58 protein-coding genes, 1 tRNA gene and 1 pseudogene (1 of these 60 only partly in view) are annotated in these 57,671 nt (G+C 53.3%); 2 read left to right on the plus strand and 58 right to left on the minus strand.

All coding sequences use genetic code 11. From position 1 onward, the window contains the following. Positions 1-321 precede the first annotated feature (321 nt). The gene (locus BQ5383_RS07145; protein ID WP_071430711.1) at positions 322-639 is read left to right on the plus strand and encodes a helix-turn-helix domain-containing protein; all 318 of its coding nucleotides are present in this window, start codon (positions 322-324) and stop codon (positions 637-639) included. A 131-nt stretch (positions 640-770) separates the two neighbouring features. Beyond that, positions 771-998, plus strand: a complete 228-nt coding sequence (locus tag BQ5383_RS07150; RefSeq protein ID WP_071430713.1) for a sporulation initiation factor Spo0A C-terminal domain-containing protein — start codon at positions 771-773, stop codon at positions 996-998. Positions 999-1,062: 64 nt separating this feature from the next. Here BQ5383_RS07150 and BQ5383_RS07155 read toward each other — a convergent pair whose 3' ends face one another. The 58 genes and pseudogenes from BQ5383_RS07155 to tpiA all read right to left on the minus strand — a co-directional run. Next, positions 1,063-1,302, minus strand: a complete 240-nt coding sequence (locus BQ5383_RS07155) for a hypothetical protein (RefSeq protein ID WP_071430715.1) — start codon at positions 1,300-1,302, stop codon at positions 1,063-1,065. Positions 1,303-1,314: 12 nt separating this feature from the next. Further along, positions 1,315-2,283, minus strand: coding sequence for a hypothetical protein (locus BQ5383_RS07160; protein ID WP_071430717.1), 969 nt, complete (start codon positions 2,281-2,283; stop codon positions 1,315-1,317). Positions 2,284-2,303: 20 nt separating this feature from the next. Continuing rightward, a complete protein-coding gene (locus tag BQ5383_RS07165; protein ID WP_083389885.1) occupies positions 2,304-2,963 on the minus strand; it encodes an SIMPL domain-containing protein in 660 nt (219 codons plus the stop codon). 2 nt (positions 2,964-2,965) lie between these two features. Beyond that, complete coding sequence (locus tag BQ5383_RS21065; RefSeq protein ID WP_172724600.1) at positions 2,966-3,142, minus strand: hypothetical protein; 177 nt, start codon at positions 3,140-3,142, stop codon at positions 2,966-2,968. A gap of 70 nt (positions 3,143-3,212) precedes the next feature. Further along, on the minus strand, positions 3,213-4,337 hold the full coding sequence (locus BQ5383_RS07170) for a cysteine desulfurase family protein (protein WP_235821954.1): 1,125 nt from the start codon (positions 4,335-4,337) through the stop codon (positions 3,213-3,215). Positions 4,338-4,346: 9 nt separating this feature from the next. Beyond that, complete coding sequence (locus tag BQ5383_RS07175; RefSeq protein WP_071430723.1) at positions 4,347-4,544, minus strand: hypothetical protein; 198 nt, start codon at positions 4,542-4,544, stop codon at positions 4,347-4,349. Continuing rightward, positions 4,534-5,985, minus strand: a complete 1,452-nt coding sequence (brxL, locus tag BQ5383_RS07180; RefSeq protein ID WP_076944459.1) for a BREX system Lon protease-like protein BrxL — start codon at positions 5,983-5,985, stop codon at positions 4,534-4,536. The genes BQ5383_RS07175 and brxL overlap by 11 nt, the downstream gene beginning before the upstream one ends. 12 nt (positions 5,986-5,997) lie before the next feature. Continuing rightward, complete coding sequence (pglZ, locus tag BQ5383_RS07185) at positions 5,998-8,328, minus strand: BREX-4 system phosphatase PglZ (RefSeq protein ID WP_071430725.1); 2,331 nt, start codon at positions 8,326-8,328, stop codon at positions 5,998-6,000. A gap of 11 nt (positions 8,329-8,339) precedes the next feature. Beyond that, on the minus strand, positions 8,340-12,545 hold the full coding sequence (locus BQ5383_RS07190) for a hypothetical protein (protein ID WP_071430727.1): 4,206 nt from the start codon (positions 12,543-12,545) through the stop codon (positions 8,340-8,342). Positions 12,546-12,558: 13 nt separating this feature from the next. After that, positions 12,559-14,919 (minus strand): phosphoadenosine phosphosulfate reductase domain-containing protein, encoded by a 2,361-nt coding sequence (locus BQ5383_RS07195; RefSeq protein WP_071430729.1) that lies wholly within the window; start codon positions 14,917-14,919, stop codon positions 12,559-12,561. Between the two features lie 96 nt (positions 14,920-15,015). Next, positions 15,016-17,409 carry a hypothetical protein gene (locus BQ5383_RS07200; RefSeq protein ID WP_071430731.1) on the minus strand — a complete coding sequence of 798 codons (2,394 nt, stop codon included), beginning with the start codon at positions 17,407-17,409 and terminating at the stop codon, positions 15,016-15,018. 6 nt (positions 17,410-17,415) lie between these two features. Beyond that, complete coding sequence (locus tag BQ5383_RS07205; RefSeq protein WP_071430733.1) at positions 17,416-17,658, minus strand: helix-turn-helix domain-containing protein; 243 nt, start codon at positions 17,656-17,658, stop codon at positions 17,416-17,418. A gap of 384 nt (positions 17,659-18,042) precedes the next feature. Continuing rightward, positions 18,043-18,300 carry a helix-turn-helix domain-containing protein gene (locus BQ5383_RS07210; protein WP_071430735.1) on the minus strand — a complete coding sequence of 86 codons (258 nt, stop codon included), beginning with the start codon at positions 18,298-18,300 and terminating at the stop codon, positions 18,043-18,045. Continuing rightward, positions 18,297-20,147, minus strand: a complete 1,851-nt coding sequence (locus BQ5383_RS07215) for a type IV secretory system conjugative DNA transfer family protein (RefSeq protein ID WP_071430737.1) — start codon at positions 20,145-20,147, stop codon at positions 18,297-18,299. Before BQ5383_RS07215 ends, BQ5383_RS07210 begins: the two co-directional genes overlap by 4 nt. Next, positions 20,129-21,052, minus strand: coding sequence for a DUF3991 and toprim domain-containing protein (locus tag BQ5383_RS07220; RefSeq protein WP_071430738.1), 924 nt, complete (start codon positions 21,050-21,052; stop codon positions 20,129-20,131). The genes BQ5383_RS07215 and BQ5383_RS07220 overlap by 19 nt, the downstream gene beginning before the upstream one ends. A 12-nt stretch (positions 21,053-21,064) precedes the next feature. Then, complete coding sequence (gene mobP3, locus BQ5383_RS07225; protein WP_071430740.1) at positions 21,065-23,023, minus strand: MobP3 family relaxase; 1,959 nt, start codon at positions 23,021-23,023, stop codon at positions 21,065-21,067. Between the two features lie 3 nt (positions 23,024-23,026). After that, the gene (locus BQ5383_RS07230) at positions 23,027-23,431 is read right to left on the minus strand and encodes a hypothetical protein (protein ID WP_071430742.1); all 405 of its coding nucleotides are present in this window, start codon (positions 23,429-23,431) and stop codon (positions 23,027-23,029) included. 310 nt (positions 23,432-23,741) lie between these two features. Continuing rightward, positions 23,742-24,776, minus strand: coding sequence for a hypothetical protein (locus BQ5383_RS07235; RefSeq protein ID WP_071430744.1), 1,035 nt, complete (start codon positions 24,774-24,776; stop codon positions 23,742-23,744). Continuing rightward, positions 24,773-25,030: a DUF6103 family protein gene (locus tag BQ5383_RS07240; RefSeq protein WP_071430746.1), complete on the minus strand. Its 258-nt coding sequence runs from the start codon at positions 25,028-25,030 to the stop codon at positions 24,773-24,775. The genes BQ5383_RS07235 and BQ5383_RS07240 overlap by 4 nt, the downstream gene beginning before the upstream one ends. A gap of 14 nt (positions 25,031-25,044) precedes the next feature. Further along, positions 25,045-26,238, minus strand: a complete 1,194-nt coding sequence (locus BQ5383_RS07245) for a hypothetical protein (RefSeq protein WP_071430748.1) — start codon at positions 26,236-26,238, stop codon at positions 25,045-25,047. Beyond that, a complete protein-coding gene (locus BQ5383_RS07250) occupies positions 26,238-28,070 on the minus strand; it encodes a VirB4 family type IV secretion system protein (RefSeq protein ID WP_071430750.1) in 1,833 nt (610 codons plus the stop codon). Before BQ5383_RS07250 ends, BQ5383_RS07245 begins: the two co-directional genes overlap by 1 nt. Positions 28,071-28,083: 13 nt before the next feature. Next, on the minus strand, positions 28,084-28,665 hold the full coding sequence (locus BQ5383_RS07255; RefSeq protein WP_071430752.1) for a hypothetical protein: 582 nt from the start codon (positions 28,663-28,665) through the stop codon (positions 28,084-28,086). Beyond that, a complete protein-coding gene (locus BQ5383_RS07260; RefSeq protein ID WP_071430754.1) occupies positions 28,662-29,063 on the minus strand; it encodes a hypothetical protein in 402 nt (133 codons plus the stop codon). The genes BQ5383_RS07255 and BQ5383_RS07260 overlap by 4 nt, the downstream gene beginning before the upstream one ends. A 1-nt stretch (position 29,064) precedes the next feature. Continuing rightward, entirely contained in the window at positions 29,065-29,322 is a 258-nt protein-coding gene (locus BQ5383_RS07265) for a hypothetical protein (protein WP_071430756.1), read from the minus strand. 60 nt (positions 29,323-29,382) lie between these two features. Beyond that, positions 29,383-29,718, minus strand: a complete 336-nt coding sequence (locus tag BQ5383_RS07270) for a hypothetical protein (RefSeq protein ID WP_071430758.1) — start codon at positions 29,716-29,718, stop codon at positions 29,383-29,385. Positions 29,719-29,835: 117 nt separating this feature from the next. Beyond that, positions 29,836-31,786, minus strand: a pseudogene (locus BQ5383_RS20380) (DNA cytosine methyltransferase). 98 nt (positions 31,787-31,884) lie between these two features. Then, a complete protein-coding gene (locus tag BQ5383_RS07285) occupies positions 31,885-32,784 on the minus strand; it encodes a conjugal transfer protein TrbL family protein (protein WP_071430760.1) in 900 nt (299 codons plus the stop codon). Positions 32,785-32,879: 95 nt separating this feature from the next. Next, on the minus strand, positions 32,880-33,305 hold the full coding sequence (locus BQ5383_RS07290) for a hypothetical protein (protein WP_071430762.1): 426 nt from the start codon (positions 33,303-33,305) through the stop codon (positions 32,880-32,882). 9 nt (positions 33,306-33,314) lie between these two features. After that, positions 33,315-33,662 carry a DUF3852 domain-containing protein gene (locus BQ5383_RS07295; RefSeq protein WP_071430764.1) on the minus strand — a complete coding sequence of 116 codons (348 nt, stop codon included), beginning with the start codon at positions 33,660-33,662 and terminating at the stop codon, positions 33,315-33,317. A 24-nt stretch (positions 33,663-33,686) separates the two neighbouring features. Next, on the minus strand, positions 33,687-35,441 hold the full coding sequence (locus BQ5383_RS07300; RefSeq protein ID WP_071430766.1) for a DUF8193 domain-containing protein: 1,755 nt from the start codon (positions 35,439-35,441) through the stop codon (positions 33,687-33,689). Between the two features lie 77 nt (positions 35,442-35,518). Further along, positions 35,519-36,106, minus strand: coding sequence for a DUF6550 family protein (locus tag BQ5383_RS07305; RefSeq protein WP_071430768.1), 588 nt, complete (start codon positions 36,104-36,106; stop codon positions 35,519-35,521). Positions 36,107-36,192: 86 nt separating this feature from the next. Further along, on the minus strand, positions 36,193-36,726 hold the full coding sequence (locus BQ5383_RS07310; RefSeq protein WP_235396415.1) for a hypothetical protein: 534 nt from the start codon (positions 36,724-36,726) through the stop codon (positions 36,193-36,195). Beyond that, positions 36,723-37,118: a DUF4320 family protein gene (locus BQ5383_RS07315; RefSeq protein WP_071430772.1), complete on the minus strand. Its 396-nt coding sequence runs from the start codon at positions 37,116-37,118 to the stop codon at positions 36,723-36,725. The genes BQ5383_RS07310 and BQ5383_RS07315 overlap by 4 nt, the downstream gene beginning before the upstream one ends. Before the next feature lie 11 nt (positions 37,119-37,129). Continuing rightward, entirely contained in the window at positions 37,130-38,002 is an 873-nt protein-coding gene (locus BQ5383_RS07320; RefSeq protein ID WP_071430774.1) for a secretion protein F, read from the minus strand. Positions 38,003-38,006: 4 nt separating this feature from the next. Then, entirely contained in the window at positions 38,007-38,936 is a 930-nt protein-coding gene (locus BQ5383_RS07325; protein ID WP_071430776.1) for a type II secretion system F family protein, read from the minus strand. Then, positions 38,933-40,429, minus strand: a complete 1,497-nt coding sequence (locus BQ5383_RS07330; protein WP_071430778.1) for a type II/IV secretion system ATPase subunit — start codon at positions 40,427-40,429, stop codon at positions 38,933-38,935. Before BQ5383_RS07330 ends, BQ5383_RS07325 begins: the two co-directional genes overlap by 4 nt. Continuing rightward, positions 40,429-41,235, minus strand: coding sequence for a CpaE/TadZ family protein (locus BQ5383_RS07335; RefSeq protein WP_071430780.1), 807 nt, complete (start codon positions 41,233-41,235; stop codon positions 40,429-40,431). Before BQ5383_RS07335 ends, BQ5383_RS07330 begins: the two co-directional genes overlap by 1 nt. Continuing rightward, on the minus strand, positions 41,232-42,062 hold the full coding sequence (gene cpaB / locus BQ5383_RS07340) for a Flp pilus assembly protein CpaB (protein ID WP_071430782.1): 831 nt from the start codon (positions 42,060-42,062) through the stop codon (positions 41,232-41,234). Before cpaB ends, BQ5383_RS07335 begins: the two co-directional genes overlap by 4 nt. 10 nt (positions 42,063-42,072) lie before the next feature. Next, positions 42,073-42,477: an A24 family peptidase gene (locus BQ5383_RS07345; protein WP_071430784.1), complete on the minus strand. Its 405-nt coding sequence runs from the start codon at positions 42,475-42,477 to the stop codon at positions 42,073-42,075. Continuing rightward, positions 42,477-42,731 (minus strand): DUF6133 family protein, encoded by a 255-nt coding sequence (locus BQ5383_RS07350; RefSeq protein ID WP_071430786.1) that lies wholly within the window; start codon positions 42,729-42,731, stop codon positions 42,477-42,479. The genes BQ5383_RS07345 and BQ5383_RS07350 overlap by 1 nt, the downstream gene beginning before the upstream one ends. A 143-nt stretch (positions 42,732-42,874) precedes the next feature. Beyond that, positions 42,875-43,381, minus strand: a complete 507-nt coding sequence (locus tag BQ5383_RS07355; RefSeq protein ID WP_071430788.1) for a YodL domain-containing protein — start codon at positions 43,379-43,381, stop codon at positions 42,875-42,877. A gap of 80 nt (positions 43,382-43,461) precedes the next feature. Continuing rightward, positions 43,462-43,821, minus strand: coding sequence for a SpoVG family protein (locus BQ5383_RS07360; protein ID WP_076944460.1), 360 nt, complete (start codon positions 43,819-43,821; stop codon positions 43,462-43,464). A 22-nt stretch (positions 43,822-43,843) separates the two neighbouring features. Next, positions 43,844-44,569 carry a DUF3849 domain-containing protein gene (locus BQ5383_RS07365; RefSeq protein ID WP_071430790.1) on the minus strand — a complete coding sequence of 242 codons (726 nt, stop codon included), beginning with the start codon at positions 44,567-44,569 and terminating at the stop codon, positions 43,844-43,846. Further along, on the minus strand, positions 44,562-45,005 hold the full coding sequence (locus BQ5383_RS07370; protein ID WP_071430792.1) for a hypothetical protein: 444 nt from the start codon (positions 45,003-45,005) through the stop codon (positions 44,562-44,564). Before BQ5383_RS07370 ends, BQ5383_RS07365 begins: the two co-directional genes overlap by 8 nt. Positions 45,006-45,007: 2 nt before the next feature. Continuing rightward, positions 45,008-45,988, minus strand: coding sequence for a DNA adenine methylase (locus BQ5383_RS07375; protein WP_207738183.1), 981 nt, complete (start codon positions 45,986-45,988; stop codon positions 45,008-45,010). Next, positions 45,985-46,323 (minus strand): hypothetical protein, encoded by a 339-nt coding sequence (locus BQ5383_RS07380; protein WP_071430794.1) that lies wholly within the window; start codon positions 46,321-46,323, stop codon positions 45,985-45,987. The genes BQ5383_RS07375 and BQ5383_RS07380 overlap by 4 nt, the downstream gene beginning before the upstream one ends. A gap of 149 nt (positions 46,324-46,472) precedes the next feature. Then, entirely contained in the window at positions 46,473-47,510 is a 1,038-nt protein-coding gene (locus BQ5383_RS07385) for a hypothetical protein (RefSeq protein ID WP_071430796.1), read from the minus strand. Beyond that, on the minus strand, positions 47,510-48,688 hold the full coding sequence (locus tag BQ5383_RS07390) for an antirestriction protein ArdA (RefSeq protein ID WP_071430798.1): 1,179 nt from the start codon (positions 48,686-48,688) through the stop codon (positions 47,510-47,512). Before BQ5383_RS07390 ends, BQ5383_RS07385 begins: the two co-directional genes overlap by 1 nt. Continuing rightward, on the minus strand, positions 48,681-49,778 hold the full coding sequence (locus BQ5383_RS07395) for a DUF4314 domain-containing protein (RefSeq protein WP_139193380.1): 1,098 nt from the start codon (positions 49,776-49,778) through the stop codon (positions 48,681-48,683). The genes BQ5383_RS07390 and BQ5383_RS07395 overlap by 8 nt, the downstream gene beginning before the upstream one ends. After that, a complete protein-coding gene (locus BQ5383_RS07400; RefSeq protein ID WP_071430800.1) occupies positions 49,779-50,789 on the minus strand; it encodes an LPD28 domain-containing protein in 1,011 nt (336 codons plus the stop codon). A 263-nt stretch (positions 50,790-51,052) separates the two neighbouring features. After that, entirely contained in the window at positions 51,053-52,174 is a 1,122-nt protein-coding gene (locus BQ5383_RS07405; protein ID WP_071430801.1) for a DUF6329 domain-containing protein, read from the minus strand. Next, on the minus strand, positions 52,171-53,364 hold the full coding sequence (locus BQ5383_RS07410; protein ID WP_071434940.1) for an antirestriction protein ArdA: 1,194 nt from the start codon (positions 53,362-53,364) through the stop codon (positions 52,171-52,173). Before BQ5383_RS07410 ends, BQ5383_RS07405 begins: the two co-directional genes overlap by 4 nt. 2 nt (positions 53,365-53,366) lie before the next feature. Then, positions 53,367-54,062 (minus strand): hypothetical protein, encoded by a 696-nt coding sequence (locus BQ5383_RS20690; protein ID WP_087327425.1) that lies wholly within the window; start codon positions 54,060-54,062, stop codon positions 53,367-53,369. Positions 54,063-54,134: 72 nt separating this feature from the next. After that, positions 54,135-54,827 (minus strand): hypothetical protein, encoded by a 693-nt coding sequence (locus BQ5383_RS07420; protein ID WP_071430805.1) that lies wholly within the window; start codon positions 54,825-54,827, stop codon positions 54,135-54,137. A gap of 356 nt (positions 54,828-55,183) precedes the next feature. Then, positions 55,184-55,260 (minus strand) — tRNA-Met (locus BQ5383_RS07425). Positions 55,261-55,457: 197 nt separating this feature from the next. Further along, a complete protein-coding gene (locus tag BQ5383_RS07430) occupies positions 55,458-55,715 on the minus strand; it encodes a hypothetical protein (protein WP_071430807.1) in 258 nt (85 codons plus the stop codon). 200 nt (positions 55,716-55,915) lie between these two features. Further along, entirely contained in the window at positions 55,916-57,430 is a 1,515-nt protein-coding gene (gene gpmI / locus BQ5383_RS07435; RefSeq protein WP_071430809.1) for a 2,3-bisphosphoglycerate-independent phosphoglycerate mutase, read from the minus strand. A gap of 69 nt (positions 57,431-57,499) precedes the next feature. Beyond that, positions 57,500-57,671, minus strand: the final stretch of a protein-coding gene (tpiA, locus tag BQ5383_RS07440; RefSeq protein ID WP_071430811.1) for a triose-phosphate isomerase. The gene runs 596 nt beyond the window's last position; only the last 172 of its 768 coding nucleotides appear in the window; its start codon lies beyond the right edge, outside the window; the stop codon is at positions 57,500-57,502.

A 57,671-nucleotide genomic window follows, 5' to 3' on the forward strand; every position in this document is an offset into this window, starting at 1 on the left:
GCGGATCGTGTTGTAAACTATTACTGCGGCAGCGCCAGGACAGCTCGACCATGAGGTCTTGCGTGAAGCCATCTGCACTGTTCGAGTCAGTGCGCCGCTGGATGCAGATTGAAAAAAACGATTGATTGGTGCGTGCTATCAAAAGCGCAGTCAATCAATACTGCCTTACCTGATACTCGATTTTTCTATCTTTGCTGAAAGTTATCCGCGTAAACAGTTCTTTAGAATTATACCTCGTTCTTTGGATTCTGTATGAATCAGGCCATCACCACTATACTATTCTTTAGAACAAAAGCGAGTTCTAAAGGAGGCGGTGGCAGGATGGATGCAAGAGCAGTTGGACAAAGAATCAAGGCTGCAAGGGAGAAAAAGAACATGACACAAGAAGATCTTGCCGCCTGCATTGACATTAGCCCGACCCATGTGAGCGTGATTGAACGCGGAACCAAGATTCCGAGGATGGACACTTTCGTAGCGATTGCAAATGTGCTTGGCGTATCTGCGGATGACCTTCTGGTGGATGTGGTGGATCGAGCGACTGCCGGAGTTGCTTCGGAGCTTTCTGCCGCCATCGAGGCGCTCCCTCACGAAGAAAGGATGCGGGTCTTAAAAGTAGTGTCTGTATTGGTAGATAGATGAGTGTGGAAGAGCTTTCGGCTCTTCCACGCTTTTTCTTTTTCCTCTGTCAAAATGTGAGTGATTTCGATATTCTTATGATGTTATACTTGCGCCAAAGAACAAGAGAAAAGTCTAAAGACGGAGGAATATCCATGAAAAACTTTGAAGAGATTATTGCGAAAATTGCCAGGGAGAACGGAACCACGCCAGAAAATGTACTCCGTGAAATGCAGTTGGCTATTGATCATGCTTACGATCACCATGACAAGGAGGCGCAAAAGTTATGGGATATGATGTCATTCAAAAGCGACAGACCGACACCGGAAGAGTTCATCTTTCAGGTGGCAATGATGCTGGATAAAAACGGATCATTACATTAAATTGGATGCTCTGACCATGTTGTAGCGGGTTTCCCTCTGCTATCTTCTCGGTGGCTTTATAGCCTTAGTCATTGAACAAGGCATCGTATTCCTTAATTCGATCTATCCAATCCAGTTCCCTTTGCCGCTTTGCATTATCATCTATGACAATCGCCTCGGGATAAACCTTCAGGATTGCCTCCTTCATCTTGCGCTGTTCCGCCTTTGTGGTAGGAATCCGTTTCTTGCCGCCATACCAGGTTTTCTTCAGCTTTTGCGTCACATCGAAGGCCGGCGCAGGAGCCTTTTTCTTTTTTCCAAACATCAATGCACCTCATCAATCCATGCTGCCATCGCCTTTGTTACCTCCAAACTCGCAGCCGTATTGATGACCGTGGCCATAGTACCATCGTCCATAGCGATACCCATAGTGGGGAGGGCAGTTGGCGCAGTCCCCGTTACAATGTCCGTTATGCTGGTGTCGTTCGCTGTGCCGGGAAACTGCATTGATTCCGGCAATCGCAGCGAATAGCGTTCCCCAAAAGCCCAATCGAGGTGCTGCGGATTCCTGATAAGATATGTCCTCGTAGATGGGCTCATTGTGAAGTTCCAGATGATGCTTTTTCGCAATCTTCAAATATGTATCGTCTGGGAGTACATCATACAACTCCTCAGCTTGATTGGCATCAAATGTCCCTTGGGCGGTCAGCGACATTTTTTCAATGAGGGATTCCGAAATTCCAAAATCGAGCCACTCCATGATTTGCTGCGGAGCGAACCGCACCTTGCCCTGTAACGATTTCTCAATCAGAGTCTCGATAGTTGCCTGGTCAAGATAATCCCTCAAAATATCAAGCTGCTCAGCGTCAAAGCATCCCGTGACTTTCATTACCATCGTTTTGAAGGTCTCTTCATCTGCGCAGTCAACCAACTCCATAATCGTTGCCGGTGCATATTGGTCGCTCGTAGCCTTTTTCAGAAGTGTCTGGAATACTTCATCATCCATGCAGCCGGTGAGGGTATCCAACGCTTCATCGGAAAGTGTTCCTTGGACGGAGGAAACGACACGCTTCATCGTCGCTGTATCCACGCAGCAATTCAAATCCTCAATATTCTCGACTTGAAAGGTGACACCGGCATCCAAGGCTCTGTTTATCAGCCGACTTGCGGCCTTTTCATCACACAATTCCATAGCTACTTCGGTGACTTCAGCCGGGGAGCCATAGGAGGTGAGGGCGGAAAGCCGTCGAATCTGTGTACTCGTCGCCCAGTCATAGAACTTTTCGTAATATTCATCCCAAGTCATTTCCGCACCTCACATTCTGATTATCGAATCTCCCAGACGAAAGTGGCTGTGTCGCTTACATCAATGTCATCCGGTTCGATGTCCATATCGGCCATGGCTCCCATCGGCATCGCCAAGCACTTTTCATCAAGCATATATTCAGTGCGTGAGACAACATTGAGTTCGCCCCAATTATAGTCGATGGCGAGCAGATCTCCCAGCGCCACATTCGAGGCTTCGCAAAGAATTTCCGCTTTTTCCCGTGCGTTGATCGTTGCGGATTTCAAAAGCTTCTTGTTGACCGCAGACGGGTCTTTTACTGTGAAGGCGATGGACAGCTCTGGTTTGGCAAGACATTTTGAGATTGCGGAAAGGGACTGCGCCAGCCGCCTTGTGTCGAAATCAAATTCAACTTTGAGCCGGTGATTGCAGATATATCCGTTGAATACGCTTTTATAGTTGCCGTTTCTGTCTTTTACTCGTTCATAGTCTGTGCGAACATTGAAATTCACGGTTTTTACAGACTTCTTCTTAAATCCGACAGATTCCAGCGCCTTGTTTAGATAGTCAATCTGGAGTGCGGCCTGTTCCATCGCTTTTTCGTAGTTCGTATCCTGCGCTTCAAGGCTCATGGAGATGACGATGTAATCCGGCGGAGTGGAGACTCTGCCAACTCCTTTTACGGTTATCGTCCTTGACATCATCACACCTCTTTTCTGTTTTCCTTGTCACGCTCTGCTTTCCACCGTTCAAATTTCTCAACATTCTTGGGGTCGGAATAGAACTCCCTGCAAGATTGCAGCAGTGTACGGCAGAGGGCTTTCATTTCATATTCTGGGATTTGGCTAAAATCAATCAGGGGTTGTTCTTCGCTCATCATGACACCACCTTACAGGGACTTCATCACATCCAGCAAGTGCTGATGATTGTTATCGTATTCAATAGAAGCTCTACTTCAAAATTCGCAAAAGTGCATCAACGATTTCGTCGATATCGCCTTCTGTATTGTTCTTTCCTAACGACAATCGTATTGTTCCCTTTGCCAGTTCTGGCTCCAGTTTAATCGCCTGCAACACATGGGATATTTGTGTTTCTCTGCTATTGCAGGCTGAACCAGTAGAGACACAGATTCCCATCAAATCCAATCGGTGCAAGAGGGCTTCACCACTGTAGCCGGGGAAAGAGAGACTGATGTTCCCGGGGATATGTGCTGCGCTCCCATTTCTGGAAAATCGTACATTCGCATCTGACAAGCCCATGATTAGTTTGGTTTCCAGCCGAGTTAAATGCTCCGCTGTATCTTTCAGTCCATCTACACATTTTTTTAATGCAGCCGCCATACCTACAATAGATGCGATATTCTCTGTGCCCGCCCTCATGTGGTTTTCCTGACTGCCGCCACTTGCGTATGGAGCCAGCGGCGTCCCTTTTCGGACATACAGGAAGCCGATACCTTTGGGACCATGGAATTTGTGGGCGGAAGCAGAAAGCATATCTACACCAAGATCGTTCACATCTATTTTGATATGTCCAACCGCCTGAACAGCATCGGTATGAAACATTGCGCCAACGGAATGAGCAATGGCAGCTAACGCTGGAATGTCCTGAATGGAGCCTATCTCGTTGTTGGCGGCCATAATAGAAACCAGCCGAGTATCCGGTGCAATGTGTTCTGACAGCGTTGCGGTATTTACTTTGCCGGTAGAATCTACCGGCAGATAAAAAACGGGATAGCCCATTCTTTCAATATCAGCGCACGGACGCAAAATCGCATGGTGCTCAATGGCTGATGTTATAAATCCGTGTTTTTCCGGGTCGAGAAATGCAGTTCCCTTTATTGCCCAGTTGTTGCTTTCCGTACCACCTGAAGTGAAAAATATTTCGTCAGGTTGAGCGCCAATACACTGGGCAATGATTTCCCTCGATTCCCGCAGAGCTTTTTTGGGCGCTCTCGCAAATGAATAGGGCTGCGAAGCGTTTCCGTATTCTTCTAAAAGATATGGTTGCATCGCCTCAAACGCATCAATATCCAGTTGTGTTGTGGCTGCATTATCCGCATAGATAAAACGCTTCACAATCCCACCTCATTCAAATAATTTACAGCCTTCCTCTTTGAACTCCTCGATTTTATCAAGCAATTCCTCAACAGTACACCCAAGATATTCGGCAAGGCAATCCATACAGTAGAAATTCTCCATGTCTTCGCCCAATAGTTTTTTGTTAATACCGATGGTGTTCTTGTTAAGATTATTTTTACCGCAGATGATACAATCAATTTTCATAAGGAATCTCCTTCAGCGAGAAAGAAGGCACATCCTTACCCTTGAACTCCACATCGAGAATCCCAAGCTGCCGTTTGATGATTTTACGCATACGGACAGCAGGACGAAGGCAATATTGCTGGAATCCCTTTGGATTGATGTCCCGTGCGCTCCGCACATTCGGGAACAACAGCTTCAAATATGCTGTTGCAATGCGCTTTACGGCCTCCGTGTCACGGGTATCTGCCCTATCAGGAACATCAATAATTTGATCAACAATCGCTCTATAACTCACATCATTGCGAAGCTCGTGCAAAATGGTGCAGAAGTATTCTGAATTTAACGCCCAGCCGGACAGCTTCAAATCATCATTCATTCTTGGTATATCCCAACCCTTGATGAAACCATGGATTCGGTCTACCAATGCACTTTCTTGAAATAGTGAGGGCAGCTCGGAGAACATATTCTGCCACTCATCCATATTATCCTGTGCGATGTTACCCAGGAAGATGATGCCTGCATCAGATTTCCCCTCGTAGCCACCGATGTTAAACTGTCCATACTCCATATATCCCTGCATGATAGAGCGCATTTCGTTCACATCGCCAAACTGCACCAACTTTACCTCATCTATTGCGATAAAGTCGTGGCCGGTAACAAAGCCGGGAGTCTTCCGAGCGGTATCATAAAACATTTTTGCCCGAGTTACCTTTCCGCCATCTGTTAGAAGACCATATTTACTCACATGGCCAAATACATAGGACTTGCCAGTTCCTTTGGGTGCAAGCTCTATCAGATTGAGGCGTTTCTCCACAAAGGGAAGAATGCGTGTCAGCATGGAAAGCTTTTGTTCCTCACTTTCATACCCGCCCGCATTGTAATCTATGGCCCCTAACAGCACATCAATCCACTCGGAAGTTGTAAATTCATTCCGAACATCCTTGTAATAATCAAGGTCAATAGTATAAGGGCAGAAATTTGTAAATCCAGTAAGGCGAATTTTCCCTGGAATTTTAGGCTTCGCAGTGTCATCCGGGGGTCGATAGCCGAGCTCGACCACACCCCAGACCTCCTGCCCACTGATAAGCTCTCCACGATACTGATCCCATGTAGACACATCAATCATGGTTTCTTTATTTGTCAAACCGAAGTCGGGCAATGAAAAGGTGATTTCTCCGGTTTTTATGCTTATATCGACAGAAATCTTGGTCAGGAGTTTGACACGCTCGTTATCGTTAATGATTCTATCTTTGATTCTGACCCATTCTTCTTTATTCGGAAGATAGGTGCGGATAAAATCCGTAAGTTCGTCTATGTCCAGATTACCTTCATCATCAGCAAACTTTTTGAGCAGCCAGTCTCTCAAAAACGATGGCAGACCTAACGCAGAAAAGAAGTTGCTTTTCTTCAAATCCTTGTAGACGACCATTTCATCGAAACAATCCCGAAGTTTTTCGGTCACGAGTATCCCTCCTTACAGAATGTTCTTTTCGCTGCCGCTTTCTTTTTTCACTCGAAGTGGCAGGCCAGTGGCAACAGGCATTCCACCGGCAAATACATCTACGCTGTATGTCTTGGCACGACGAATTTCAGTCATTTCCTCAACAACATAGAAATTATCAGCAGTCGGTTTTGCTTCGTAGGTATGACCGTCTATTACGACGCTGACATCCACCAACTTTTCCGTAGAAAATACTTTAATGGCAGCTTTCTTGCGGAAACTAACGAAAATTTCGGGGATACCCGTAAATGTTGCAGTTGAATCAATCGGCATTATTTTAACTTCAACGGCATCGTTAAGATACGAAATCTCGATAATCGGTACGGTAACTTCCTCCAATGTTGCGCCGCCATGAACCTCAACATTCGCTTTCCGGCTTCCCTTAAAACGGTCATAATTGGCAAGCGCCCAGAAATCTTCCGCATCCGTGGCACTGTCCGGCCTCTCATCGACCTCACTTTTCGGACAACATCTCCCAGAGTGCTTCCCGCTTGATTGCATTTCCCATAGATTTTCGGTTCCGTGAATTACAGCAAGCCGACTGGCACCATGGTCTGCAATTAAGATGGCCTTTTGATAGTCGCCGTTTGTGAGGTTTGTTTTGATTTTCTTCAGGAGTTCATCAATCAGCTCCAGTTCACGAATCAAATGAATCGGGAGCTTACGATCCTCTCGACTATAATCATAGCCTTCCTCACCGTGATGCTTGATTTTATCTATCTTATCAACAGAGATGATGGGGAATCGATCTGTGGATAGGACATCCCAAAATTCCTTGTTCCGACTGGTGATGGATGGAAGCTCACATCTGCACACAGTAACTTTCGCCATGAGTTTAAGTGCATGACATCTGGACATGATATAGCCAAGATACTCCACGCCCATTGCATCTGTAAAATAAGTCTGGGTATCCGTTACATCAATTCCTTCTATCACAGAACTGCGTGGCGGGAGAATTCTGTTATAATCCCGATCGACTGCTTGCTTTTCGACAAGTGTCATGAAGTCCGGGAAAATCTTATTGACAACCTTCTGATATTTGTACTCCTGGAAATAGTTATCAAGCAGTTCACTTTTGAAATGGTACGCTGTCAGATACGCCCGAAGATCAGGATAAATTCGCTCCAATATATCAAGAAGTTCTGCTCTCCCGAAGTCCTCACTGTATCTATCCAACAGCTTGAAAATAAGCTCCTTTTCCTGAAGGGTATTGTCTGTCAGGTAGCAGAGCGCATATTTCCCCTTGCTTTGGACTATCTTGCAAAATCCACTGACCTCATCAAGTGGGTTTTCAATGGAATTCAAAAGGTCTTTTCTTTGTCTATATTGGGAAATAAAGTCTTTGTCGGTCGGATCTTCCTCTAAGATAGTACGATACAAGCTGTGAATCAGCCCGGATGGGGAAGTAGCCGTTTCTATTGCCTTGTTGAAGTAGGAGTTGTTTCCCGCATGGAACAGTTTGAGCCCGATAAAGTACAACCAAAGCCATTTCTTGTTAGAAGCTTTTTGTTTGTAAGTAGAGATAACAATATCCAAATTGTTGACGCTCCCTATTTGGGCGGAAATCAACTGTTGCCAAGAAGAATATTTCCGAAACTCTGTCAAAGCATACTGCCAGTTCTCTTCATCTCCGTAACTTTCTGGCAGTACAGATGTCATTGCGTCCAAATGACACAATACTTCATAAGGATTCTTCAAATCTGAGATCGTATAGAGCGAAAACGGATACTGATCCTTGCTTTTTGCAGTCTCGATGTATAGAATCTCTGCTGCGGCTGATTCCACCGCCTTGGCCATGCCTCGAAGCCCTTTTACCAGCGCACTTGCGTCCGTAGGTTGAATGCCCTCTGCGGTAAAAATCAGCTTAGGACGAGCGGATGGTATCCCCTCTAAAACGCAAATTCTGCTATCAAGGCGCCTGTCATTTTTAATAAGGGTATGCAAGTATTCCACACATTGAAAGGTGAGGATAACTGCATGGCCCTCAGTGCTCATAGATAGAAGTTCTTTTAATTCTTGCACCAAGGCCTTTTCGCCTTTTAACTTGAGGAAGCTCGTGATCTCACTGACAAAAAAGTTGGTATTCTCATGAGCAAGGCGTTCAAGAATGTTGGGGATGACAGGGAATTCATCAGGTTTGCAAAACGCCGCATCAGAGGCACAAAGAAAGACATTTTGGGGCAATTGATAGTGGAGCATGATGGCTTCCAAATCTGCCTTGTTTTGAACATCTACGATAAGAGGCTCGACATTATCTTTCTTCAGATAGCGGTCAATTTTTTTAATGACTTCTTGGATGGTCATTTTGCACCTCCTCAGTTCCCTTTGATAATCTCCATGCCAACAACCATGTTATCCCGAATGAGGTCCTTTAGATACTTCTTCACATCAGCAATATCCATCTCATCGATCTTGGCGAGGGCACGTTCACAACCACCCTGGTTATATTTCGCCTCTGCCATTTGACGAAGCTTCTTTTCAATTTCGGGAAGGCCGAACCACTCAAACGGCTCTGCTGTGATGTGAGAGTCAAGGTAATCTTTCACTTCCTGAATATTTAGAAGCATAACCGCATAGTTTCCGATGATACTGTCTCTAAACGCTTTGTCCAAAGCGGCACTATCATCCAGAAGGTCAAAGAATTTTGCAGACGCAAAATATTCCATGGCACGGTCGATTGCCTGTTCATCCGCTTTGGCACGGTTGACAGCTCCAAATGCAGCTTTTGCTTTTGCAACCTCGTTGTCAGGGATAAGACACAGAATAGGCATCTTGTGTTTTTTCGACCAGTCACGAGGAGAGTCAGTCCCAGTTTTCTCTCTCCACAGTTTCTTTAACTGTGTGTTTTTCTGGCCTTCCTTATAGGCCCCAACCTTCGCTTCAACCTGATTCAGATAGTCTGCTTTTTCGTAGGTGAATGAGCCAGCAGGCATCGTGTCAAACACATCCTTGATTTCGTCTTCTGAAAGCCCATCAAGATAGTATCCGCACACACGGTTGAACAGATCAACCTGGTTGTTGTAGAAGTTGCGGAATGCGCTTCCGTTTGCCTGAACAAGTTCCAGGAAAGACTGCTTCTGGGAATCCAGCAGCGTTCCTGCTTTTTTCAGGTTATAGAGCATTCCGAGGAATGGCCCAAGTTCATCAAGATAATTTTTTGCAGCTGCATAGGAGATGCGAATATATCCGCACTTGTCACACCACTCCCGTATGGTCGCATCATAGGAGATGCTTTTGGAGATAATCTTATTGCTTTCTACAATGATTTGATACTCCAGAATAACCTCACGGATTTTCTGCTGTGCGGTTTCGACATTCCAAACCCAATTCGCCGCATCCGCATCAAACTTCCTGCGGAGAACATTGAGGTATTGACCGCCATCGCCAACTGTTTTAGCAAGAGAGACAAGCGTACCATTTTCAAAGGTTTCAAGGTAGGCAGCCATACCCTGGGTACACTTTTCCTTGGTCAAAATCGTTTGCAAATCTTTTGCGGCATCTGGATTGGAAAGGGCAAGATTTCCGATTGCCATGGCAATATCGCTATCGCTCTTCGCTGTACCCATGTTATTGCTGTTGGCAATTCCACAAAAAGAATCAATGATTTCGGACAACACGGAGGTTTCCGTCTGAAGCGATTCTTTGTCCAGAATATACTTCAAAGTCCAAATCGGGAAGGAGAATTCCTTCATCTTGTTGCGGATGCGTTCTCTGGTGTTTGGAACCGAAGTACACATATTAAGCGGAATCCCAAATGCCACAGAAGTAATTTCGTTAAAAGCCTTCTCTGCGGGGGTCATCGCAACGATATATTTATCCTTATAGCGAGGATTCGGCGTGATTTCAAGGCGAATAACTTCGTCAATCATTTCCTTGAGTTTGCCAACATTCAAAATGTCGTTGGTAAGCCCATCGCTCCAGCTATATGTCCCAGAGGCGTATTCCTTCAGCACAAAGCCCATAATAAATGCAGACAGATTACAGGGCATAAAACCATAAGGTGCCGCCTTCAAAACGTCATAGATTTGCTTGATAGATACACGGCCACCACCGTTCTGGAAGCCATCGTTTACAATTTCATCAACACACAGCTTGATTTTGGAAATCAAGAGATGAGGCTTGGAAAGCCAGTATTCGGGAACCTTCCATGCGCCGTCAAGAGCGATTTCCAACTTTGTGGCGGGACTGCCGGACAGGAAGGTACCAGCTGTTTTCTCATTGAATGCGCACTCAACACCTTGCTTCAAGCTGCTCGGTGTATACATATTGGCAATGACATTGTAAGAGCCCTCAAGGCAGGACACGAACTTTTTCTTGTTGATTTCTGCAAGAAGGCCGTACAGAGCGTCCAGCGTAGTAGCACGTTCCCCATCCGGCTTATCTGCGGTGTGAACCATAAACTCACCGCCTGCAATGCGGGTTTTCCATTTCTTCAGAGAATCTTTTGCATTGTTGGCATATTGAGTAACTAATGCAGGGTCTTTTCCTTGCTGGGACATAGATAACGCCATATCGTGACGATACACGCCATAGCCATCCGCACCAAACGGAGTACGGCTGGCATCAATGAAAATCATGTTGTAGGTGCCAGCAGCAAGGGCGTCATGTATTTTCTTGCCCAGAACCACACTTTCTGCATCATCTTTCGCAAAGCATACAACAGCAACGATCTTATTTGCATACTTTTCTTCCGTGTTGCGAAGCTGCTTGATTGTAGAATCAAAGTCGGAAGACGAAACATAGCGCAGTTCATAGCGAAGCTTCAAAGCTCCACCAAGGCTGATTGCATCCACGATACGAGTTCTGTCAGCAAGTTCCTCTGTGATAAAAGCCGAGGTGCTCTTGCGGTCGATCTGTTCCTCAAAAGGTGTTACATCAATTTCGTTTTCATGGTTGTAAGCAGCATACTGGAATTTTCCACCGCCAAGGGACTTGGAGAACAACACCTTTTCTCGAACAAGCTGATCCGCACATCTCGCTGCGGAGCCTTCCATATCAGTCCCTTCAAAAGCGTTGTCAAGGTTCTTTTCGTTGGGAATAAACAGCTCAACAGAGTCGCCGGCATATTGAGAAATTGCCTGCAACAGAAGAACCGTTTTGAGTACACGTTTTTGGTCAGAATCAAGGCGCTGATTCCCAGCACGATTGTAATAGTCCAGAATAGAGCGAATATCATGCGATAGATATTCTTTTCCCTTATCATAGAAGAATTCCCAAAGCATATCGACGGAAAGCAGCGGGTTGTCGTCCTCTGGCCCGAAATTGTCAATAAACCACTGGAACCCCTTGATTTCATCGCCACGGTCATTTTTAATAAAGTCAAACATACTGCGCTGGTTGGAATCAAACGCAGAGGAAATATGCTTGAGAAGCAGGGCGGCATAGGGATGTATCGGGAGAATATCGATCATCTCTTTGTCGGTGATCCGAGCCACCGACTTCACCAGCTTACGGGATGCCTGTGTTCTATCAGTCAGGTCGCCAAGGGCTACCTCCCAATCTGCCAAAACAACTTCGTCCTTATTCTTCTCCATGGCTGCACCCATGAGTTGGAATGCAATATTTTCAGGCAGGCTGATTAAACTGTGCGGACTGACAAAGCGTCCGTTCAGCTTGATGAAGTCCTGGTCGCGCTCATGGAACAGGCCCTGGGTCACATGGGTCACCAGCACAAAATAGAAGGGATCGGTTTCGCTGATTTCACAAAGCTCCTGAAATCCGGTGAGATTGCGGGCGTTGTTGTAGAAATATTCGGTAAACTCGTCCCACATAAAGACAATCGCCTTCAAACTGTTTGCCCGGATGACCTCACGAATCCAGTTGCCCAAATCGGTCACGCTCAGCGACAGAGCTTTTACCTGACGCTCATCGGCTACCTTGAAGATATTGTCCATAATCCTTGCCAGCGCCTCGCCGGAGAAGGTGCGCAACTTCTCAATCACCGTATCGGCGTCATCTCCGCCAAAGAGGTCAGAGTAAGTGCCAGTGATCAGTCCGTTGAAGTAGTTTTTGTTATCCTTGTCAGAGAGCCATGCAATGGTAGCATCCTTCAGCGCATTCCCGCCCTTGTTTTCAATTCCGGCATCAACAAGCGCCTTTTCAATGCTTTCCTGGATGGCAAAGACAAGATTATGGTCGCTGCGGATAGAAGCGGAACCATAGCGGTGAACGGTCAAGATACGACCGCTGGACTTCACGGCCTGGAAGCGGTTGTACAGGTCGTTGTCCATTTTATGTCTCTGGAAGTATTCACGGGTTTCTTCTTCGCTGGAATCCAGCAGCTTTTTGAGCGTGTGAACGGCATGGGATTTACCGGTTCCGTAGGCACCTTCCACCCATAGACAGAGCTTCTGCTTGCGCTCCAGGACGCTGACCGTGTTCTTCAGAAGTTTCACGAAGGTCTCGTGGGGGAAGAATTTTTTCCACACTTCCGGGTTCTTCGTGATGACCGCCTCGTTCACGGCGGGGAAATAATCCGGATCAATATTGAAATAATGACGGTATTTTTCCAACATCGGCATAGCATCTTCCTCCTTAGAACAGATTCAGCACATCCTGAGATGTCTTTTCGCTGTTGAGAGTGATATTATCCAGGTCCAGTGTAAAGCTGGCGTTGAGGAAATCTGGATAGTTGATAGTCAAACCATTCAAAATCTTTTCCATCTGATTGCGGTCAAGACCAAAAATCTCAGTAGGACTAACACCGTCACTTTCGAGGTCATGGTTTAAGAGGCGGGACAATGTAAACTGGTGGTAATCCCCGCAAGCCTCTGCAAATTTATATAAGCTGTAAAGAATGACAAGCGGATTCGGATTTTCCCAGGGGATGCGAACCACGCTATTCCAAAAACGCTTTCCGTTTTTTAGCGTGTAGTCACAGACACCCAGGCCGATTTCATTGCTTAATTGAGGAATAGAAATCAGGATGTTTTTATATGCGGAGACAATGTGTGAACGAGAATTTTTACTCATTGAGTCATCCAGCATTGCATAAATGGTATCAGGGGTGTGCGTTGTGGAAAAATCAATGTTTTTGACCCACCAATTAAACTCCGATGTGTATGTCAAATTGCAAAGAATCAATGCCCAAGCGTCGGAATTCTCTATTCCAATATTATCAATAACTTTACCAAAGGGTGCAAATTTAGATTTAGCAGTAACTTCGGCATCGTTCAAGAAGCTCTTGAGATTTTTAACCATGTTGGTTCCAAGGCTGTGAGGAGAAGTCCAAAATTCATCCTTTAATTTGAAATACGATCTAACCCAATCGAGTTCAATGCCCATATTTCCATACCTGTCAATGCTCCCCATTTTCTTTTCTCCTTTCGGCAATCGCAACGAGTTGGCTACTAAGCAACCATGGAATACATCGTGACATTTTTTGCATTTTACGCATCGGTCATCGATTGTTACATGGCCATCCTTCATAGAAATAAACCCATGCGGACAATTCGCCTCGCATACTCTACAGCCAATGCAATATGCGGTTTTTCTGAACACAGTCTTCAATTCTGACATAAAATAAATGTCTTTCTGGGTATTTTTCCCTATCACAACTGTAGCAGTTAGTCCGTTGGTATTTTCGGCAATCTCAATGTGATACAACTTATCTCTGCAAAGCACTTCGACATTACCATTCTCCAGAAAGGTTACATTGCCAATTGTTTTAATCCACTGCTTCCAATCAGTTTCTATACGGGATACTTGAATTGTAAGTACACCTTGTTCAAATGATTCATTTGTATAACTTTTGGCGAATGATAATTCTTTTCCACTTCTTCGTGCTTTCCATCCACCAATGTCCATAAACTCCTTGACGGCGCTCGGATTAGACAACTCTTTGGAGGTTGTTTCCAGAATAATGTTATTGAATGTTGTGGTTGTCCGATATCCCTCATCACTAAAGCTGTATGCTTGTTCCTTAAAATACATATTTTTCGATGTGGCTAACGGGCACACAAGACATCCTGCACGGCTATTTCCTTTTTTATAGGCATCATTTATCAAGAGTTGTCTCTCATAGATATAGGAAAACAATTCGGCGGAGTTCCATTCAAGGATTGGGTGGCAGCTATATTGTCCACGAACTTTCTCTCCGTGACTAATACCTTCGTATTCACTTCGAGAAGCACTTTCATCTCCTCGGATTCCTGTGAAGGCCATTCCCCTAAAATGAGGATTATTGGTATACTCTCTCAGTAAGATGATTTGAGGCGCAGTTTTATGCACACTACAACACCATCGCATCGTCTGCGCTGGCGGTCCAAATTCCCTCCATGTGACTTTCGGGTCGAAGTCAGACTTTGCTCTTAAAAATTCAATCTTTGCGTCTTTACAGTGCTGTTCAATCTCTTCGACTATTTTATATGTATCCGGGAATTCCATTCCCGTATCGCCAAATAGCACTTTGAATTTATTGTGCGGCAAAGCACGCTGCACCAGATCGAGGGCTACTACACTATCCTTGCCGCCACTGAACGCCACATAGAAGACATCGACCCGATCCATGTATTCAACATAAATGTTGTATATTTTCTTTATTGTTTCTGCGGCCAGTTTCTCCAACAAATCCCGGTTCTTTTCGACCATAGCGGGAATATCAACAAAGCGGAGAGGTTGTCCATCGGGCTCTGGCTCGTCCATAATCACAATTTCAGGTGGGGTATAAAGACTGCCGCCTTTGGTCTTGGCAACCTGCCGTCCCCGGTAGAAATAATTGTTGGCTTCCGCCCACATATAGGGGTAGGAGTCATTCTTTGCATAATTCCAATACCGGTCAAATCCAAGAATATCCAGTTCTTTGTAATACACCGGACGAGGTTCCTTACTGAAGGAAAGCGGTGAGCTGTTCAGCAGCAGTCCGCCCGTCTCGGCATCCCAGGTATATGAGTACATATTAGTCGGTGTCCTTCCTTTGCCTCTGTGCTTTTGCTCTGATAATGAGCGATTCTATTTCTGAGTATCTACGGCGGGCAAGATATCCATTGTCACTCAGATATTGAAGCACGGGGGCTTTTTCATCTCTATTTGATTGTTGTTGGCCAGCAGGTCAATGATCAAGTCATCAAAGCTGCCGATGCCTGCGGAACGCTTCACAATTGCACCGGCGCATTCAGTTCCATTAAAGCTGCTATGTAGGAGCAGATATTTCTGACTGTAACTTGCCACATAATGTTCCAACAAGAAGCTGTTCCAGGGAAATCCCACATAGGGGAGTGCGCCAAAGTTCGTTACTTCCGGCAAGGGAATATACTTTTCCGTACAGATTCGGTCCAGCACCTCATCTATGTCAGCAACGGGGAACTGGGCCGCTGCTTTCGATACAAATTGATCCCGGCTGATTCTCAGGCTGTTTTCGTAAACGGTATCAAAGTATATGGTCGTAGCGAGGCTATCCGCCAATCCCTGAAGCTCAGACAGCGTGAAACTATCATGACTTCTTGCATATTTTGCAAACACATCCACCATCGAGATTTCCTGACCCGAGCGGCTGATGATATTTCCTTTGAACGAAAATTTATCACCTAATTTTGCCTTTAGTGCATCCCGGAACCCATACACGGAGAGGGTGTGATTTTCCTCTATGATATAGGGATATTTTGCCCGGATTGCATCATAAAGCTCATTACCACCAATGAAATCCCTTTCGTCAATGGTCCTCTGGATGATTTCAGCAATTCCATCCAATTCTTCATCAGACAAATGGACAATACTTTCGTGGAAGTATTCGCTGCGGCCATTGTTGACGAATTCAACATTGCTGGCAAGGATCAACTTTATTTTACTCTGTGGAAGATGCGGCAGTGCAGCAAAAAGCTCATCATAAGTCGCCGGTCTTCCAAAGTTTTGCAAGCAAGAGCGAACTTCCGATAGCGGGTCCATGCTGACATCGGGCGTTTTCGATATAAAACTTCTGTTGATGAAAAATCTTCCGTTTCCGATAGAGGTCAAGTACGCTTTCAGCATATCGGCATCGTGAATATGGTAGTCCAAGAACACATCAGAAAATTCGGCAAAAATCGCTTGATAATAAATAGCTGCTTTCCCGTCTGCAAAGGCGCTCTCGATGTAATCCAGCAGTTCTTCCTTTCGATCTTCGCTCAACATGACATCTGGGAGAAAGGCTTTCCCCTCGTAAAGAATGCATAGTTGCTTGATTTTGTTGCTGATGTCATCATCAGAGTCAGTCAGCTCTGTGGCATGGGTTGCTGTGTAATACCTCTTAAATTTGCGTATCTCAAGAGGCGAATCCATACGGAATCCCTTCATGAAATATTCTCTGAGCACTTGCTCATAACCTTTATTCCTGTAAGGACTCGCAGAATCTATGTCCGCTTTTGTAGGAACAGTCTGTTGCGGCTCAGCCCCAATGAACATAAGAAACTTCTGCAAAGCCGCTCGGAAGCGATTATGCTGCCTCGCATTGTAACTCAAAAAATCCGCATCGTTTAAGAGTAAGCGAATCGTTTCCTGCGCAGCTTGCCGATCAGAAGTGTAAAGTTGCCAAGAAGGCAGTTGGTGTTCTCTTGCAAACACCTCACAATTATTTATTGCCGAAGAATAACTCCGACTGGTAGCATCGGCCATTTTCAGTGTTTCCGACAGGTATCGAGAAAAACTTCTGCTGTTTATCTCATCCGACTGTTCACTCGCAACAGATTTTGACATTGTATCGTTTGCGATATTATGTGTGTGTTGTGGCTGAAATGTCTGAGTGGCGGTGTTGGATTCCTCAACTGCTGTTTCCTCAATGCCAATACGAGAATAGAGCCCTTCTTTTATGTAGTTGTAGTAATATCGCCCTGCAGCAACAATTTTATTGATCTGCTTTCTGCGGGTTATTCTGAAGAATTTATTTTGTTCAATTGTGCGCTGAACTTTCTTTATGGTTTCGATGTCTGTTGTCTGGAACAACGGTTTTTGCAGGACTTTTATTTTCAAGCAAAAGGTTTCGATTTCAGAATAACAAATATAAAAGTCAGAAAGCTGGGCAGGAGACACTTGTTCGGCAAGATACCGCATGAAATCATCTTTAACGGTTTTTCCATCGATTATCATTGCTCTTGCCTCCTTCAGTAATTTTTGAAACTCGTCATGGGAGTCATGATACAAACTTGCAACCCCTGTAAAAAGTCTGGTAGCCGGTTTGAAAACTGTGCGTCCCAAATATGCTGACTCCATGCTTTTCATTTGAAATGAGATTCCGTTTGTATTACGATACACCGCATCAATTTCTATGCCCCGATGAACTGCCATTGCTCTTAAATCGTGAGATACTGCCTTAACTGCGTCTGAGCGTGTGAGCTCGCCTTTCATAGAGGCAAGGATCCCTTCTAACAGGATAGCGGCTTCATATTTATCCCAGGACGGTTGCCTCTCTGCCATATACAACTACTCCTTTGAAGATGTTTGCGTGTTTGAACTATTTTTTGATTCTTTTACATATTCCATAATATCGCCGAAATCACAGTCGAGGGTCTCACATATACGGCCCAAAATAGCGAGATTTACCGTTTCATCTCGCCGTAGCTTTGTCATTGTATTCGGCGCAATATCTGCGGCTTTTCTCAAATCCGCTTTGCTCATTTTCTTATCTACAAGTAACTTCCACATACGGTTATAAGAAAGCGCCATGTACTCTCTCCTTCTTCCAGATAATACAGATATTTTGTAAGGTGATTCTCAAAGAACGGGCCTTAATGCACACTTGACTTATATTTTACCGCTAATCTCTATTATCTTCAAGAGCGTATCGCAATTTTATGCGAACGCACAATCTCTCCGGCAGAAGAAAAGCAGGGACTTGCCGGGAGCGCATTGCCGACAAGTCCCCGCCGTTCTTCCGTTAGTTTCTTTCTCTGCATTAAATCTCAGTTAGAGTGAGTCCTTCTGGGCGGTTCACAATGAACCGCCCCTGGGTCCAGCACATGAGCGCAGCCTCCCCTTGGTGGAAGGTTTTAAAAATTCGATTCCTTCAAAAGTGGTTTGTACAACTTTTTGGTACAAACCACTTTCTCTTTATTTTACAGTATAGAGATTGGAGGTACTGCTGCCGTTGGGACGGTATCGGGGGGCTTTGACCAGATATCCGGCTTTTTCCAAATCGGATACAGCCCGCTTGACCGTGGAGCGGGACAGCTTCATGTCCGAGGCGATGGTCTTGATGCCGGGCCAGCACTTGCCCTCAGCGTCTGACCGATCCCGCAGGTACATATAAACTGCCCTTGCTCTGGAGGGCAGTTCGGTGTCGGCGTAGATGGTTCCAAAGTAGCTCATGTGTTTTCTTCCTCCATGGATTTGATACTTTTACCCCGCTTTCGGGTTCTCTCCTGTACTGGTTCATGCGCCATACCGCCGTGTCCGGACACCGCATAGCCCCGGTGTTCCGCTGCTTCCTCTGCCTTGGCAGACTTCGGAAGATTCCGTTCCAGATCCACACGATTGGCATAGGCCACCGCTCGGTTTGCCCGCTCCGGCACAGTGTACGGCTCCCCGAAGGTGATGCCCCAGTTCAGGAAGAGCTGGAGCCGGGTCCGCATGGGATGGGTACCGGTTTTCATGACAATGAAGCTGCCCTTGGGGATGGATTTCAGCTCGTCAGGGGTGAGTAGTGCCCGTTCCATCATCTGCAGGCTCTGGCTGGGATCGTTCTTCCCTCGGCTCACCGAGCCGGAGAGGACGGTGCGGCTGCCCAGGGCTTTGGACAGGACTTCCGCAGTCTGGCTGTTGGGGGCGAAACCGCCGAAGATGGTGTCCTGGCAGTTGTCCTGAATGATTTCGCAGCCTTCCTTGCCGTAGTTTTTCTCCAGCTGCGCCAACGACTGGATGATGGGTACCAGCGTCAGCCGGCGAGATCGACCGGCGGAGAACAGGGGCAGAATATCAAAGGGCGGCATGGTTCCAAACTCGTCGCAGAACAGCACCACCCGGTTTTTCAGCTTGCCGCCGTTCTCATCGGCCACGGCAAACAGCTCCCGGCTGAGATTCTGAATCATCAGACCGGCCATAAAGTTCTTGGTGGTGTCCTCCTCCGGCAGGATCAGGAAGATGGCGGACCTCTCCGACGCAAACTTCTCGGCGTCGATGGCGCTGTCAAAGCACAGGATCTGCTCCAGTTCGCTGTCCAAGAAGGCATTCAGCCGGGACAGGACCGTGGACATGACGGAGGCCATGGCCTGCTCGGCGCTGTTGAGGGCGGCTCCGGCGAACCACCGCGCCTTGTGGTCCGGAGGCAGCTTGCCCATCAGAAGCTGGAAGTGGCTCTTGCCCTTGACGCCACTGGGTTCCAGAAGATCCTGCACCAGCTTGAACACGGAGACGATGTGTCGGCGCTCCTGGGGATGGTCTTCGTCGGGCGGCAGGAACTCAGCCAGCATCAGGATGACAGAGGTGAGCAGACCTTCGGCGGCATCGTAGAAGAAGGCGTTTTGCCCACGGTTGCTGTCATCGCCGTCCGGGTTGACAATGGTCTTGGACAGGATCTTGGCGTATTTTTCTGCTTTTGCGCGGGCCGCCAGATTCCCCGGCTCCTTTCGGGCGATATCCATGTACCGGTTGACCAGCGTCAGCAGATTGTTGCCATCCGAGCGGGTGGGATTACGCAGGTCGATAACAGAGATATTGTACCCATAGCACTCCTTGGCGATGGTTCCGTAATTCCGGGCAAGGTCGCCCTTGCTGTCCAGCGCCAGCCAGCTCATGCCGCTGGCACAGGCATATTCCAGATTGGGATAGAGGAAATAGGCTGTCTTGCCGATGCCGGAAGCGCCGATCATGAGGCAGTGGATATCGTCGCTGTCCACCAGAGCGGTAAGCTCGCCCTTCTTGCCCTTGCACCCCAGCACCAGCCCCTGCTCCGCGGGGCGGTTGTGGCCGCTGCGCCAGTCCCTGACCCGGAACGGGACATGGGCATAGATCTTTTTGATCTCCTTTGCGGTGGCCCACCTCGCGGTACCGTGCTGTCCGTCGCCCACCGTCCTGGACTTGATGCCGCTCAGGGTGTAGCAGTGGGACAGCGCAGCAAGTCCTCCGATGACAAGAAACATTCCGGCGCCGGCCAGAATCAGGAGAGCCACCTTTGACTCCTTGAGCTGCTCCAACAGAGTTATCCAAAACTCTGGCATAATGTGTTCACCTCGCATTTCTGTTCTCTGACTGTAGTCAAGTCATCGTTCCAGTCCTTGTTCTCCGGAACGAGCCGTTCCACGGTGTAGTCCGCTTCCAGCTGGGCCATCATGCGCTGGTTGGCCAGGTGGCCAGCCTCGTCGTTGTCCAGACAAAGCAGCACGGTGTGAATCTGGGGCATCCGCTCCAGCATCTTCGCCACCGGCTGGATGGAGGTGCCGCAGCAGGCCACATAGCTGTGGCGCTGCCAGTCCTCCGGATGGAGCGTGATGTAGGAGAGCATATCGATGGGCGCCTCGAACACATAGAGGCTTTCGTCTGTTCCCATATGGTGAAAACTGTAGCGGGGATTGCAGCCCTCCACATTGAGCCGGAAGGCTTTTCCGTAGCTGTTGGTACTCCGTTTGTGGGCGTGACGCGGGACGCCTTCCTCATCTGTGCCCACAAATACTGCATTGTGGTATTTCGCATCTTCGTACAGGAGCCTTTCCCTGGCGAAGTGGGCTACCACACTTCGGTCAATGTTCCGATGCTTCACCAGATAGGCATAGACCCTGCGCATATCGGAGTGGACCGGCGGCAGGACAAAGGGCTTTGGCGGCTCCACCACCCGCTCTGCGGCAGAGGGGTAGATGGTACCCACTTCTCCGCCCAGCAGCATGGTCACCGCTTCGGGATAGCTGAGGTTGTAGAAGCGCTGCACAAAGCTGACGGCGTGACCGCCCCTCTCCTCGGCATGGTCGTACCACTCGTTTCCGCGGACGGTGACGCTGTGGTCCTTGGCCAGCCGTTTCTCTCTGCCGGACGGAATCAGCTTCTCGCCACGGAACCGGAGGAACTCCTCCAAGTCCACAGCGGCGGCACGCTGCCTTTGCTCTTCTGTAAAGTGAATATAGGTTGACATGGTTCCCTCCTGTTACATGGTCTGCTGATACGACACCTGCTCCTCGTGATCGTCTGCCTTGTGGCCTATGGCCATACGTTTCTCCATCAGGCGTGTGCGCCGTTTGGAGTCAATGCGGATTCCGGCCGGGTTATGAGGCGGTACAGAATTATCCCGGAAGATCCGGCTCATGTGATGGAGCAGCTTGGTTGCCGCCAGCATCACGGACGGATCACGGAACTGGTCGAAGCGGTCGAGGAAGAATTGAGCGTACTGGTTGCCCTGGGCGGCTGAGCGTGTGAACCACTCCCTGGCCTGCTCCCGATCCTGCTCCACATCCCGGCCCAGGAGATACAGCTTGCCCAGGGTATATTGGGCAAAGGAATTTCCCTGTTCGGCGGCAGCGGTCAGGTACTCCAGAGCTTTTCTCACATCCTTCTTTACAGACTCGCCGGCGAGGTAGAGCTTTCCCAAACGATATTGGGCAAACTGGTTTCCATGCCCGGCAGCCTTATCCAGCCAGCGCAATGCCTCCGCTGTGCGTTTCTGAGAAAGGAGCAGTTTCCCAAGGGCGTATTCCGAGAAGTCATTTCCGGCCTCTGCGGACAATCGAAACCACCGCTCGGCTTTTTCATGATCCCGCATGGTGGAGAGGTCGTCCCGGTAGAACTTACCCAGCTGGTGGGCTGCCACCGTATATCCCTCTGCCCAGAGCTGCTCCAGCTCCCGAACCGCTTCCGCGTGTTCCTCATCCAGCGCATAGACATCCTGCAGCACGGATTTGGCGGCACGGTAGCGCTGTGCCTGATCGTATACGCTGGTGGATCGATGTTCCTCCTGTGCTTCCTCCGGCTCAGGCTCGTCCTGCAGTGCTTCATCTTCAAAAGTTGGGAGGCCGAGACGGATGTTCTCGGCCTCCCGGATGATGTCGTTCTTGATTCTGCGAAACTCCCTCTGCTGGGAGAGCGGGAGATGCTCCCGTGGTGTGCGGCTGCCGTAGCACTCGTTCAGCTCGTCCCGGATCTGATTCCAGATTTCGTAGCACTGCGCTACTTCCGGCTGTCGGGACAGCTCATCCACGATGGTGTCCACCAACGCTTTCAGTGGCTTTTTCAAATAGCCATACTGCTTTTTCCCGGTGGTGGTTTCCAGAGCCTGCACCAGCTGGCGCATCTGCTCCTCGATGACGGGGTTGTCGCAGAGCTGGTGATTCATCCTGTGGATCAGCTCCCGCATGGTGTCCTGGGCTGTCTCGACCAGATCTTTGTAGGCTACATCCTTCCGCTCGTAGATCTGATTCATCTCATCCCGGAAGATAGTGTTGGTCAGCTTGGAGCGCATGGCCGCAATGCCTTCTCTGGTCAGGAAGCCCTCCTTGGGATTGTCCGACCAGACCATCATGTGGATATGGGGGTGATGTCCCTCATTGTGGAAGGCTGCGTACCAGCGGAAGTGATCCACCGGTATCCGCATAGCCCTGGCCAGATCCTGTGTGTGCATCATGAGCAGAGTGCGCCACGCATCCGCGTTGTCGTATTCCAGGCGGGCGGCATCTTCCCGGCGCAGGGAGTAGATGATGGTCCACACATTTCCTTCATGGGCCTCCAGCTCGGACATGGCTGCATTCAGGTCAACTGCCGGAGCGGAGCTGAACAGGCCGTGTGCGCCGTGACGCTCCACACGAGGACGGGTGGCAATGTAGGACATGTATCCGCTCTCTGAGTTCATCTCATGAAGGTTTGCATCCAGCGCCATGGTGATGAATGCGGAGGCAGTTCCAAGCGTTGGGGTCTTGCAGTAGTCCTCGTACTCGAACAGCTCCGCAGCATCGGGAAAGTCATGGAGCAGCTTTTGGATCAGCTCCCGCTGGCCTTTGGTAACCGGACCGTTTCCGGACAGCTTCTCCACGCCTTCACGGGTGGCGATGTACTTCATGTACCCGCCGGCCTTGTCCGATTGGATATAGCCGCTTTTCTGTACGAGCTTTGCCATGGGTTACACCGACTTCTGGAAGTCCAGTGCGTCCTTGAAGGAGATGCGCCCGTTGGTGCGCTTCATATCCCGGATGGCTTTTCCGCGCAGGCGCTGGTATTCGCCTTCGTCGATGTCGGTGTCGTAAGCGATGATCTGTCCCAGCACATGGAGATCCACGCCCTGCTTGAACAGGAGCGAGCCCATGCGCCCGGTATAGTAATCCAGTGTGCCGGTCATCATGGCAGAGAGTGCTTCGGGCAGAAAGGCGCCGGCGTTCTTGGTATGCAGATAGCCAAGATAGAATTCCACTGCTTTTTCGATGAACTCACTTTGGGTTCTACAGTTATCTGACCGATAGGTGTCCTCAATCTGCTCCTTCACAGATGGGGTCATCCATACAGTTACCTTCTGTTTTCCTTTTACCATAGTACCTCCTTGTTTGTTGGAACCGCTGTAAAACCCTTGGTACAGCGGCGTTCTCGTAAAATGGAGCGTTCCTGCTGCTGTTTAGGCTCAAAAGGAACGGCCTATCCAAAAGCCTGAAACTGCCCGCACTGCGGGCAGTTGTGAATGGCTCGGCGCACAAGGAGCGTCGGGCCTTTCTCCTGCTTGCCTTTCGTCGGCCTCCACCTCCCTCGAAAAGCGGCACAAACCCCGCCTGTTTCCCCAGGGCGGGGTACTCGGTCGGTCAGCCGCTGAAAGCCGCACACAGCGGCCCACAGGGGGCAACACGGCGCTACATCTGCATCTCCGGGGATGCCGGACTCTGCTCCGACAGATAGTTCGCACTGCACTCCTCCAGACTTTGGCCCCAGTACTCCTGACAGTAGGTGTTCATCCTGGGGAGGAGCAGGGCCTGTTCCTCGGCGCTGAGGCGATACTTGAACGCCTCCTCATCGCCGTTGCCCCGCTGCAGATACACCTCCAGCGTGTCACAGACACGGCGGGCATCCAGATCGTAGTTGGCATAGATGTTCAGCCAGTCATCGTTCTCGGTGGTACAGACGTTGGTTCCGAACACCTCGTCCGCATGGAACGATACTTCCATGTAGAACTCCAGCAGGTTGTCGTTCTGAATAATATCCTCCGCAAAGGAGATGTCCTCTGCGTGGAGCGTCCGGATACCGGTGAGATACTGGGGCTCCGTTTCGTATGTGATCTCTTTTCCCTGCAGACGATCCAGGAAGGTGCGCCACTGTTCGTCCGGTGACGCGGCGCTTTTCTTCGTGGCGAAGTAGACGGCGGTGCTGACATCCTGAATGCGGAATCGCTTCCAGCCGTCCATGATGTTGAGGGCATCGAGGTAGCCGCTGTCCAGGTCAATGTCGAATGCACCGACCACTCTGCCGGTGTTATCCAGCCGCTCCGACACATATGTTTCGAACTGCTCACGGGACAGTTTCTCTCCACGGGGAAACATTTCAGTGAAGTGTGCGGGGGCGTCGCCGTCTGCCTTGCGGATATAGCTGCGAAGGCGTCGGGCAGTTTGCAGGAACTCCATATGTTCTTCCGTCAGGAAGTAGTCGGCACTGCCGCCCTCCGTGACATGGAAAACGGCGAAGCGCCGTGTGGCCTCCCGAGCCTCCTTCTCCGCCTGCTGCTCTGCCCAGAGCTCGTGGCTGATGCGCTCGTACTCCCGCTGAGGAAGCTGGTTGCACATTTCATCAAGGACATTCTCCAGATGCTCCTCCAGCGTTTCATCTTTCAGATGCTTGCTGAGGGCGTCGTACCAACGCTCGTCAATCCAGAGGGTGATGTCTTTGCTGTTCACTGCGACGCCTCCACTTCTTCTGCGGGTTTGGGCGTGACAGGCTTCGGGCTGCGGCGGGACTTGTTCGGAGCAGCGGCGTTTACATCGCTCTCGTCGATGTATTCACGCACCGGAGCGGGCACATATTTTTCATAGAGTTTCACCAGCGCATCCGTCATCTCACGGTCCAGGTCAAGCTCCTTCTTGCCCATGTAGCGTTTGAGCGCCGAGAGCTTCTCCTCATCGAAGGTGATGGTCAGGTTCACTTGTTTCATTGGCACTTCCTTTCTCAGTTGTAGTTGATGTATTCGATCTCCAGCCAGTGGGTCCAGCCGCGGCCTTCCAGCTTGGTCTTGACCACACCGTACTTGGTGCCCATGGCCTCGATGACCTCGCCGTTTCCGATGTAGACGCCGATGTGTCCGTCGTGCCAGACGGCAAGGCCGGGAGTATCCGGCATGGTATCAATGGGACCGGACACCGATGCGGAGTAGTACATCTGGTTTGCTCCCAGGTCGGGCATGCCGTTGGTGGCATAGTCAATGGTGAGGGTTTCGGGATTCAGCCAGCCATAGCCTTTGATGAGACCGACGCAGTCCGTTGTCCGTCCTCCCAGCCAGTTGGCCCGGATGAAGTCTGCGTAGGTACCAACGCCATCCGGATACTGCTCCAACTTATAGGCGAAGAGCGAATCGGTGAGGACACTGCCGTAGGTTCCCCAGACATAACCCCAGCCGGACTCCCAGGCATGGATGGCGTAGGTCACAAGGTCAGCGGCATTCTTGGTGGTGGGATCGGTGAAGGTGGAGATGTCCAGCACAATGCTGCTCCCATCCCCTCGGAGATACTCGCCGCTGTAGCTGCCGCCACCCACGGCACCGGCTATCATGGTATAGATGTGGTCGATGTTGCTTTTGTCATCCTCCGTGATTGCTCTGCCCAGATGGGCTTCCAGATTGGCGTATGCCTGGTACAGCGAGATCGGCACCGCGACGGTATATTCTTCTTCCTCTGTACTGGTAGTCCCGTCCTCCAGAGTCACTTCCACGGTTCGGGTTCGGGTTTCGGTGGTGTAGAAGCACCCCACGAAGCTGTTCGCCGCCCGTGTGGACGGGGCGTCCTCCCCAAAGCAGAGGGCATAAAAAACAGCCTTGACACGGATGGGGTCAAGGCTGTTGCCGCTGTCCATCTGCCCATTGGCAGAGGACACCGCCGAGTCCAGAAGAGAAAAGGCCGAGCGCATCTCCTCAATGTGATACCGGAACTCCGCAGGGACTTCGGCGGAGAACTCGCCTCCATAGAAGCACGCCTCCACCGAATAGTTGTTGTGTTCTGAACCGCCGGAACCAATGGCGCAGAGCAGGGCGATCAAAAGAATGACCGGTGAAAAGACTGCCACCAGAATCCAGCCCACACCTTTTCGGGTCTTTTCATTGGTGAGGAGCATGGCGGCGGCTTTTGCGATTGCCGCAGGCACAGCCATCAGCGACCACCTGCCGATCCGAAGAGTTTCTCCTTGTAGGACGGAGCATGAACCTCCAGCAGGTATCGCTCATTGCCGCACTTATACAGGCAGACGCCCCTCTGAGGAAACTTGATGAGGTTGTATTCCGACTCCTCCAGCTGAAGCATATCCATGTAGGATCGCTTGTCGATGGAGCCGGCGTTGAACAGGAACTGGTGGGGCGGGATGCTGAACAGGGGCTTTGTCATCTCACGGACGCCTTCCTGGTCAAAGTCCTCCAGATTCTGACTGGCCAGAAGCATGGCGGATTCTTTCTTTCGCACACGCTTCAGGCAGTTGCGGATGTACTCGATAGCAGTGGGGTTGGACAGCCAGATATACAGCTCGTCCAGAGCCGCCACGGTATTGCCCACGGTCAGAAGCTTGTCGGACATGAAGGACAGCACATTGAAGAGCATGGCGTTGCGGACATTCTTGGCGGCACTGAGCATCCTTTTCACGCCGAACACCAGAAAGCGGCTGGAGGTGATGTTGGTGTGTCCGTTGAAGAACTGGGCGTCGGCCCCCTTGCACATGGAGTGCAGGCCAAGCAGCACCTCCTGCAGGAGCTTTTCAGTATAGAGCTGGTGCTGACCGGCATCGTAGTTTTTGAATTCCTGCTCGATGAGGTCGTACAGATCGGAGAGAATGGGATAGTCCTCCGGACGCATCCGGCTGAAGTTGGTGCGCTCGGTGATGCCAAACTTCTGATACAGCTTGGACAGCATGATCTCAATGGTATCGATATGCGCGTCGCTGAAATCCTTATAGGCCCGGAAGAAGTCCTTCAGGAAGGAGATGTGCTGGGCCAGCAGGGTGCTTTTGCGAAAGGCCTCCGGCGCGTCGGTGGCATTGGGATCGCCGCCGTCATCCCAGCACTTGGGTTCCAGCACATTGATGATGTACTGTCCGGCCATGAGGTCGGCGAAGCAGCCGCCCACCGCCTCGCACATCTCCTGCTGTTCGTGTTCGGCGTCCAGGGAAATGATGGACTTGCCGGACTCCAACAGGTTCAGGATAAGCAGCTTCATGAGGTAGGATTTGCCCTGACCGGAGTTGCCCAGGATCAGGATGTTGGCGGAGGTCTTATCCTCGTCCCGCTGGTCGAAGTCCACCAGAATGTTGCTGCCGTATTTGTCTTTGCCAATGTAGAAGCCCTTGGGGTCCAGTTTGCCGGAGTAGTTGAAGGGATAGAGATTTGCCACGCTGGAGGCGGGCAGCACCCGTTCAAACTGGACGCCGAAGGCATTGTGACCGCTGGGATTGACACAGCGGAAGCCCTGCTGCTGGCGGAGCAGGAGCTTGTCGACATTCAGCTTGCTCCGTACCAGCTCCGTCAGCACATCGGTCTGGAGCAGCTTGAGGGTGTTGTAGTCCGAGGCGGTCAGCTCGATATAGACCGCACAGTGGAGCAGCGGCTCACGGTTGCGGTGCATGGCGGCCACCAGGGTCGCCACATCCTGCAGGTTGCTCTCGGCGGTGACCGTCTGCTGCAGGTCATTGGTGTTGGAACTGTTCATGCGGTTTTTGTTGGCTGCGTTCTGGATGATTCGCTTTTCCTCTGCGGGCGTGACCTGCCGGGTGTAGATCCGCAGGGTGATGCCGTCCTTTTCTCCCAGGTGGCGGAGGATGGCCTGCTCGTCCGTGCTGGTGGGGTATTCCCGAAGGGCCCAGACGCAGCGGTAGGTGTTGCCGCAGATGAAGTGGTCCGGCATGAAGCTGACCACTGAGGGAGCGATCATGTCCAGGAAGGACTTGATGTTCGCCTCCTCACGGCCCTGAGGTGCGGGGTTTACTCGTTTCTTTGCCATGGAATTCCTCCCTTTATTCGCCCACAATGACCCAGCGGTCACCGTCGTAGTCCTCGTACTGCTCGGTGGTCACATTCTGCTCGAAGTAGACGCCCAGCATCCGTTTGAGATCCTGCTCGGCGGCCCGGCGGGTGGTGAATCCGTTGTCATTGATGCTCTGCTCGATGCGGCTGAGGTACGGAAACACATCCGTATCCTTTTCCTTCCGCAGCCGGATGATGATATAAAACTCCCGGCTGGAGGCCATCAGCACCTGAATGCGGTCCAGGTGTGTGCTGTCCTGCTCCAGAAGCCTGCGTATGGCAGGGAGCTCCTCGCAGGTCTGCCGTTCCTGATAGAAGGTCTTGTTCCGTTCAAAGGACTCCTTGGAGTTGAGCGCCAGCATCTCGATCTCGGCCTGTCCCTTGACCACATTCAGCAGAGCGTAGATTCTGGCGCTGATGCTGGAGTCCGGCAGGACGCTGATGTTGGTGGGCTTGATGATGAAGAATACCAGGTCGCCCATGCGGGTGGCGATGCAGTAGTCTTTGACGCTGTCGATCCCCATGAGCTGCCGGGTAGACTGGGCCGACTTATCTTTTTTCTTTCTGCTCATACTGTGATCCCTCCTTTGGAAAAGAGCGCCGGAAACAGGCCGGTGCAGCGGATGGTGACGCGGCAGGTCACCGTCTTGGGGTGCTGGCGGAACCAGTATTTTGCCCGGACATTTCTCGCACCATCGCAGCGGGAGCTTTCACACAGGCGTCCGCCCACATAGCTTTTCAGAAGGGCCCGCAGACTGCGGAAGCCGTGATAATATCTGCCGTCCTCACTGCGGCAGCACCACTTGTTTTGGGACTCGTGCCAGAAATACGCATTGTCACACTCCCAGCGTCTGCGTTTCCGGCTCCACCGAAGGGTCAGCGAAGCAGACAGATCTTTTTCTTCGTATCCTTCGGTTTCCTCAAAAGAGAAAGGAGGCGCCGTACCGAACATGGTTTCGTCATAGCTCATATCACATTCTCCATTCATAAAATTGCTGTCTGGTGATCAGGAAGGCCACCGCATACCGGATAAAGTCCAGAATGCTGGTGCCGTCAAACCGGATGCTGAGGAAGGCGTAGACCGCCGTCAGCACCAGCGGAATAAAAATTCCGGTCTGGGTCAGCGCCAGGACGGAGAGCAAAAGCCCTACGCCGATGACGCCCACATCCTTGAGTTCCCAAAGCCACAGCATTGCTTTGGCGGTCAGGTTATCGGGATAGATGTACAGGATAGTTCACCTCCAAGAAAAAAGCCGCCGGGGTTCATTCCCCGGCGTCCATGCGGTATCTCATTCGTTGGTCGTTTCCTCGGTCTGGTTCTGCGCCTCATATTCGGCCAGCGCCTGTTCGATGAGTCCGATGACGAACTCCTTCTGGCTGATCTTCCGGCCGCGCTTCTTTTCGGCGGCGATGAAGTTCTTCAGCCGCTGATCCAGTTCCTCAGAGATTTGGAATGCCAAGGTTTTGGTTGCTGCCATGATCGTTTTTCCTCCTTCGAAGTGTTCTTTGAGTACCAGTTCCACATATTCTCCCAAGGTGCTCAGCGCCAGCTGCTCTTTCTCCGCAATGACCTTGGCGTGGAGGTCTGCGGGAATCATTGCACAGAGATTCTTTTTCGCATTCATGGAGCGTTCTCCTTTCTGTATTTTGCAGGCAAAGCATACTGCACCCAAGGACAAATAGCTATTCACACAACCCAACAAAGAAGCAAGCGTAAACGAAGCAGAAGCAACAAGGCACATTCAGCTTGCCAGAAGCACCAGCGAAATGCCATGGAGAACATAGTCCACGCACGGAATGGCAACGGAATTGCCCAGTGCTTTGTAGCGGGCTGAGTCCGAGGCGCCGGGGATGGCTGTCCAATTGTCCGGGAAGCCCTGAAGGCGCTCACACTCCAGTGGGGTCAGCCTGCGAATCAGCTTTGGCCGGCCTGTCCCTTGCAGCACAAGATCTGTGGCATCCTTATGCTGACGGGCACTCTGGGTGCTGACCACCTCGCCGTCCTTGAACACATCCACCCGCTGCCTGCTGAATACCGCATGGTGGTCGGTTGCGGTCAAGGTATAGGCGATGTCCTGCTGATAGCCGATGCCGTTCCCACCGTTTTTGGGTTGCCTGTCGATGGCGTTGCCGGTGATGCAGAATACCGGTTCCTGCTCTACCAACGGCACATTGTTGCCGCCGGTACCGTACCGTGCGGACATGGTGGGAGCGACCCGATGCGGACCGGTGTAGCGGGAGTCGATGCCGTGGTTCTCATAGACCAGCGGCTGGTGTCCGTGTTCCTGGGCTCGGAGAGTCCCTGTCACATTTTCACTGCATTCCATGACGCTGCCGCCCTGGTCGTTGAGGCACAAAACCGATGGCATGCAGTTCCCGCCAGCGCTGCCCTTCAGCGTGGGGGCGAGTTCTTCGCCATAGCCGATGCCTCCGGCGGATGCTCCTGCACCGGCAGAGAAACCGGCAGTCAGGACGCAAGGGTAGCCCTGTCCGGCCTGACCGCCCCCTGCACTCAGGGATGTATGGCGCTCCGGCGTCAGGAAACAATCGCCGTTGCCCTTGGCCACTACACCTTCCGCAATGAAGGTTTGCTGCTTCATTCCCGGTTGGGCGCCCAAGGCTCCGGCCACATCGTGCAGATCCCGGACTTCATCTCTCTGATTTGCCGCAAAGGCAATCGGCTGGAGCAGACCGTTTCGGCCTGTGGACATCCCGCAGTTTACGCCAAGCGTTGCCGCAACATCGCCGGTCAAATCGCCATTGTACCCATCAAAGCCTTCCACATCATCCTTGTCTGGCTGTGTGACAAAGGTCTGCATTTGCATATTGTTAGTGGCCATTAGGGCGCCGGACACTCCGTGCAGGTTGATACCTTCATCCCTCTGGTTGATATGGTACGCTTCCAACTTGGTGGCGTCGCCGTCCGGTGGAGCGACTCCAGATTGGATTTCCAGCGCCCGTTTGAGCTTCTTGGGGAGCTCTTTTCCTCGCTCAAGGGCCCGGCGCAGGATACCCAGGCAGGCTTTCGGGGTCAAATAGTATTTGTCCGGCGGATCGTCCTGCAAAATCTGCGACAAGGAAGATTCTTTTTCTTCTCTGGGGGACACCCCAGTATTGAGCGTCAAGGCATCGCCACGCCAGGGAGAAATCAGTTCCCAATACGATTCGCCCAGCAGATTCCCAGCGCCCGGTGTCAGGTCGAGGGACTGAAACACCACCGACTTTAATTCGGACGATCTCCTCGAGGACGATCCGGAAGTCCTCTCCTTTGGGAGTTCCGCTGGAGAAGGCTCCGGGAACATTCTCCCACACCATAAATCGAGGTCGTATATAGAGAGCTGTTCTGTTTCGTAATCGTTCTGCATTTCTCATCTCCTTTACAAGTCTGACCTGTTCCATGAACAAGCCGGAGCGCGCGCCGGAGAGACCGGCGCGGTTTCCGGCCACAGACAAGTCCTGACAGGGAGAGCCGCCGCAGATGATGTCCACCGGCGGCAGCTCCGCACCGTCAAGCTTTGTGATATCGCCTACATGGACCATATCGGGAAATCGAAGCCGGGTCACCTCTATCGGGAATGCTTCGATCTCGCTGGCCCACACAGGAACGATGCCGTTGTGAATGGCGGCCAGCGGGAATCCCCCGATCCCGTCAAACAGGCTGCCCATCGTCGGCGCAAGTTTCGCATCGTTCATTTCCGTGCGGACACGAAAATTCACTCGCTCCGCTGCGCCTCCTCTCCCCACACAAGCCGCGGTATCGGGCTTGTGCGGGGGCCCCATGCTGTTTGTTCTCATTTGGCTACCGCCTGAACGATGGTTCTTGTGGTGGAGACTGCGGCCTGGGCGGTGTAGACCGCAGACATGATGTTGGCTCTTGTGGTGGTATCCAGGCCAAAGGCTCCGGCGATACGGGGGATCTCACCGGCGGACAGCATCAGGCCAAGGCCCAGAAGCGCATTATCTTTAAACACCATCAATCCGGCTATCAATATGGTGGATTGCAGGAAAGCGGTCAGGCACAGGCCGATGATCTGCTTGCACCACTGGATGAAGCCGTCGGTATAGCCGCGGGGCACGCTGAACATATAGAGACTGCCTACCGCAATTTGAATCAGAAGGATACCGCCGCGCTTCAGGTTTGCAAAGAATACCTTGATCACCGCATAGGCCATCAGGATAATACAGAACAGCAGCATGATCGGGCTGGTGATGGATGCAAACCCAAAGTATGAGCCGGATGTCATGCCTGTCAGGGAATCCACTCCGCTGAGCGTATCGACAATCTCGGTCGCCACCTCGCCAATGGAGGTCCCATATCCGGTAATTCCGGCGGTGAGGCTGGCCTGCAGCGTGACAGAGAGTTCATAGAGCCGAACCGGCACCACGGTAAACAGGCTTACCGCCATAAAGCCCTTGATGGCGTTGAGGGCGATCTCCTTGACATTTCCTCTGCCGGAGGAGTATTCAATGCCGCATTCAAAGCAGGCCACCACCAGGCCGGTGCCGTAGAGCGCCCAGGCCAGATAGGAGAAAAACAGTACCACGCTCTGCACCCAGCTCATCTCGAACAGCTCAACGCCCATGTTCCCCATCTCGGCAAAGAAGTTCCCGAGGAAGCCCATGACCTGGCCATAGATCCAGTCAACGATCTGTCCGAGGATGGTGTCGGCAACAAAATCCCAAATAAACAATGGTTCGCTCACCTCTTTTCGGGGCGAGGCCGCACCAACTGCCTGGGATAAAGGGCCGGGGGCCGCACAGCTGGTACGGCCCCTGGGTCACTTACTTACATGGTCTGCTGCCACTGAGGGTCAGCCGTCTGGGTCTGCTCCTGAAATACCTCCAGGTAGTCGGAAACCGCCTCCGTGAGCTGCCGGTAGTCCCGGCTGTTGGGATGGTAGACATACCAGTCCGCTTTCCCGTAGTCATCCCAGATGTAGGGGGTGATCCCGTTTTTGAAGTTCGGGTTGTTGGTCTGCTTTTTCCCGAGGATGTCGGAAAGGTTCAGGAGCAGCGCATCCACCTGGCCTTCGTTCCGGTTCAGAATGGAGATGCGAAGGGCATGGTATTGATTTGCCACAATTCCAGTGACGAACTGGATCTTTGCCCGGTTCAGCTCATTCAGACGCACATAGCAGGCCCGGCCTACATAAGTGGCATCAGGGTACTTCGGGGCAACGATCCTGTGAAGCTCTTGCTCAAAAAAGTTCATATGCCCTCCTCAGATGCCCACGATGTCCCAGAGATACATGGGAGCCGTCAGAGTAAACACCAGGCAGGCAAAGAGGATGGCCGGAGCCGCCCACTCAAACTGACCGGACTTCCGATACTCGAAATAAGCGGTACCCAGCTTGGCAAAGAAGAACACCGCCAGGATCAGGTCAATGGCGGGAAACACCACGTTGTTGACCACAGTCTTGATCTGAGCGGATGCGGTGGTCCAGGTACTCTCCACGGCGCCGGCCACATCCCCGGTCCCTGCGGCAAAGGCCGTGGTTGCCGTCAGGCAGACCATAGCCAGCACCACGATCATCATAACAATCAGGCGTTTGCAGTTATATTTACGCATAGATGAACCTCCATTGTGAGTTTGTTAATTTGCGGGGGCGATATGCCAGTCTTCCCATAGGTCGCCCGAAATCCGAATGGAATCCGTTAGGTTCATGGACAGCATGCCTGCCGGCGTCCAGCAGTCCAGGAGCCAGGTGTACGGCGTATAGCTTCCATCGGGATACCAGATGGGGGTGAAATGGGTCGGCCTGTTATATGTGCTGTAGGGATTATTCTTGAAGGCGAAGGCGGAGCGTTTGCCGCTGACGCTTCGATCCAGAAGCCGCCAGAATCCTTCGTAGTTGAACTCCGGGAAATAGGTCACGGCATTTTGCGCCGCAGTCACGGCAGAGCTCTGGGTCGTGCTGACATTGGCAGTCACAGTCTGCTGGATGCCGTAACCGCTTTTGGCGGTCGTGGCGCTTGCTGTGGGGGACATGCTATCCGGCGTAATGGCCATGGAAGCCGACAGGCTGGCGGAGTAGCCGCTATAATCAAACTCCCACCAGCCTTGATCCTCCCACCAGCCGTTGTCCACCCAGTGGTACCAGCGGTCCGTGTGGGATTTGCCCTCGCTGTCCGTCCACCGGTCCGTGTGCCAGCACTTCTCCCAGTTTTCAACCCACACCCAATTCTCCTGCCACCAGGGAGACCAGATGCCCCAGGAGGCAGAGGTCACTTCCTCTTTCTCCGGGATGCTCACCAGGGTAAAGTCATCGTTTCGGTCATCGGCCACGGGATTGGGGGGATCGTTCCCGTCCAGATCAACGATATTGGCAGTGATGGTGCTTTGGGCCGTGCCGCCGCCCTGGACTCGGACCCGGATGGTGCAGACACAGGGTTCCTCCGGCGTATGCCATTTCACCCAGACCAGCTGGCTGTCTCCCTCCGGGTAATAGACATTGCTGACCGTATAGGTGCTGCCTTCGATCACAAACTGCACGGTGACCGGGTTGTCCGGGTCAGACTGACCGCCGGACACCTCCACGGAGGTGATCACATCTGTGTCCACCCGGTATTCGTAGTCAAACTCGTCGATCTCCGGCGGCTCCAGCTCGTCGTTGAACCGGACAATGCCAATGCCCAGAGAGGAGATGATCTGGTCGTTGCTCACCTTGCTGGTGGTGCTGCCCGACCAGGCGGGATACCCCAGGTCTGCTTCCTCCAGAAAGATGGCCAGCGGCAGGTTCTGATGGGTCAGCGAGCCCATCCAGTATCGAAGATCACCGTCAACTGTCTTATCATAAAGGGCAGCTTCGGTTGCGGTCATAGCGTAGTTGGCGCCGCCGTAAACCAGGTATGCAATCGGCTCAATGACGATTTTATAATCACCGCAAATCAGGGTGTCAAAATCCATCCCAACATACCCGGCAATGGCCCGAATGACCTGTTCATCCGTAAAATAACTGCGGATGGCATCAATGCTGGCCGGATAGCTGCCGGAGGAGATAATGCGGGGAAGGCTTTGGGCTGGACGTATGCAAGTATATCCGCCTACAATTGGCCGTAGAGATGCACCGCTGTTATAAGATAGCTTGCTTATCTTTCCAAAGTGGATCACATTGGTACCCGGCATTTTGTTGCTCCAATCTATCGTGTTTCCTATGACCGCATGGCTACTTGTTTCAACAACAGAAATGCGGACGCCGTCCATGCCGGGGTTCCAATAGCTGGTGGATGTTCCGTTGCCCAGATTGCCTCCGCCGCTATCAATATTCTCATCGCCAATGGCGTAAGCAGGCACAGCGATTCCCAGCATCAGGACGACGGAAAGAATAAGCGCAAGAATTCGCTTCATAGAGGACCTCCTTTCGGATTTTTGGGCAAAAGAGAAGGCGCAGTCGGGATTGACTGCGCCTTCTTTACAATAATTGGTTAGTTTCCGCCACCCATTGTGCCGATTTTATTACCGTTTTCGTATATATCATTTCCTTCGATGACGGTGTTCTCGCCGCTGTTCTCCACATAACCGAAGCCGGGCACATAGACCTGACCGGCGCTGTTGGTGCTTCCGGCAGCAGGCTCTGTTTCGGTGGGGGTGACTGTGGGCGGCTCCTCATAGGTGGGCGGCTCCTCGTCCTCGGTCCTGCGTTCCTCCTCCGGCACATCTTCTGCGTCGTGGTTCTCCGGCAGTGTCGAGGTTCCATCTGGGGCTTCCGGCTTTTCAGGCTGCTCCGGTTTGACCGGGTCGGCCTGGATGGTCTGCTCCAAACCGCTGGAGTCGGCGCCCTGGGCGGGATCGGTTTCGGATGCGTCCGGCACCTCCACCTGGATGTCCACATCCGTCTGCCCGTCGCTGTTGATACTCACATCCGGGTCGCCACTTTGCGCCGGCTCATCGGATACCACACCGGAAGGAATCTCGGCTTTGCCGCCAAACCGGGCGGCGATTCCAATCGCAACGGCCGCACAGAGCAGGCAGCCGATGGAGATGAGGATCATTTTCTTCGTCTTTTCTGTCATAGCGCATACCTCCCTTGAACATTTTTCTTGTTAAGTGGACAATACCACATCTTTTCGCGGAAGTCTATTGCAAAGGAGAAACCTTTTTAGAAGAGCGGGATATACTTCGCTTCCGTGTGCAAAGTCATGTTGGCAGAGGGCAGAAGGTTTCCGAGAAAGCGTACCGGAACCTCCAAGTGAATCTCCACCACAGCGGTGTAACCCTCGCTCTGACCGGAACTGAGGCCGTTGTTCTCCAACTCCACAGACAAACCGGAGATTATGTACTCGATCTCTCCGCCTGAACGCTTCTGGTACCCCTGTGCCGTATTTTCCAGGCCCAGGGTTTCGGAAAGCTGACCGTATACATCGCCGGTGTCGATGCTCTCATCCCAGCGGCCTGTGCCGTCCGGATACCATCCGGCGGCATAGCCCTCCCGCACGGCGTGGTACACATCGTCATAGTTGTCATTGACGGTGGAGATCACTGCCTGCTGTGCGGCTTCCTTCACGCCCTGGGCGATGATCCATAACCGGCAGAATTCCGCCACGGCACAGAACAGCATCAGCAAGACCAGCACAATGGCCAGGATCATGGGGGCGCCCTCGCCGGAGCGACGGCGAAAAATAGCCTTTCTCACTTCCAGTACACCTCCGACTTTCCTGTGGCCTCCGCAGTCAGCGTAATAGGGAATGAGCCCAGCCCCCCGAAGAGGCCGATATCCGTTTCCAGCGTCAGGGTCACAGTGACCTCATCGTTGAGTTGGATGCGTCCGGTGGCGGACCACCGGATGTCAGGGTCAAGCCCGGTGCTGTCGGTAAGCGCCGCCGCACGGCGAGTGGTTTCCGTACCGACCCGGCCGGCAATTTCCGCCTCACGCACCAGCTCCACGGCATAGGTGTCCAGCTGCTGTTTGGTGATATAGACCGGCAGCACACGGACCACCAGCGCCAGCACCAGCATGGCGCATACCACCAGGACGCAAACATCGATATAGCCTTCGCCGGAGCGCCGTTTCAGTAATTTTCTCATGGCGACCTCCTTTAGAACAGGCTCCCCAGGGAGTTGACGATCTGGTACACGATGATGACGATATAGGTCATCATAAAGCACAGGAGCATGATAAAGCTGAATACCCGGATCTTGGGCGGGATCTTGGCGGCCTTGGCTTTGAGCCGCTGCAGCTCCTGTGCTTTCAGATCATGGGAGAGCATCTGAAAATACATCCTGCCATCGTCGCCCCGGAGGATGCCGATGAGGCCGCGGACGATGTCTGAAATGATGGCTGAGCCCATTCTGGCCTCAAAGCGGATGAGCGCCGCCTCGTAAGAGGAGGACCGCATATCCGCAGTCAGCACATCCAGCTCACGACCAAAGTCAGGCCCGGCGTGTTTCTTGTAGTTTTCCAGAATCCGCAGCACATCCCGGCTGGCAGCCAGCTCCTGATGGATGGTGGCGACGAACCGGGGCAGCTCGCCTTCGATCAGTTCCATTCTGGCCTTGACCAGCTCGTCAGCACGGCGGCTCTCCTTGAACCAGGTCAGAACGGCCAGCACCACGATGAGGGGGCTCAGGATGGGCAGGATCAGCAGGCACGGGATGATGCCGAGCAGGATGAGGCAGGGCTTCAGAATTGAATAAGCCGAGTAGACCTGGGGCGTCATATCCAACCCTGCCGCCGTGAGCTTGCTCTCCAGACGGCGGTATTTGTATTCGTCCATTCGGATCAGCGGAGCCAGCTTCAATGCCCAGCCGAGGATCAGCGCCTCCAGAGATTTGACCAGACTGCGTTCCCGCCGCCCAGCAGAGATGAGCGCCCGTTCCGCAGCCAGCCGGGGAATTTTCAGCAGGTCGGCAAGGACAAAATACAGTCCGGCGGCCAGTGCGGCGCCGAACAGAAATAAAAGTGCGCCCATTTCCTCACCTCCGATACTCGATGGGCTGCGTCAGCTTCACCACAAAGGCAAAGGACACGAATACAGCTGCGATGCAGACGGCGATGACCATCTGGCCGGGGATGGTGTCCACCAGAGTGTGATACCAGTCCGTGTTGATAAACCGCACCAGCGGGATATTGATCAGCACCAGGATCGCCATGGTGACGAATTCCTTGCGGGGGCCGAAGACCAGATTTTCCAGTTCTCCGTTGACTACCCGCATATCCGACAGCTTGCTGACGATGGGAGTCAGGGTGCTTTTCAGGCTGCGGTCTGTCTGGCAGGCGGATACCGCCTCGCACCACTCCTGCCATACCTCGTTGTCGATGGCATATTTCAGGTCATGAAGCGCGGCGTCCATGTCCGGGTCAATGTGCTTGATGCGGGTGAGAAACCGCTGGAACACCTCCTGCACCGGGTGGTGCAGGTACCGGACATTTTCCTCCACCGCCTGCTGGAAGTTTTCCGTGCGCAGATAGGCGGTGGTGATGACCGACAGCGCCGTTTCCAGCTCGGCGGCCACATCCTTTTTGAAGCCTCCGGCCGTCAGCTTGACATACCAGAACGGCATCAGCATAAAGCCGACGGCCAGTACGGGGACGAGGAAGGCGTTCCCGGCAAGAATGGCGATGCAGGCGCCCAGGGCAAACAGCACCAGAGATGCCATGCACACCATGGGGAATTTTCCCTCCCGCCCGGATGCGGCCAATACCGCCTGGGCTTCTGTGATCTCCCGGCGAAAGAAACCGGCCTTTTTGCGCTTGGTCGTCTCATTGATGTCCGCCCGGATGCTGCCGGGGGCGGCAGTCAGCCGGGAAAAGATGCTGTCGCTCATTTCTGCGGGGGAGATCCCCAGCACCATAAAAAGCCCGGCGATCATGCCCACGCAGGCGATCAGTTGGATCGTTGTCATGCAGTTTCCTCCTTCCTCTGGATAAACTGCTCCAGCTCACCGTGGGGCATGCCGTTTTCGATGAACCGGCGCTGCAGGCTCCCGGACATCTCCTCACACTTCTGGTGATGTCCCTCGATGATAAAACGGTCGCCCTCCAGACGGTTTTCCGTGATGTTGTACTCATAGAGCTTATGAAGCCTGCGGCTTCCGTCTGGCAGGATCTCGCACTCGGAGATGTTGGTGATGCGGCGCTGCTTGTTCTCCAGCTGGCGGCAATAGACCACGATGGGATAAGCCTCGGTGACATAGCCCATGAGCGTATCGTCGGGGGTGTCCACGGCCCGCTTGCACAGGGACACCATGCGCCGATAGGTACCCTCACTGGAGCTGGAGTGGATGGTGGTGAGAACGGCCACACCCACACGGGCGGCTTCCTGGGCAGCATTGGCCTCCGGGCCGCGCATCTCACCAACTGCGATGATGTCGGGGTTGAAACGAAGGGCAATGTCCAGCAGTGCGATCTGGTCGATGCGCTGCCGCTCATTCTCGCTGTCACGGGTCTGGGTATGGACGACGGAATTGACCACCCTGCCGTTCTGCTCCCGGATGAGCTGAAGCTCACGGGAGCCGTCCTCAATGGTGAAGATCCGCTTGCGGTCGGGAATGGTGGACATGAGCCAGCCCGCCACGGTGGTTTTGCCGGAGCTGGTGGCGCCAGCCACACAGATGGACACGCCATAGCGCAGGCAGGCGGACAGAAAGTCCAGCATTTCCTCCGTAGCGGTTCCGCTGCCCACAAAGTCCTCCTTGGTCAGATTCTTGGGATTGACGATTCGGATGGAGGCCGCAACACCTGCGTCCTCGTCCAGCACGGGGGTCTTAATGACCGAAACACGGATGTTTTTGGCCAGACGGGAGGTGATGATGGGACTGGCGTTGTCCAGCACCTTGCCGGAGTTCTGCAGCATACGGCGGATGACATTGGCCGCATGGTCCGGCGAGTCAAAGTGTTCCTCCAGCTTGACGGTGCGGCCGTCGGAATATTGGATCTCGATGTCCCGCCAGGAATTGATGTCGATCTCCTCGATGCCGTCTGCAAAGATGTACTTGGTGAGGAAACCGTATTCGGCCATTTCCGTGTACAGAGCGTCCACCAGCTCGCCCTGCGTCATGCCGTCCACAGCCATTCGGTTGTCCTGCAGATACCGGGCGATGCGGCGCTTCATCTGCTCCTTGGCCTCATCCCCGCTGTCGGTAATCAGGGTGGCATAGGCGCCGGAGAGGTAGGACTGCACCTGACTGAGTACCTCCCCGAAGGGCATCCCCTCGGCCTGGGGAGCGAAGAAGACTTCGCTTGCCTTGGGGGCGACCTTGGCTTCCGCAAAGATGGACCGTCCGGTATCCTCCTCAAAGGCGATATCATGCACCTCGGCCGGTTCTGGCCTGGCTTCCACCGGGGCGGCGACCGGGTGCGCAGCAAATATGGAATTGCTTCTCTTGTCGCCAAGCATCAGAACACCTCCTTGCAGATTTTCTCGATCTCCCGGCGAAACGCCTTGCTGTCCTTCATGGAGAGGTCATTCAGGAGCGTCCCCTCCAGATACTGCTCCTCCAGTTCCTGAGAGTACGGCAGCTTGAAAGCAACGCTGCCCAGCACTTGACCGATACGGTCGGCAGCCTGCAGAGGCTTGATATTGGACGCAGCTTTATACTGCTTGTCCTCGTCCCAGTGCAGTTCCCGGAGGAGCGGGAGCTGGCTGGACAGGTACCCGATGGACTTCAGATCGCAGTTGGCCAGCCGGAGGACGCTGTCGGCCTCCATGAGCGCCACGGCGGAGAGGATGTCATTGGCGATATAGCTGGAGCAGTCGATGACCACATAGGGGGCGATCTCACGCAGACCGCGGATGAGTTCCTCGGCCTGCTGCTTGGTGCAGGCCGCGTAGGTATACTCGTTCTCGCCCTTTCGCAGCCCCAGTATGGTCAGATAGGACAGCTTTTTGTGGGTGGTCAGGTTGTGCTTGATGAGGTTGACGGAGATGCGCTGGGCCGCAAAGATGCTGCCCAGGGATTTATCGCACTCCAGCTCGGAGGGCGGGCAGATGCAGGGCATCATGGGGGCGGTCATGTCACAGAGCAGCAGCGCCACATTTTTCTTCTGGGAGGCCAGATGCTTTGCGATCTTCACCGCGGTAACCGTTTTACCGCAGCCGGGGCTTCCCCACACGGCGAGAACGCCACCGCCGGACTCCACAACAGGTTCCAGTTCCTCCGGCTCCGTGTTTCGACGAAACAGGCTTCCTTTGATGAAGTTCATTCTCCAGCCGCCTCGCTCTCTGCGGCAGGATCAGCGCCCTCGCTTTCCTCGGTTTCAGCGCTTTCCGCATTTTCAGCGCCCTCCGCCGCCTCAGCCTCCGGCTCGGCGTACAGTTCCTCGATCAGAGCGTCCTGCGCCGCGATAAATTCATCGGCATTCTCAGGTGCGCCGCGGTAGACCAGGGCCAGATGCAGCTCGCTTTCCTGTTCCAGTCCGGCCAGCACCTTGGCCTGCTCGGTGGTCACCAGAAGCGTTACGGTAGAGGGAAGCTCTTTTTCATCCTCAACAGCCTCGCCGGTGTTGGCGTCGTAACCGGAGGAAGCGGTGACGGAGATGACCTCTACATACTGCAGCTCAGGCGGGATCACGGTTTCGCCCATACCCTTGTAGTCGGCCACAAGGACGGAGACGATGTCTCCGCTCTCCAGCTTGCCGGAAAGGCCGGTGGCAAAGCTCTTGATAGTGACCGAGATGGCCTGTTTGTTCCCGTCCAGACTGTACAGATAGGCGTTCTCAGCGGCGGGCTCATAGGAGAGCTTGCTGTCCAGAATGTAGTCGCCCATCTTCAGGTCGGCGGTGGCATACTTGCCAATGACGTCATCCTTGTCTGTCATAATGCCGGAGGGCAGGTTATAAGCGCCCACCTCCACGGTCTGCACCATCTCGGCGGTGATCTCGTCGCCCTCCTTGATGTCGGCGGTGACGCGGACGATTTCAGTCTTCTCGCTGGCGCTGCGGCTGAACAGGGGCGTCACCCCAAAGCAGATGAGGAGCGCAAGAAGGATACACAGCACACCGACCACGGTGCGGTTGCGAAAGATTTTCATATGAGCCTCCTTATAAGAAATATGCGGGGATGAAAGCCACCGCGAAATACGGAACCAGCGGCTGCTTTGCCGATGCGCCCTCCCGCAGTGCCGGGATCACCCGCATGGCAAAGGAAACGAAAAGGAGCGCAGCGGCCATAAGACACAAGCCGGTGATTACCCGGTCAACTCCCAGAACAAATCCAACGGCGGCGGCTAACCGCCAATCGCCGCCCCCCATCAGGCCGAGACCTGCACAGAGGTAAAATGGGGCCATTGCCAGCAGCGCCCCCAAAAGGGAGGCGGGGCTGATGGTGATCAGCCCCGCCGCAGCAATGATGATACAGACGATGTCGCAGACCGTTCTGGTTTTCAGGTCATCCACGGCGGCATAGATGAGACCGCCGCAGAAGACCAGTGCCTGTACCCAGAGCATCAGCCCGCGTAGTTGAACATCTCCTGAATCCGCTGGGTGACGGTGGGCATGACGGTGTCGTCCAGCACAGCGTACAGACCGGCCAGCACCAGGGCGCCCAGAACGACGGCGATCAGCACCTTGACGGCGGTATCGATGTAGCCCTCGCCGGCGTTGCCGCTGACAGCCCGGCTGTGGAAGGCGGCGATGGAAGACTTGTAGCTGGCGGCGGTGGTCTTGGCGGTGTTGGCGATGTTCTTAAACAGCTTCTTCATGAAAAATACCTCCTGTAAGTAAATCAATTTTGATTGTTTGTGGATGGCTTGATGATGTAGGTTCGGTCACAGTCTTCCTGATGCGGGAGGGCTGCGGCTACGCCCTGACAAGGTAAAGGCCGGACGATGGGCAAACGTCCGGCCTACATGGTCATTTCAATACATTCTGCTTGCTCCTGACTCTGGCTGAACTGGATGGGACGAAAGCCCACCCGGTCGCAGTAATAAAACTCGCTGCCGGAAGCGTCGTAAAGCTCCACCACATCGGACAGTGCCATTCGGTATCCCCGGTATCCGGGAGGAGGGCTATCCCTGCAGATGGCATAGATCCGCTCCAGATCATTGGTTCCCAGATTCCCTTCGAATACCTGGGTATAGTTGCCGGCATCCGGTTCTCCGAACTTTTTGACCAGATCCTCATATCCGATGAAACGCATGGTGACATCCACATCTTTTCGGAGCTGCCAGATGCGGCAGCCCTTCTGCGGCTGACCCAGCTCCTCACCGGGTACCTCACCGGCAGTCAGGCGGTCGAATACGCCCTCCTCCCACTGGGGAGCCAGGTTCATTCTGGCCAGATAACGGGACAGCTCATCGGTCTGGAACATTTCGTCCACAACGGCGGTGCTGTCCTTTACATAGCCCACCATATTGCCATAGAAGATCAGGCGGTTTTGGTTGTCTACTGTGAAACGAATCAGGGTGCATCACCTCCTTCCGGACAACCGGTTTACATCTGCTGACTCATAGCCTGCTCGGGAGCGTCGCTTTTCTGCTCCTGCTGCTCCTGGAGCTTCTGCTCGTAAGCGTCGTTGACCGCCTCCACCAGCGCGGTCCGTGCCTCGGCGGTAATGGCGTGGAAGGTGTCGTTGTATTTGGTTTCGCCATTTTTCTTGTAGGACTCCTGGGGCATGGAGATGAAGCGCCCCTTGTCGGACTCAATGACCCGGATGCCGTGGACGGCAAAGGCGCCGCCGATGGTGGCGCTGGCATAGGCTTTGGTCTTGAAGTCCCCATCCACCATACGGTCGATTCGCGCCTCCACCTGGGGCGTGGGGGTTTCCTGCTGCTTTTTCTTCTGTGTTGCCATGTGACAAATCTCCTTTCTTTCTTTACATGGATGGATGACTCATTTCGAGACCGGCGGGCGATTCCTGCCGGAGTTGCTCCAGCCGCTCTCTGGCCCAGTCGGGCAGATGCTCCTCCCGGAGAATGCCGATAAAGTCGCTGCGGTTCCAGCGTGTCTGCTCTCCATCGCCAAGACAGGTGGCGTATACCGCTCTGCCTGCGGCGGTGGGGACGCAGCCAAAGCCGCCGGTGGCCAGCCAGAGCTGATTTTCCGGCGCCCAGCAGGACTCCTTCAGTGTGAACGGACTCATGACCAGCACCTTGCCCTCCAGATTTTGGCCGGTCATATCGTCGCACTGGGAGCCGGTGAACAGCTTCAGCTCTGCCTGTGCCTTGCGGAAGTCGTTGACGAAGCCGTCCAGCACGGCGGGGTGGCTCTCCACGGTAAACTCATAATTGCGGTCGCTGGGCGGGATGAAGGTGGAGGCGGCCCACGCTTTGTTTTGCGGGCTGAATCGTCCGTCGTACTGCTTTTGCTGAAGCGTGGCGGACAGCACCCACCCCACACGTTTGAATCCGAAATTATCGATGACACTTCTGGCGCAGTCACGGTCCAGGTGCATCCCATCAAAGCCCCGGCGGATGGATTCCTCGATGGCCTGCTTACAGGCGATGTTCTCCAAGTGGCTTGCCCGCCAGAGGGCCACCTCGTTTTGCCGTTTGGCCTCGGCGAAGGAACTGAGATAGAGGTAGGCGTGGTCTTTAGTCATTGGCTTTCCCACTTTCAAGGATCGCCTTGGTCAGCGCATCGCTCCATGTGGTCTTGTGGTCATCGGATACCACCAGAACAGCGCCGTCCACGCTGAACACACAGAGGTTATCGTACAGGATGCCGGCATCCGCAAAGGCTTCGGCGGGGATGGGGAGCATATCTTCATCGCAGCCGTGGCAGCCGTCGCACATATCCCCATCGTCCTCCTGGGCCTCCCAGTCGGCCAGCATATCCTCCATCAGGCTGTGGGCCAGTCGCAGCAGAGTTGTCGTGGCGGCAGCCTTCTCCGCAGGCTCCATCTCCTGCTTGAGCAGGACGATGGCGTTTTCCAGGGTGTGCAGCTCCAGCGTTTCCTCCCTGTCCAGCCCGCTTAAGGTCAGGGCGGCGGGCTGGATGACGGCCTTGCCGTCGCTTGTGTACTTGATAAATGTCATGTTCATTCCTCCTGTTTGAGTTCTTTTGTGGGTTCATGGATCAGGGTGTATTTTCCCTCCTCCTCATCCGCGGCAGACAGGTTGAAAAGGTTGAGCTGCCAATGCCTTGCGGAATTGTGGCGGCGGGGGTCGTAATTGGTGATGACGATCTCCTCATACTCGCTTCCGGCCTTCTGCGACATGCTGTTGGGGCGAGTGGTGTGGAAGATGTAAAACTCCTTGTACAGCTCCACGATGAAGGGGCAGTAGTTGTAGGACACCATCACATACCCCTGGCACTCCAGAAGGGCGTCGTGGAGGCGCTGATGATCTTCCTTGGGAAACACCGCCGCATAACAGTCCTCCGCATCGTAATAGGGCGGATCAAAATACAGAAATGCGTCTGGCCGGTCGTACTGACGGGCGACCTCCACACAGTCCTTGTTTTCGATGACGACATTTGCCAGCCTGCGGGAGCACTCCCAAATCAGGTAGAAGAAACGGCGGATGTCGCAGGATTTTCCGGCAAAGGACTTGGCACCGCCGCTGAAGCTGTATCGGATCAGCTTGAAAAAGTCGGCGGCCCGCCGCACATCGCCGCGAGGCGCCCGTTCCAGCATCATCCTTCGGATGGTCTCGGCATCCGGCGGCTCCAGATACCGCTCCGTCAGCTCCATCTCCTCGTCCAGATAGTCATCGGTGAATTCCTCTTTGGAGAAGAACTTATACAGCACATTGAAATCGTCGCGTGTATTCAGCGGCAGAAAACCCAACTCCAGCAGAAGCGCCATGGTCCTGTTTTTGACACAGCAGAACAGGTTGGTCAGGTCACTGTTGAAGTCGTTGTAGACCTCCATACATCCCGGCTGGATGGGGCGGCTCAGGGTCACTGTGCCGCTGCCGCCGAACACATCAATAAACCGGGAATACCGCGAGGGAGACAGCTTTCGGATCAGCCACAGCAGCTTGCTTTTACCGCCCACCCAGGGGATGAAGCTTTTCAAGCGGTATCACCGCCCTCCAGCGGAAGGGATATCTGTCCGCTGTCGATGGATTGCTCCAGCGCCTTGGTGAGACCGCGTTCCGCGTGGGCGATCTTCTTGATCCGGCTCCGGAGCTGCCGGATCGTTCTGCGCAGTTCTTCCTCAGTACCGGCGTAATAATAGCCGGAAGCCGAGCTGCAGATGGGGACGCCATCCCCACGCAGGCTGTTGATCAACCGGCGCAGGTCGGGGCCGCGGATCTGGAAAGCTGCCTCCAGCTCCCGGCTGGATACGACCCTTTCCGCTCCCTTGTGATAGGTCTTCAGGTACGCAGCGATGGGGTTTGTCGTGGTCATGCGGGCTCCTTTCCGGGGCTGTCACCCGAAAAGAGCGCAAAAAATCAGGGGCCGTTTGTCCCTTTCGGGTAACGGCCCCTGTGGTGTTCAGGCTATTTCATTTCTTATTTCATCACCTCCGTTGCGGCGGCTGGTCTGTGGGTGGCTTTTCACATGGACATGGTCGGCTCCATATCCGGCTGACTGTACTCATAGACCAGCTCTGTGCCGTTCCAGGATACGAAGCCATGCGCAGCGGCGGACAGACCCATGTTCTTCATCCTCTGGTTGGCATACCCCTCCGCATCAAAGCAGGAGGCAAGCAGCTCGTCCCTGGGGTATACGCCGTCCCGTTTCGCCAGCTCTTTTCCGAAATCGGCGAGTTCCATGTCACGGGGCATGAAGTGATAGCAGTGGAGGTTCTGTGCCAGATCCAGGGCGTAATCCAGACGGTGGCAATCCTCCAGCTCCATCACAGCCTGCCATTTATCCAGCCACTGGGGTCCTCCCTGCCCCTGTTCCGCCCAGACATAGCCGAAGTCGATGGCGTGACGGACGAGTTCCGCTGCGGAGCCGTACTGAGAGAGGATGTCCTTCAGCTGCGGGAGGCAGCAGCCCACATCCACAGCAATGCACTCGCTCAAAGACTCCACCTCCAGTGCGTCCAGCGCCAGGAGAAGCTCGTCCGGGTGTGCGGCATCCATATACTCGCCGGTGTCCGGGAATCCCACCCACACGCCGTCCGTATTGAAGCGGCTTGCCAGCCTGACTCGGATACCGTAGTCGCCTTTGTCGGGATTCAGCGTCGGGGCGCCATCCAGAAACGGATCGATCAGGGAGGTGACCCTGATGAAGTGCCCGTCGCAGAAGGTGTTCCCACCTTTCTGGCGGTAAGCTGCCCCCACTTTCTCCGGGTCAAGAAATGCACGTGCCTGGGAGGCAGGGCGCTGGATCTGTTCCATGATAAATTTGCCAAGTCGGGCATCGTCCCCGGCGCCGTAGAACAGGTCGTAGTGATCCAATTGACTGGCAATCAGCATCACATCGCAGGTCATCCTCGGCTGCTCGATCTGCATGGCCCCTCGGAACAGGAGACTTTCTTTGACCGTCATGTTCTCGAACCGCCGCTCCAGCCAGTCGTGCTGGGACTTGGTCATTTCAAAGCCGTCCAGGAGATCAAGGAGCCGCCTGGTTTGCCGATTTGCCATCACATCATCTCCATTCCGGCCTTCTCTGCCTGCATTTCTTCGCTGCGGATCGGCTCGCCATCCCTGCGCTGGACCAGCCCATAGGGGGTCAGCAGTGCGTTGTTTGACGCCATGACATCCTTGCCGTAGCTGTAGAGGACAATGTGCTTTTGCAAAATAGACCGGGAATGCTCATCCACAATGAAGCGAAGCTCCTCTACGGCCACCTCCTCGGGGGTCCGCTGATCCGGCTCGATCAGGTAGTCATCCAGATTTTCCGCAATTCGGACAGCGGCAGCGATATCGTGACAATCCGCCGCAAGGATAACCGCCTTGTATGTGGAGAGGTCTCCTTGCGCGACCATCTCCTTGAAGCATTTGGCCAACTCGTTCAGTTCGTGAACATCATTGCAGTCCATGCTTTCCAGAAGCGCGGGCATCGCGCTGTCCTCCACCTGGACAGACATTTCCGACCATGAGGCGCCTCCGTAAGCCTCCAGAACAGCGTCCAGCCGTTCCTGCGTAGCGGGCAGATCCAGGCACATCCTGTTGTCCGGCTGCTCATCGGAGTGGGAGGGACACTTGCCGACCGTCAGGCGGATGCCATATTCCGGCGCTTCGGGGATCAAGGCCAGGCTGTCATATACCTGCTTCAGCTCGTTGTGCTGCGTGACATAACCACCGTTTGCAAAGACGCCGCCCTCCTCAAATCGGGCGTTTCTGCCGAGCTTCTCAAAGTCCAGGTACTCGAAGATGGGGTCGGGGACTTTGTCAAGTGCGGGGATGAAATCATTCTCGGCGTAGAATCTGCCCAGCTGCTCATCCGTTGAGGCGTTGACCACGTGGCAGCAGTCTGTGCTGTAGGCCAGATCGATCATGGTGGCAACACTGATGGGGCCGTACTTTTTGGCCACCTCCATGTTGAACAGCCCTTCAAAGGCAGTCTTTTCTCTGCCGTTCATCTGTCCCAGACAGGTTGCCAAAGCGTTAAGCTGATAGAGATCGCATTCATGGGCCAAATGGTCTTGCAGGAAGACAAAGCCATGGTGTTCGAGGAATTCCCATCTCGGCTTTTCGCCCAGCGTCATCTGAAGCTTGTCCAGCGCATCCAGAAGGCCGTAGTAGGTAGCCGGAAGCTCCAGCTCGCACCACCGGTTCGTCTTCTCCCCGAACAGCTCCACACGAAACACTTTATCCAAGGGTCATCCCTCCCATCGTCGTTCCATGCTCCATATCATTCGCCTCGTCCGGGGGACAAGGCTCACTCATTTTGCCGGAACTCCTCTCCCCACCGAACCCGCTGTGCCGGGCTTCGGCGGGGGCCCCGGTTTGTACATAGTCTTCCTGGTACTTGGCGGGGTCAGCGCCGGGGGCATCCCAGCCGCACATACTGCCCACCTCCATGGCCTGCCGCTGAATGGGGCTGACTCCCAGTTTTTCGTTCAGCTCGTCCGCCAGCTCCACATTTTTCTCCTTGTCGCCGGTGTCCCAATCGGAGGGGTAGTAGCCGGTCTCGCCCCGGCGGATGCAGATGAGATCGCCGGTGGACCTGAGGGTGGAGAAGCACATCTCCGGCAGGCCGTCTGCCACTCTGGGCGCGAACTGCTCCGCCTCGGTTCGGATGTCCCAATTGTCCTCCATGCTCCACAGGTGGACATACAGCTCGTCGTCGCCGACGCAGATCTCCCGCTGTTCGAAACCCTCGCCCCAGCCATCCGAGGCCTGGCCGGAGACGTACTCCTTCAGGGTGGTCAGATCTTCCGGGGTGAGGGCGCCGACCACCCGGCACTCAGCCACGCCCCATAGCCGGCCGTTCCGCTCCTCGACGGTGAACACGGCGGATTTGACCTTCTGGTTGACGCTGTCATCCTTGCCATACCAGTGCATGATGCCGCTCTCGGCTTCTTCCGGCATCCGGTTGTTGATCAGGGCTCTGAGGATCTCGCCCTCATAGCACCGCAGCAGCCTTCCGTCCAGCGGGGTGCTGTCGTCCTCCATCTCCCCATACTCGTTGCGGGTGTAGAGATCGGCGGTCAGGGGCATATACAGCTTCAGGGTGGTGGGCTCGGGCGGCAGAACGGTGAAGCTGTCCTCACCGATGATCAGCGCCAGGGTTCTGCCGTTGTCCCACTTCATGTGGAACTGCCCAGCATCGTCGATGTAGTCCAGAGTCCCTGTGCTGCCCGGCTCCAGCGGGGCATACGGGTCTTTCATCTCTCTGAGCTTGATCCTCGAACCTGCGGGGAACTGTTCCCGCAGGAAGTCCAGCCATTCTTTTGGTGCTGACATTTACATTCCTCCCATATTCATATTTTGGCCGGGATTGTTTTCATAGTCCGCAAGAGAATGGGGATTTTCTTCGCCATAAAGGTCGAAGAGGATGTCATCCACCTGTTTGCGGACAGCCGGGTCATCCGTCAGAGTCTCATACCGGAAACCCGTCACATCCCGATACGGCAGTTCCTGCCGGATGGCAGCCAGATAGGTTTGGGGATCGTGATACTCCCGCTGTTCCCCATTGGCAAAGGTCGCACGCCCCACGGCCCTGTTCTGCTGGGCCATCTGCTGCTGACGCAGGTCATAGCAGTAGAGATACCCCTGGTAGTCGCCGGGAAACGGGGTGCAGCGCAGGCAGTAGCGGTAATGCTCCGTTTCTGCGATGTAGCCATAACTCCGGCCGTCCTCGGTGATGGCCCCGCCGTTCCGATAGCAGTAGGCTCTCATCGATGCCAGGTCCTTCAACGGGCCATCGGCACGAAGGGTGTCCACCACTTCCTGAAGGTCATCCTTAAATTCCCCGGTGTTGAATTGGTCTTCGTTATGGGGCCACCAGGAATGGTGAAATCCTTTTCCGGAAGAACCGAAATCCATCCGCACATGGCCCACTGTACCGGCCTGAAGGTCCCGTTCTTCTTCCACCTGAGAATAGAACAGGCCCGCCTCCTCACGGGAAGCGGGCCTGAGTTTATATTTGGGTGGAGTCTTCAACCCATACTGTTTGCAAAATTCCGTGAGTGTGATCTCATCGCCGAGAAAATCCAGCGCATCACCAATCTCACGGTAGTCCTGATTATCCGGAAAGGAAATCGGTTCCGGCACAACGATAGAACCAGCGTGATTAACCACAACCAGAATTTCCAGCGTACAGGGTGAGCCCGGATCATTGTCACTGCCTCGCAGATCATATACATGCCAACCGTCCGGCACAGTGTGGGTGTCTACTCGCGCATTGGTGAACAGGGCAGGCTTCCCAAACAGCTCGATATGCTCATACTCCTCAGTCATCGCATTGACGCTCATTATTTCACCTCTTTCCCCTTGGTATAGCTACACAACATACCACAGCTCAGCGGAAATGGCTATGGCCAAAAGGCATCTTGCCGGAAAAGTGGAGATACCCGGCGACAGCGGCTCCCAGTGCCGCCATAGATGCTATTGTGATCATTATTTTCTTCTTCATTCACATTCCTCCCAATCATTGGATCGTGTTGTTCAGGTCACCTGCATATCGAGGAGAGAATACGCCGCCAGCTTTACGCAGAGCAGTTCGGTTTCGTGGGGCATCAGGAAAGCCCTTCCATCTCCATCGCCTGCGTTTCCTCAGCAAAGGGGCTGCTGCACCGGCGAATCAGGCCAAATTCCGTGCGCCGGACTCCGTCCTCCACCATGGCGTCCTCGCCCAGCTTCTCGAAATCCATATACCCGTCGATGGTATCGATCAGTTCATCATCGGCACCGATGCGCCGAAGGACCGTTTGCCCGTATTCATAGGCGTCCTCCGGGATGCGCTCGTAGTCGTCCAGATTCATGGCATAGCGGAGCGCCTCCTGCATGGTCCCTGGCTGTTCCACAGAAAGAACCGACAGATATTTCAGCAGCTCACCATCGTCACACTGCATCCCCTCAATGGCCCAGGCCAATTCGTTTGCGTCTTCCACGCAGACCCCTGTAGTGGGAATATGCTCGTCCATATAGGGAACAGAAAACGACACTCTGGTGATTGCTGCCTCGGCAAAACAATCGATGCCCAGTGTTCTTTTTACTCGCTCCAATTCCTCTTTCGTTGCCGGAAGGCAGACGATCGCTTGCGCCTTAGCGGAGGAGAGGTCGAGCTGGACCTTCGACTTTTTCTCTCTGACAAGCGCATCATCCTGCTTGCGGAGCACATAGCCTGCATGGGTATAGGCGCCGCCATGGTCGGCATAGTATTCTGCGCCGATCTTCGCAAAGTCCAGGTAGGGCCAGGCGGCTTCAGGGAATCTGGGATCGCCCTGAATCTGGCCTGCAACAGCGACATAACGGCCAAGTGTCACATCTGAATTGACATTGGGAATGAGGATGTAGTCCGGCACCTGTTCCGCCACACGAATCATATCACTCAGGTCATTGATGCTGCTGCCATCCAATGCGCCGGCATAGATGTTCCGTTCACGGGAGTCCATTTTGGCAATGATGCTGGAAAGCTGATTCAGCTGTGCAAGCTGCGTTCTGGAATCGGGGTCAAGCCCGCTGAGGTACGACGGCAGATTAGCGATCACGCTTTTGATCTCGACGATCTCTGTTTTGCCCGTTCTGCTGGCCTCATCAAGCCGGCTGACCGCTTCTGTCATAGCGTCATGCGATGCGGGAAAATGGAGCGGGACAATGGCCGGACTGCCGCTTCGTTTCATGAAGAGTTGGATCATGCCATTCCCCCTATCTGAAAGTCCTGTTCCCGCTGATAGGCTTCTGCCGGGTCATCCGCCATCAGTTCCTCCAGACTCAGCGCACCCTGGTAGGCGATATAGCCGCGGTCAGTAAACACGCCGGACTCCTGATCCATGTGCTGCAGGCCATACCGCTCGTAGTCATAGAACTCGTCCAGATTGGGGTCATACTCAAAATGACCGGATTTCTGGATCATGTATTTTCCGTATTCCGCAGGGGTATGTGCGCCGGGGGCAAATGCAAAGAGATCCAGGTTTTCCGCCAGATGCCGGATCTGACCGGCGCACTCCGGCTTGGCCATGCTGACTGCGGCCCCCAGCTTCTCACGGGCGTCATATGAAAGCTTGTCCATGACCAGCGCCAGCTCATTGAGCTCGTGTATGTTTTCGCACCGGAAGTCCAGTACCACATCCACTTCCTCGGGAAATGAGCTTTCACTCATCCAAAGACACCTATTCTCAGGCGCAATGCCGCTGCGCTGCATGGCGCGTTCAATCTGGCCTTTGGAGGCAGGGAGGTATATCCAGGTGACATTTTGGGTGTTCTCCGGTTCCTGTCGGGAAGATATTCCGATAGCGGTCAGATCGGCCTCATAGTGATAGCAGGGCAGGTGCTTTCCATCGTAGAGCTGCGAGAGCTGCATACCGTTGTCATAGACCACACCGTAGCGGGTGATGGTTCCCTCGTTGCCCTCAATCAGCAAGATGGCGGTTTCCTCTCCGTCCAACTGCTCCAGTTCCTCCATGCTGGCACACCCGCCATGGATGTTCATGTAGTGATCACGGCCAACCTCTTTCAAATTTGTGAAGTCCGTGATCACCGTTGCCTGCTGGCAGCAAAAGGTCAGGTTGATGAGATCCTTCATGCTGGTGAGCTGCAGTTTTTCGGCCATGGCCTGAAATTGCGAAAACTCGCCCACATCAAAGCTGTCCAGCCGCTTAGCCAGATAGTCCAGCTCGTCCAGATTGACCCTGGCACCTTCCAGCCGATACAGCACAGGCCAGGCGCTGTCGAGTGCGTCCACATGGCAGTCGGCATCCGATACATGGCCGATTTCCAGTGACTCCAACAGCGCAACGCAGTGGTCGTATTGATTTCTGGGAATGGGCAGGGGGATCGTCGCAACACCATATTCCGGGTGGTCGGCGTTGCTCAGAACTGCTTTCATGATCAATTTGCATCACCTTTCTTTTTCTCAAAATTCAAAATCGCATCACCGTACTTGGCCAGAAGCAGAGCGCAGATAATCAGGTGGAACGCCTCATCTGTGACCAATTCGGGGGATGCGAGATCGGCAATGGTAATGTTTTGGCTGCCGGTGGAAATGGCTTTGGCCGCCTGATAAACGCTGTAAAGCTCCGGCTGGATGCCGGCCAGCCGGAGGGACTGGAAATCAAATCCGCAGGCATCAAACTTCCAGATCATCCTGCGCCAGATATCGTCGTAGGCTGTCAGGAGAAACAGTGCGGCCTGGTTGCGCTGCGACAATCGGCGGCAACGTGTTCGCCAGTGCATCCAACGGCTACGGTGTTCGTCAGAATGGAAGGCTTGCAGAGGATATGGGTAGATCTCCTGTGCCAACCGTTTCCAAAGCCTCATTCTCAGCTTGCCACGGAGGCAGTCCTCAATTACTTTCGCAAGGCTGAGCGACCCGGTCTCGATTCGTTCCCCCAGGCAAGTGCATTCACACAGCGGGCAGGGATTTTCCTTTGAGTAGTTTGTGCAGTACTGGCAATCGACATCTTCAGACTGATAGTGAAATGTAGGTCGGCGTAGGCCGTGACCTCTGGGCTTGAAATGGGGCGGGGTCATCATCATCTGCTCCATCTGGTATAAGGGGGTATCTCTCATGAAGTAGCGCGTCATGGGTGGTGTGCTCCTTTCGGTGAAATAAAAAAGCGCCGGAGTCTTATTTCTAAAACTCCGGCGCTCGGTGTATTACATGGTCAGTTCCTGGCTTTGAGAATCCAAGGAGTGCTGCTCCTGCTCTCGCATGCGCTCCAGGATGTTGGGCATTCCACGTAGGATCTGTTCCTGAACACTTTTAATGCATTGTTCCTGGTCGACAGTCAAATCAACTCCGGCATCCAGTGTGTCGGTGCAGCATCGATAGATTTCGGTGAGCTGTGCTTCGTTAAAAATCAGCTGTTTGGAGACGAGACCGGCACGGATGGCGAAGTCCTGCTTGGCTCCCGTATAGTTATCCTGAAAGTAATGGCCTTGGTTGAGACCTGTGCGGTCACAGCTCCAGTCCCATGTGACGAAATGGACGCCAAGCCGGGTGGGGTGGGCAGCCAGCACTGTGCCGTTGAAGTCGGCCAGCAGGCGGTAGTCGCCGGTCAGGCTTTGGGCCTGCAGGGGCGGAGCCTGTTCCAGCAGCATCATGTACTCCCGCACTGTGCAGGCCAGATCAGTGACTCGCTCACAGGCTCGTTCCCGTTCCGCCGTTGCCACATCCTCCTGCCAGTAGCGAACCCCTCCGCCCTCTGTGATCCGGCAGAGGGGGAGACCATCCCATTCCACCGGGAGAAGATCATCCTGCTCCGGCTGCGTGGTGAAGCCTTCCCGGCCAAGCACCGTGCAAAGTTCTCGGTAAAATTGTTCTCTATCCATCTTGTTGTGATGCTCCATCAGAAAGACCTCCAGTCATTTCAATTTATACGCCCGCGCAAATAAAAAAAGCCGCCACCTGAATATAGGTGACGGCCACAGAACTTCAGAACGAAGTGGATTGTACTACATTTTGGTACAATCCACTTCGTTCACAAAAAATTAACAAAATATTTTTTGGAGAACACGAATTATTTCCGTATTTTCACCTCGAAAGCGGGCTGAAAAGCGCCGGGATTTAGTTCAAGTCCTCACCCCATAGGGGAAAGGCCGGATGATATCTTTTTCTTGTGCAGTAAAATTTGGACACGAAAAAAGCCCGGAAACCGCATGGTTCCGGGCTTTTTCGGTGCGATATCTTTTTTGGTCGCACAATGTGGTTGCGGGGGCAGGATTTGAACCTACGACCTTCGGGTTATGAGCCCGACGAGCTACCGAACTGCTCCACCCCGCGGAATGACTACTATTCTATTTTTGGAGAAGAAAACTTTGCACCCGCAGTGGTTTCGTTATGAGCCAGACGAGCTACCGAACTGCTCCACTCCGCGATATTATTTTCACCCGGCTTCCGAGTGCTTTATTAGTATAACACAAAAGCCCCTGTGATGCAAGCATTTTTTAAAAAAAGTTGCACCACAGGGGGTGAGACACTTACTCAGCGTCCTTTTCCTCTTCAGGAACCTTTTCCTCCGCAGCAGCCGCTTCGGCAGGCTCGTCGCAATGTTCCTCACAGCCACAGCAGCAGGCGTCAGAGTCATCATCCTCATGTTCGTAATATTCCACCAGATCGTCATCCAGATCATCACACAGGATGCAGCTTCTGCGTTTGAAGTAAGCAATCAGTGCAATGAGCAGACCGGTCACGGAAACCAGCAGAGCAATGATGGAAATGATTGTCCCTTTTTTCATAGTTGAACCTCCCAATCAAAGATTGATCCAGCAGAATGGATAGGGTTATCGGTTTTATTATAATACAACCTGTCTGGAATAACAACCATCTGCAACAAAATTCACAGAAAATTCCCTGTTTCAACCAAAATGTTTTTAGGGATAAATACAGGCGGGACCTGATCGGACCCGCCTTTTTAGTATACCGGATCAACCAGGGATTATACCAGCAAGCTTTGTCCGTCCATTTCCTCCGGTTGGGGCAGACCCAACAGCTGGAGCATGGTGGGCGCAATATCCGCCAGACGTCCGCCATCCCGCAGTTTACCCTCCACACCTACCGCTACAAATGGGACAGGATTGGTGGTATGGGCAGTAAAAGGAGATCCATCCGCTTCATACATCTGATCAGCGTTTCCATGATCAGCGGTAATCAGTGCCTTTCCGCCCATGGACAGGATCTTGTCCACCAGCTTGCCCACGCAGGTGTCTACCGCTTCCACTGCCTTTACCGCAGCGTCAAAAACACCGGTATGGCCCACCATATCGCAGTTGGCGTAGTTGAGGATCATAACATCATACTTTCCGCTGTCCAGCCGTGCCAATGCCTCATCGGTCACTTCATAGGCACTCATCTCCGGCTTCAGGTCATAGGTGGCCACCTTGGGAGAAGGAATCAGCGCCCGATCCTCTCCGGGATAAGGAGCCTCTACCCCGCCGTTAAAGAAGAACGTAACGTGAGCATATTTCTCCGTCTCGGCAATCCGCAGCTGTGTCAAACCTTTTTCAGAGATATAAGCGCCGAAAGTGTTGTGCAGGGACTGGGGATGGAAAGCAATATGAACATTGGGCATGGTAGCGTCGTACTGGGTCATGCAGACATAGTACAGCGGGAAAAAGCCCTTGGGCCGGTCAAATCCGGAAAAGCTTTCATCCACCAGGGTGCGGGTGATCTCCCGGGCCCGGTCGGGACGGAAGTTAAAGAAAATCACCGAATCATTGGCAGAAATCTCCGCTCCCGCAGTGCAAACAGTGGGCTTGACAAACTCATCGGTCACACCCTCGGCATAGGAATCCTCCATTACCTTCACCGGATCGCTGTTGAAGCCTCCCTGACCGCAGACCATCGCATTATAAGCCTGGGAAACCCGCTCCCAGCGGTTGTCACGGTCCATGGCATAGTACCGGCCGGTGATGGTGGCGATTTTGCCCACACCCAGTTCCTTCATTTTTTCCTGGAGCTGGGCTACATACTCCACGCCGGATGTGGGTGGTACATCCCGACCATCCATAAAGCAGTGGACATAAACCTTGTCCAAACCGTAACGTTTGGCCATCTCCAGCAATCCGTACAGATGGGTGTTATGGCTGTGAACACCGCCATCGGACAGCAGTCCGCACAGATGCAGGGCGGAATGATTTGCCACGCAGTTGTCCATGGTGCCGCAAAGGGCCTCATTCTTGAAAAAGTCCCCATCCTGAATGGACTTGGTGATGCGGGTCAGCTCCTGGTAAACAATCCTGCCGGCGCCGATGTTGGTATGTCCCACCTCGGAATTACCCATTTGTCCATCGGGCAGACCTACATCCATTCCGGAAGCGCCGATATCTGTACGGGGATTTTCCGCAAACAGACGGTCCAGATTGGGAGTTTTAGCTGCGTGGATGGCGTTGCCATAATCATCCTTGCGATCACCAAAGCCATCCATAATAATAAGGGCCAAAGGTTTTTTCATGTTCCATTTCTCCTTATCATACTTTTGAGAAAAAAGCGGAGCGCCCGGAAAAGCGCCCCGCGAAAGATCTTATTTGCTGGCGGCAGCTACAATGGCCGCGAAATCGGGAGCCTTCAGGGAGGCGCCGCCGATCAGGCCGCCATCCACATCCGGCTGCGCGGTCAGCTCATCCGCGTTTTTGGCGTTCATGGAACCGCCGTACTGAATGGTGATGCCATCCGCGGCTTCCTTGTCGTAGAGC

Origin of the sequence: Angelakisella massiliensis (genome assembly GCF_900104675.1) — a bacterium.
In the GTDB taxonomy this organism is placed as follows: Bacteria; Bacillota; Clostridia; order Oscillospirales; family Ruminococcaceae; genus Angelakisella; species Angelakisella massiliensis.

Coding starts and splice junctions, on each gene's coding strand:
- BQ5383_RS07370 (WP_071430792.1), bottom strand. CDS start 45,005: ATGACATTTATCAAGTACACAAGCGACGGCAAGGCCGTCATCCAGCCC.
- BQ5383_RS07145 (WP_071430711.1), top strand. CDS start 322: ATGGATGCAAGAGCAGTTGGACAAAGAATCAAGGCTGCAAGGGAGAAA.
- BQ5383_RS07385 (WP_071430796.1), bottom strand. CDS start 47,510: ATGGCAAATCGGCAAACCAGGCGGCTCCTTGATCTCCTGGACGGCTTT.
- BQ5383_RS07360 (WP_076944460.1), bottom strand. CDS start 43,821: ATGGCAACACAGAAGAAAAAGCAGCAGGAAACCCCCACGCCCCAGGTG.
- BQ5383_RS07300 (WP_071430766.1), bottom strand. CDS start 35,441: ATGAAGCGAATTCTTGCGCTTATTCTTTCCGTCGTCCTGATGCTGGGA.
- BQ5383_RS07420 (WP_071430805.1), bottom strand. CDS start 54,827: ATGGAGCATCACAACAAGATGGATAGAGAACAATTTTACCGAGAACTT.
- BQ5383_RS07330 (WP_071430778.1), bottom strand. CDS start 40,429: ATGCTTGGCGACAAGAGAAGCAATTCCATATTTGCTGCGCACCCGGTC.
- BQ5383_RS07355 (WP_071430788.1), bottom strand. CDS start 43,381: ATGGTGGGCTATGTAAAGGACAGCACCGCCGTTGTGGACGAAATGTTC.
- BQ5383_RS07195 (WP_071430729.1), bottom strand. CDS start 14,919: ATGTACTCATATACCTGGGATGCCGAGACGGGCGGACTGCTGCTGAAC.
- BQ5383_RS07245 (WP_071430748.1), bottom strand. CDS start 26,238: ATGGCTGTGCCTGCGGCAATCGCAAAAGCCGCCGCCATGCTCCTCACC.
- BQ5383_RS07175 (WP_071430723.1), bottom strand. CDS start 4,544: ATGAAAATTGATTGTATCATCTGCGGTAAAAATAATCTTAACAAGAAC.
- BQ5383_RS07400 (WP_071430800.1), bottom strand. CDS start 50,789: ATGAGCGTCAATGCGATGACTGAGGAGTATGAGCATATCGAGCTGTTT.
- BQ5383_RS07395 (WP_139193380.1), bottom strand. CDS start 49,778: ATGTCAGCACCAAAAGAATGGCTGGACTTCCTGCGGGAACAGTTCCCC.
- BQ5383_RS07155 (WP_071430715.1), bottom strand. CDS start 1,302: ATGTTTGGAAAAAAGAAAAAGGCTCCTGCGCCGGCCTTCGATGTGACG.
- BQ5383_RS07350 (WP_071430786.1), bottom strand. CDS start 42,731: ATGAAGAAGCTGTTTAAGAACATCGCCAACACCGCCAAGACCACCGCC.
- BQ5383_RS07380 (WP_071430794.1), bottom strand. CDS start 46,323: ATGACCACGACAAACCCCATCGCTGCGTACCTGAAGACCTATCACAAG.
- BQ5383_RS07405 (WP_071430801.1), bottom strand. CDS start 52,174: ATGATCCAACTCTTCATGAAACGAAGCGGCAGTCCGGCCATTGTCCCG.
- BQ5383_RS07325 (WP_071430776.1), bottom strand. CDS start 38,936: ATGACAACGATCCAACTGATCGCCTGCGTGGGCATGATCGCCGGGCTT.
- BQ5383_RS07230 (WP_071430742.1), bottom strand. CDS start 23,431: ATGGTAAAAGGAAAACAGAAGGTAACTGTATGGATGACCCCATCTGTG.
- BQ5383_RS07250 (WP_071430750.1), bottom strand. CDS start 28,070: ATGGCAAAGAAACGAGTAAACCCCGCACCTCAGGGCCGTGAGGAGGCG.
- BQ5383_RS07410 (WP_071434940.1), bottom strand. CDS start 53,364: ATGAAAGCAGTTCTGAGCAACGCCGACCACCCGGAATATGGTGTTGCG.
- BQ5383_RS07205 (WP_071430733.1), bottom strand. CDS start 17,658: ATGGCGCTTTCTTATAACCGTATGTGGAAGTTACTTGTAGATAAGAAA.
- BQ5383_RS21065 (WP_172724600.1), bottom strand. CDS start 3,142: ATGATGAGCGAAGAACAACCCCTGATTGATTTTAGCCAAATCCCAGAA.
- BQ5383_RS20690 (WP_087327425.1), bottom strand. CDS start 54,062: ATGACGCGCTACTTCATGAGAGATACCCCCTTATACCAGATGGAGCAG.
- BQ5383_RS07335 (WP_071430780.1), bottom strand. CDS start 41,235: ATGAACTTCATCAAAGGAAGCCTGTTTCGTCGAAACACGGAGCCGGAG.
- mobP3 (WP_071430740.1), bottom strand. CDS start 23,023: ATGGCAAAGCTCGTACAGAAAAGCGGCTATATCCAATCGGACAAGGCC.
- BQ5383_RS07320 (WP_071430774.1), bottom strand. CDS start 38,002: ATGGGCGCACTTTTATTTCTGTTCGGCGCCGCACTGGCCGCCGGACTG.
- cpaB (WP_071430782.1), bottom strand. CDS start 42,062: ATGAAAATCTTTCGCAACCGCACCGTGGTCGGTGTGCTGTGTATCCTT.
- BQ5383_RS07165 (WP_083389885.1), bottom strand. CDS start 2,963: ATGTCAAGGACGATAACCGTAAAAGGAGTTGGCAGAGTCTCCACTCCG.
- BQ5383_RS07365 (WP_071430790.1), bottom strand. CDS start 44,569: ATGACTAAAGACCACGCCTACCTCTATCTCAGTTCCTTCGCCGAGGCC.
- BQ5383_RS07240 (WP_071430746.1), bottom strand. CDS start 25,030: ATGAAACAAGTGAACCTGACCATCACCTTCGATGAGGAGAAGCTCTCG.
- BQ5383_RS07315 (WP_071430772.1), bottom strand. CDS start 37,118: ATGAGAAAATTACTGAAACGGCGCTCCGGCGAAGGCTATATCGATGTT.
- BQ5383_RS07430 (WP_071430807.1), bottom strand. CDS start 55,715: ATGAAAAAAGGGACAATCATTTCCATCATTGCTCTGCTGGTTTCCGTG.
- BQ5383_RS07255 (WP_071430752.1), bottom strand. CDS start 28,665: ATGAGCAGAAAGAAAAAAGATAAGTCGGCCCAGTCTACCCGGCAGCTC.
- BQ5383_RS07295 (WP_071430764.1), bottom strand. CDS start 33,662: ATGCGTAAATATAACTGCAAACGCCTGATTGTTATGATGATCGTGGTG.
- BQ5383_RS07290 (WP_071430762.1), bottom strand. CDS start 33,305: ATGAACTTTTTTGAGCAAGAGCTTCACAGGATCGTTGCCCCGAAGTAC.
- BQ5383_RS07260 (WP_071430754.1), bottom strand. CDS start 29,063: ATGAGCTATGACGAAACCATGTTCGGTACGGCGCCTCCTTTCTCTTTT.
- BQ5383_RS07160 (WP_071430717.1), bottom strand. CDS start 2,283: ATGACTTGGGATGAATATTACGAAAAGTTCTATGACTGGGCGACGAGT.
- pglZ (WP_071430725.1), bottom strand. CDS start 8,328: ATGACCATCCAAGAAGTCATTAAAAAAATTGACCGCTATCTGAAGAAA.
- BQ5383_RS07210 (WP_071430735.1), bottom strand. CDS start 18,300: ATGAGCTACTTTGGAACCATCTACGCCGACACCGAACTGCCCTCCAGA.
- BQ5383_RS07190 (WP_071430727.1), bottom strand. CDS start 12,545: ATGCCGATGTTGGAAAAATACCGTCATTATTTCAATATTGATCCGGAT.
- gpmI (WP_071430809.1), bottom strand. CDS start 57,430: ATGAAAAAACCTTTGGCCCTTATTATTATGGATGGCTTTGGTGATCGC.
- BQ5383_RS07305 (WP_071430768.1), bottom strand. CDS start 36,106: ATGACAGAAAAGACGAAGAAAATGATCCTCATCTCCATCGGCTGCCTG.
- BQ5383_RS07150 (WP_071430713.1), top strand. CDS start 771: ATGAAAAACTTTGAAGAGATTATTGCGAAAATTGCCAGGGAGAACGGA.
- BQ5383_RS07345 (WP_071430784.1), bottom strand. CDS start 42,477: ATGCTCTGGGTACAGGCACTGGTCTTCTGCGGCGGTCTCATCTATGCC.
- BQ5383_RS07200 (WP_071430731.1), bottom strand. CDS start 17,409: ATGGCAGAGAGGCAACCGTCCTGGGATAAATATGAAGCCGCTATCCTG.
- BQ5383_RS07270 (WP_071430758.1), bottom strand. CDS start 29,718: ATGAATGCGAAAAAGAATCTCTGTGCAATGATTCCCGCAGACCTCCAC.
- BQ5383_RS07215 (WP_071430737.1), bottom strand. CDS start 20,147: ATGCCAGAGTTTTGGATAACTCTGTTGGAGCAGCTCAAGGAGTCAAAG.
- BQ5383_RS07220 (WP_071430738.1), bottom strand. CDS start 21,052: ATGTCAACCTATATTCACTTTACAGAAGAGCAAAGGCAGCGTGCCGCC.